This is a genomic window from Stutzerimonas kunmingensis, assembly GCF_900114065.1.
GTDB classification, from domain to species: domain Bacteria; phylum Pseudomonadota; class Gammaproteobacteria; order Pseudomonadales; family Pseudomonadaceae; genus Stutzerimonas; species Stutzerimonas kunmingensis.
In genome coordinates this window covers 1-54,299 of record NZ_FORS01000013.1, presented here as the reverse complement: position 1 = coordinate 54,299, position 54,299 = coordinate 1, and the positions used below count along the sequence as shown (strand labels likewise).

The 54,299-nt window shown below is 62.8% G+C and carries 45 protein-coding genes, 1 tRNA gene and 1 pseudogene; 30 read left to right on the top strand and 17 right to left on the bottom strand.

Going from position 1 to position 54,299, the window contains the following annotated elements; genetic code table 11:
- The first annotated feature begins 178 nt into the window (after positions 1–178).
- The 3 genes from mobA (at position 179) to BM275_RS20510 (ending at position 1,281) form a co-directional block, all read left to right on the top strand.
- A complete protein-coding gene (gene mobA, locus BM275_RS20520) occupies positions 179–784 on the top strand; it encodes a molybdenum cofactor guanylyltransferase MobA (RefSeq protein WP_090523280.1) in 606 nt (201 codons plus the stop codon).
- A 45-nt stretch (positions 785–829) separates the two neighbouring features.
- Positions 830–1,051, top strand: coding sequence for a YgdI/YgdR family lipoprotein (locus tag BM275_RS20515; protein WP_003298350.1), 222 nt, complete (start codon positions 830–832; stop codon positions 1,049–1,051).
- 153 nt (positions 1,052–1,204) lie between these two features.
- Positions 1,205–1,281: transfer RNA gene (locus BM275_RS20510), tRNA-Pro, on the top strand.
- Between the two features lie 83 nt (positions 1,282–1,364).
- Here the strand turns inward: BM275_RS20510 and BM275_RS20505 are convergent.
- Entirely contained in the window at positions 1,365–1,610 is a 246-nt protein-coding gene (locus BM275_RS20505; protein WP_042925093.1) for a glutaredoxin family protein, read from the bottom strand.
- A 411-nt stretch (positions 1,611–2,021) separates the two neighbouring features.
- Here BM275_RS20505 and BM275_RS20500 point away from each other — a divergent pair, with 411 nt between their 5' ends.
- The 6 genes from BM275_RS20500 (at position 2,022) to BM275_RS20475 (ending at position 7,208) form a co-directional block, all read left to right on the top strand.
- Positions 2,022–3,296: an OprD family porin gene (locus tag BM275_RS20500; RefSeq protein WP_090523278.1), complete on the top strand. Its 1,275-nt coding sequence runs from the start codon at positions 2,022–2,024 to the stop codon at positions 3,294–3,296.
- Positions 3,297–3,497: 201 nt separating this feature from the next.
- On the top strand, positions 3,498–3,899 hold the full coding sequence (locus tag BM275_RS20495; RefSeq protein WP_003298345.1) for an ElaB/YgaM/YqjD family protein: 402 nt from the start codon (positions 3,498–3,500) through the stop codon (positions 3,897–3,899).
- A gap of 14 nt (positions 3,900–3,913) precedes the next feature.
- Positions 3,914–4,294: a phage holin family protein gene (locus tag BM275_RS20490; RefSeq protein WP_090523275.1), complete on the top strand. Its 381-nt coding sequence runs from the start codon at positions 3,914–3,916 to the stop codon at positions 4,292–4,294.
- Positions 4,291–4,611 (top strand): hypothetical protein, encoded by a 321-nt coding sequence (locus tag BM275_RS20485; protein ID WP_023445188.1) that lies wholly within the window; start codon positions 4,291–4,293, stop codon positions 4,609–4,611. The genes BM275_RS20490 and BM275_RS20485 overlap by 4 nt, the downstream gene beginning before the upstream one ends.
- A gap of 165 nt (positions 4,612–4,776) precedes the next feature.
- Positions 4,777–6,108 carry a deoxyguanosinetriphosphate triphosphohydrolase gene (locus tag BM275_RS20480; RefSeq protein ID WP_090523273.1) on the top strand — a complete coding sequence of 444 codons (1,332 nt, stop codon included), beginning with the start codon at positions 4,777–4,779 and terminating at the stop codon, positions 6,106–6,108.
- A gap of 5 nt (positions 6,109–6,113) precedes the next feature.
- Positions 6,114–7,208 (top strand): FUSC family protein, encoded by a 1,095-nt coding sequence (locus BM275_RS20475; RefSeq protein WP_090523271.1) that lies wholly within the window; start codon positions 6,114–6,116, stop codon positions 7,206–7,208.
- Here BM275_RS20475 and BM275_RS20470 read toward each other — a convergent pair.
- On the bottom strand, positions 7,192–7,536 hold the full coding sequence (locus tag BM275_RS20470) for a YggL family protein (protein WP_090523266.1): 345 nt from the start codon (positions 7,534–7,536) through the stop codon (positions 7,192–7,194). The two genes, BM275_RS20475 and BM275_RS20470, sit on opposite strands and share 17 nt — an antisense overlap.
- Positions 7,537–7,812: 276 nt before the next feature.
- Between BM275_RS20470 and dacB the strand changes: the two genes are divergently transcribed.
- Positions 7,813–9,270 (top strand): D-alanyl-D-alanine carboxypeptidase/D-alanyl-D-alanine endopeptidase, encoded by a 1,458-nt coding sequence (dacB, locus tag BM275_RS20465; protein ID WP_042925075.1) that lies wholly within the window; start codon positions 7,813–7,815, stop codon positions 9,268–9,270.
- Between the two features lie 45 nt (positions 9,271–9,315).
- Here the strand turns inward: dacB and rlmKL are convergent, their stop codons facing one another.
- On the bottom strand, positions 9,316–11,496 hold the full coding sequence (gene rlmKL / locus BM275_RS20460; protein ID WP_090523264.1) for a bifunctional 23S rRNA (guanine(2069)-N(7))-methyltransferase RlmK/23S rRNA (guanine(2445)-N(2))-methyltransferase RlmL: 2,181 nt from the start codon (positions 11,494–11,496) through the stop codon (positions 9,316–9,318).
- Between the two features lie 357 nt (positions 11,497–11,853).
- On the opposite strand from rlmKL, the gene rmf reads away from it, so the two are divergent.
- Positions 11,854–12,069, top strand: coding sequence for a ribosome modulation factor (rmf, locus tag BM275_RS20455; RefSeq protein WP_003280740.1), 216 nt, complete (start codon positions 11,854–11,856; stop codon positions 12,067–12,069).
- A gap of 93 nt (positions 12,070–12,162) precedes the next feature.
- On the opposite strand, the gene BM275_RS20450 is transcribed toward rmf, so the two are convergent.
- Together BM275_RS20450 and BM275_RS20445 are read right to left on the bottom strand one after the other, a co-directional pair.
- Positions 12,163–13,194: a quinone-dependent dihydroorotate dehydrogenase gene (locus BM275_RS20450; protein ID WP_090523261.1), complete on the bottom strand. Its 1,032-nt coding sequence runs from the start codon at positions 13,192–13,194 to the stop codon at positions 12,163–12,165.
- A gap of 112 nt (positions 13,195–13,306) precedes the next feature.
- The gene (locus tag BM275_RS20445; RefSeq protein ID WP_090523259.1) at positions 13,307–13,528 is read right to left on the bottom strand and encodes a DUF2835 domain-containing protein; all 222 of its coding nucleotides are present in this window, start codon (positions 13,526–13,528) and stop codon (positions 13,307–13,309) included.
- Between the two features lie 158 nt (positions 13,529–13,686).
- Between BM275_RS20445 and BM275_RS20440 the strand changes: the two genes are divergently transcribed.
- Entirely contained in the window at positions 13,687–14,601 is a 915-nt protein-coding gene (locus tag BM275_RS20440) for a DUF6685 family protein (RefSeq protein WP_090523256.1), read from the top strand.
- Positions 14,602–14,752: 151 nt separating this feature from the next.
- Here BM275_RS20440 and BM275_RS20435 read toward each other — a convergent pair whose 3' ends face one another.
- The gene (locus BM275_RS20435) at positions 14,753–19,603 is read right to left on the bottom strand and encodes an NAD-glutamate dehydrogenase (protein ID WP_090523254.1); all 4,851 of its coding nucleotides are present in this window, start codon (positions 19,601–19,603) and stop codon (positions 14,753–14,755) included.
- 210 nt (positions 19,604–19,813) lie between these two features.
- Between BM275_RS20435 and BM275_RS20430 the strand changes: the two genes are divergently transcribed.
- The 10 genes and pseudogenes from BM275_RS20430 (at position 19,814) to BM275_RS20385 (ending at position 30,272) form a co-directional block, all read left to right on the top strand.
- Complete coding sequence (locus tag BM275_RS20430) at positions 19,814–20,773, top strand: AAA family ATPase (RefSeq protein WP_003298329.1); 960 nt, start codon at positions 19,814–19,816, stop codon at positions 20,771–20,773.
- Positions 20,773–21,735 (top strand): DUF58 domain-containing protein, encoded by a 963-nt coding sequence (locus tag BM275_RS20425; RefSeq protein ID WP_090523252.1) that lies wholly within the window; start codon positions 20,773–20,775, stop codon positions 21,733–21,735. Before BM275_RS20430 ends, BM275_RS20425 begins: the two co-directional genes overlap by 1 nt.
- Positions 21,732–22,226: a DUF4381 domain-containing protein gene (locus BM275_RS20420; protein ID WP_041014325.1), complete on the top strand. Its 495-nt coding sequence runs from the start codon at positions 21,732–21,734 to the stop codon at positions 22,224–22,226. Before BM275_RS20425 ends, BM275_RS20420 begins: the two co-directional genes overlap by 4 nt.
- Positions 22,219–23,238, top strand: a complete 1,020-nt coding sequence (locus tag BM275_RS20415) for a vWA domain-containing protein (RefSeq protein ID WP_046619603.1) — start codon at positions 22,219–22,221, stop codon at positions 23,236–23,238. The genes BM275_RS20420 and BM275_RS20415 overlap by 8 nt, the downstream gene beginning before the upstream one ends.
- Positions 23,235–24,959 carry a VWA domain-containing protein gene (locus BM275_RS20410; protein WP_090523250.1) on the top strand — a complete coding sequence of 575 codons (1,725 nt, stop codon included), beginning with the start codon at positions 23,235–23,237 and terminating at the stop codon, positions 24,957–24,959. Before BM275_RS20415 ends, BM275_RS20410 begins: the two co-directional genes overlap by 4 nt.
- Positions 24,956–26,584 carry a BatD family protein gene (locus BM275_RS20405; protein WP_090523248.1) on the top strand — a complete coding sequence of 543 codons (1,629 nt, stop codon included), beginning with the start codon at positions 24,956–24,958 and terminating at the stop codon, positions 26,582–26,584. Before BM275_RS20410 ends, BM275_RS20405 begins: the two co-directional genes overlap by 4 nt.
- A gap of 178 nt (positions 26,585–26,762) precedes the next feature.
- Complete coding sequence (locus tag BM275_RS20400) at positions 26,763–27,983, top strand: CmpA/NrtA family ABC transporter substrate-binding protein (protein ID WP_090523246.1); 1,221 nt, start codon at positions 26,763–26,765, stop codon at positions 27,981–27,983.
- A gap of 14 nt (positions 27,984–27,997) precedes the next feature.
- Positions 27,998–28,576: an ANTAR domain-containing response regulator gene (locus tag BM275_RS20395; protein ID WP_023445173.1), complete on the top strand. Its 579-nt coding sequence runs from the start codon at positions 27,998–28,000 to the stop codon at positions 28,574–28,576.
- A gap of 300 nt (positions 28,577–28,876) precedes the next feature.
- The gene (locus BM275_RS20390; RefSeq protein WP_046619615.1) at positions 28,877–29,599 is read left to right on the top strand and encodes a hypothetical protein; all 723 of its coding nucleotides are present in this window, start codon (positions 28,877–28,879) and stop codon (positions 29,597–29,599) included.
- A gap of 228 nt (positions 29,600–29,827) precedes the next feature.
- Positions 29,828–30,272 (top strand): annotated as a pseudogene (locus tag BM275_RS20385) (thioesterase family protein).
- Here the strand turns inward: BM275_RS20385 and BM275_RS20380 are convergent.
- Complete coding sequence (locus BM275_RS20380; RefSeq protein ID WP_090523244.1) at positions 30,256–31,206, bottom strand: 1-phosphofructokinase family hexose kinase; 951 nt, start codon at positions 31,204–31,206, stop codon at positions 30,256–30,258. The pseudogene BM275_RS20385 and the gene BM275_RS20380 sit on opposite strands and share 17 nt — an antisense overlap.
- Before the next feature lie 366 nt (positions 31,207–31,572).
- Here BM275_RS20380 and BM275_RS20375 point away from each other — a divergent pair, with 366 nt between their 5' ends.
- Together BM275_RS20375 and BM275_RS20370 are read left to right on the top strand one after the other, a co-directional pair.
- On the top strand, positions 31,573–32,784 hold the full coding sequence (locus BM275_RS20375; protein ID WP_090523242.1) for a nitrate/nitrite transporter: 1,212 nt from the start codon (positions 31,573–31,575) through the stop codon (positions 32,782–32,784).
- A gap of 67 nt (positions 32,785–32,851) precedes the next feature.
- Positions 32,852–34,525: a bifunctional protein-serine/threonine kinase/phosphatase gene (locus BM275_RS20370; protein WP_044315122.1), complete on the top strand. Its 1,674-nt coding sequence runs from the start codon at positions 32,852–32,854 to the stop codon at positions 34,523–34,525.
- A gap of 3 nt (positions 34,526–34,528) precedes the next feature.
- On the opposite strand, the gene BM275_RS20365 is transcribed toward BM275_RS20370, so the two are convergent.
- Positions 34,529–34,837 carry a hypothetical protein gene (locus tag BM275_RS20365; protein WP_044315123.1) on the bottom strand — a complete coding sequence of 103 codons (309 nt, stop codon included), beginning with the start codon at positions 34,835–34,837 and terminating at the stop codon, positions 34,529–34,531.
- 483 nt (positions 34,838–35,320) lie between these two features.
- On the opposite strand from BM275_RS20365, the gene nirB reads away from it, so the two are divergent.
- The 5 genes from nirB (at position 35,321) to BM275_RS20340 (ending at position 42,134) form a co-directional block, all read left to right on the top strand.
- The gene (nirB, locus tag BM275_RS20360) at positions 35,321–37,771 is read left to right on the top strand and encodes a nitrite reductase large subunit NirB (protein WP_090523240.1); all 2,451 of its coding nucleotides are present in this window, start codon (positions 35,321–35,323) and stop codon (positions 37,769–37,771) included.
- 24 nt (positions 37,772–37,795) lie between these two features.
- Positions 37,796–38,125, top strand: coding sequence for a nitrite reductase small subunit NirD (gene nirD, locus BM275_RS20355; RefSeq protein WP_014820710.1), 330 nt, complete (start codon positions 37,796–37,798; stop codon positions 38,123–38,125).
- Positions 38,126–38,168: 43 nt separating this feature from the next.
- On the top strand, positions 38,169–41,018 hold the full coding sequence (locus BM275_RS20350) for a nitrate reductase (protein ID WP_090523238.1): 2,850 nt from the start codon (positions 38,169–38,171) through the stop codon (positions 41,016–41,018).
- A gap of 25 nt (positions 41,019–41,043) precedes the next feature.
- The gene (cobA, locus tag BM275_RS20345) at positions 41,044–41,781 is read left to right on the top strand and encodes a uroporphyrinogen-III C-methyltransferase (RefSeq protein ID WP_090523236.1); all 738 of its coding nucleotides are present in this window, start codon (positions 41,044–41,046) and stop codon (positions 41,779–41,781) included.
- A 149-nt stretch (positions 41,782–41,930) separates the two neighbouring features.
- Positions 41,931–42,134 (top strand): hypothetical protein, encoded by a 204-nt coding sequence (locus BM275_RS20340; RefSeq protein WP_090523234.1) that lies wholly within the window; start codon positions 41,931–41,933, stop codon positions 42,132–42,134.
- Between the two features lie 64 nt (positions 42,135–42,198).
- Here the strand turns inward: BM275_RS20340 and BM275_RS20335 are convergent, their stop codons facing one another.
- The 8 genes from BM275_RS20335 to BM275_RS20300 form a co-directional block, all read right to left on the bottom strand.
- Positions 42,199–44,553 (bottom strand): efflux RND transporter permease subunit, encoded by a 2,355-nt coding sequence (locus BM275_RS20335; protein WP_014820713.1) that lies wholly within the window; start codon positions 44,551–44,553, stop codon positions 42,199–42,201.
- 16 nt (positions 44,554–44,569) lie between these two features.
- Entirely contained in the window at positions 44,570–45,568 is a 999-nt protein-coding gene (locus BM275_RS20330) for a WD40/YVTN/BNR-like repeat-containing protein (RefSeq protein ID WP_090523232.1), read from the bottom strand.
- Between the two features lie 411 nt (positions 45,569–45,979).
- On the bottom strand, positions 45,980–48,640 hold the full coding sequence (gene pepN, locus BM275_RS20325) for an aminopeptidase N (protein ID WP_090523230.1): 2,661 nt from the start codon (positions 48,638–48,640) through the stop codon (positions 45,980–45,982).
- 220 nt (positions 48,641–48,860) lie between these two features.
- The gene (locus BM275_RS20320) at positions 48,861–49,694 is read right to left on the bottom strand and encodes a DUF2797 domain-containing protein (RefSeq protein WP_014820716.1); all 834 of its coding nucleotides are present in this window, start codon (positions 49,692–49,694) and stop codon (positions 48,861–48,863) included.
- The gene (locus tag BM275_RS20315; RefSeq protein WP_003298300.1) at positions 49,694–49,972 is read right to left on the bottom strand and encodes a YeaC family protein; all 279 of its coding nucleotides are present in this window, start codon (positions 49,970–49,972) and stop codon (positions 49,694–49,696) included. The genes BM275_RS20320 and BM275_RS20315 overlap by 1 nt, the downstream gene beginning before the upstream one ends.
- A gap of 61 nt (positions 49,973–50,033) precedes the next feature.
- Entirely contained in the window at positions 50,034–50,903 is an 870-nt protein-coding gene (locus BM275_RS20310; protein ID WP_090523228.1) for a rhomboid family intramembrane serine protease, read from the bottom strand.
- Positions 50,900–51,871, bottom strand: a complete 972-nt coding sequence (locus tag BM275_RS20305; RefSeq protein ID WP_041014341.1) for a metallophosphoesterase — start codon at positions 51,869–51,871, stop codon at positions 50,900–50,902. Before BM275_RS20305 ends, BM275_RS20310 begins: the two co-directional genes overlap by 4 nt.
- Complete coding sequence (locus BM275_RS20300; protein WP_003280695.1) at positions 51,871–52,758, bottom strand: NAD(+) kinase; 888 nt, start codon at positions 52,756–52,758, stop codon at positions 51,871–51,873. The genes BM275_RS20305 and BM275_RS20300 overlap by 1 nt, the downstream gene beginning before the upstream one ends.
- Before the next feature lie 212 nt (positions 52,759–52,970).
- Here BM275_RS20300 and BM275_RS20295 point away from each other — a divergent pair, with 212 nt between their 5' ends.
- Positions 52,971–53,936 carry a DUF1853 family protein gene (locus BM275_RS20295; RefSeq protein ID WP_090523225.1) on the top strand — a complete coding sequence of 322 codons (966 nt, stop codon included), beginning with the start codon at positions 52,971–52,973 and terminating at the stop codon, positions 53,934–53,936.
- A gap of 161 nt (positions 53,937–54,097) precedes the next feature.
- On the opposite strand, the gene BM275_RS20290 is transcribed toward BM275_RS20295, so the two are convergent.
- The coding region (locus tag BM275_RS20290) for a transposase (protein ID WP_139229594.1) at positions 54,098–54,299 on the bottom strand (202 nt) is incomplete at its 5' end.

Sequence of the window (54,299 nt, the reverse complement as noted above, 5' to 3'; positions counted from 1 at the left end):
AAAGTGGATGGAGGAGATAGACAACAGGATTTTTCGTTGGTTTAGCTGAAGCACTCCTGGGTCGCCGAAGCGCGACACAGATTCCAATAAACCGACCGCCAGGCCTCCACACCTCCCGCGCGCACGTTGCCTGACCGCCAGCCCGAGCGCTATATGCAAGCTTTTCTGGAGCGATGATATGCCCGACCCGCTACTGCCTTCCTGCTTCATCCTGCTTCTGGCGGGTGGCCGTGGGCAACGCATGGGAGGACAGGACAAAGGACTGGTCGAATGGCAGGGACGCCCATTGATTGCATGGTTGCATGAGACCGTTCAGCCATTGACAGACGACCTGCTGCTATCCTGCAACCGCAATCGAGCCCGCTACTCGGCCTATGCCGATCGATTGATTAGCGATGAAGAGCAGGGATTCCCCGGGCCCCTTGCAGGAATGCGCGGCGGTCTTGCAGCTGCTCGCAACGCCTGGATGCTCGTACTGCCGTGCGACACCCCGTTGATTGATCGCCCCTTGCTGCAGTTGCTCTACCAGACCGCGCTCGAAGAGCCAGACAGGCCAGTCATGCTGAGCTGCGAAGGCCAGTGGGAGCCCCTGTTCAGCATAATTCCCACCGGCCGACAGGCCGAAGTTGACGCTTGCTGGCAATCTGGAGAACGCAGCCCTTTGCGTGCACTTCTTCATCTTGGCGCCCGTGCGCTTGAGGTACACCGGGGCGACCCCCGCCTCGCCAACCTGAATACTCCGGAGCTGCTCAAGATCACTGGCTCGAGCGGAACTTCGTCCTAGTGGGTTTCGTCCCATGGGTATCGAACCCGCAGAAGGAATAGCGTCATGCAACCACGCATCATCCCCGCCCTGCTACTCGCGCTGGGCTTTACCGTCCTTGCCGGCTGCGCGAACCCCAGCGTGATCACGCTCAACGATGGTCGTGAAATTCAAACTCTGGACCATCCCGATTTCGATGACGAGTCGGGCTTCTACGAATATGAGCAAATCGATGGCAAGCCAGGCAAAGTGAACAAGGATCAGGTTCGCACCGTACGAGAACTCTGAGCCAGGTCGACCTTCGCACAAGATAGATCCTAGGTTATCTGCCGCGAAGGTCGATTGTTCCGCTAGCAGCTCGCAAAAGGCTGGTCGCCCCCCAAAAAAAACCTCCTAACACCTTGTGCAGCAAAACTTTTTCTGTAGAATGCGCGCCATCTTCGGAGCGTAGCGCAGCTTGGTAGCGCGTCTCGTTCGGGACGAGAAGGTCGCTGGTTCGAATCCAGTCGCTCCGACCATATCCCGCTGTTCAGCTAGCTGCTTAGCTGAACAAAAAACCGGCAAACATGCCGGTTTTTTTATGCCTGTAATTTGTTCAACATCACGTCGAACCCTGAAGAAAACTCACCACCTGCTCTGCCTCGAACGGCCAGTCCAATTCGGAGCCGGTATCGACGCGACGAAGCACCGGGATTCGCAAACCGTAATCTTCGACCCAATCAGGGCGCTCAGCGATATCGATCAACTCGACCAGCAGCCCATATTCGACCAAAGGCATGAGCACTTCCTCGGCCTGCTCGCATAGATGGCAGCCCAAGGTCCCGAACAGTTGGCATTCCGGTAACATCTGACGTTCTCGCAATGTTATGTGCTCGAATTCTAGCAAGCGTTATTCGGCGCGCCATTGATAAATGACTTCGGTCGGCAGACGCACCAGCAACAAAAATGTGAATTCAGCCTCACTCATCAGGCGATTATGCGATGGCCATTCGACTCAGCCCGAGCAAAACGCTAGGATGCTGCCACCCGCGGCGACGCAGATTGCCCGGCACTTTAACCGCCAGGCCGTTGTCTTGTGCAACTTTACGGGTCGTACGCGAATATCGCGCACTTGCACGATATGCCTGCGACCGTCTAGCACGTTGACTTGCGGGACTTGGCGACTAAAGTCTAAAGGTTGAAAAACCTCTGTAATGTTTTATTGCATGGCGCCGTAAAGAGCGACTTCAGAGCATCATCCAACGAGGAGAAATAAGAAATGCTCAAGACCCCCATCGCCCGGGGCGTGGCCCTCGCCACTCTGGGAGCAACACTGGCTATCCCAACAATGGCCCAAGCCGCCTTCATCGAAGACACCAAGGCTGGTCTGGAACTGCGTAACTTCTATTTCAACCGTGATTTCCGCGAGAATCTCAATACTGAGAACAGCAAAGCGGAAGCATGGGCTCAGGGCTTTCTGCTTCGTGTCGAATCCGGCTATACCGAAGGTACCGTAGGCTTCGGTGTTGACGCCCTCGGCCTAGTGGGAGTCAAGCTCGACTCTGGCGGCGGACGTACTGGCACTGGCCTGCTGCCGTTAGACTCCGGTAAGCCAGCAGATGACTATTCTTCGCTCGGCTTGGCCGCTAAGGCCAAAGTATCCGAGACCGTCCTGAAGGTCGGTACCTTGCAGCCGAAGAACATGGCAATCTCGTCGAGCGACTCTCGTCTGTTGCCGCAAACATTCCAAGGCGCACAGATCGTTTCCAAAGAGATCCAGGGCCTGACGCTGGATGGCGGCTATCTGAACCGCGCCAACCATCGCGACTCTTCCAACAACGAAGCACTGGCTTACGGCGGCAAGGCTGCGGCTGTAGGCGAAACCGGTATCGACGCCAGCGATGTGGATGATTTCATCTTCGCAGGTGGTAGCTACAAGCTGACCGACGATCTCACCGCTTCTTACTATTACAGTAATCTGGAAGAGGTCTACAAGCAGCACTCGACCAACCTGGTGCATGTACTTCCGCTGGGCGACAAGCAATCTCTCAAGACCGATTTGCGCTATGCTCGCTCTTCTGAAGACGGCTCCTCGAACGTCGATAACCGCGCATTGGGCGCGATGCTCACCTACTCACTTAGCGGCCACAGCTTTGGCCTTGGCTATCAGAAGATGAGCGGCGACACTGGCTTTGCATATGTCGGCGAATTTACAGATCCGTATCTCGTCAACTATGTCCAGATCAATGATTTCGCTATCGCTGACATGAAATCTTGGCAGGCACGTTACGATTTCAACTTCGCGTCTGTAGGCATTCCTGGCCTTACCTTCATGACTCGCTATGTAACCGGCGACAACGTCGAGCGTGGCGCAGGTCAGTCCGAAGGCAAGATCTGGGAACGCGACATGGACATCGGCTACACCTTCCAGGAAGGTGCGCTGAAGAACCTGAACGTGAAATGGCGTAACGCAACTGCCCGGGGCAATATTGCTCGCGGCAACAACGTTGACGAAAACCGCCTGATCGTTAGCTACACCATCCCGCTGATGTAAATAGCGGCTACTGCACTCGTTGCTGTAGACAGGAAAACCCGCTTCGGCGGGTTTTCTTTTTTTCCCTTGCCGTTATTGCCAGAACCACGCGATTGAAGCTGTCTACACGGCTCAACGAAGCGGGGAACCTTTAACGAGGCGCAATGCTCGAAACTTGAGGCAACGGGGCCTTTTGCCCCGAAGAATCAAGAGGAGCTGCGCATGTCTACCGAGTCCACTTTCGGCACCAGCGATAACACCCCAATTCCTGAAGGTCCCGCTGGGAGCACCCGCCCCCTGATCGATACGTCCGCCCATCGCCGCAACCTGCAAGCTGCGCAGAACGCACTGATCGAAGAGTTTCACACTCTGATCGGCGACACTGAGCGTCTGCTCAAGCACACTCAGGAAACCGCAGGCGGCCAAACCGAAGAGCTGCGCAGCAAGATCAACGCAAACATTGCCAAGGCTCGTGAAATGCTCAAGGAGCGGGAAGGCTCGATGCGCGAGCAGGGTCAGGCTGCCATCCAGTGCACCGAGGAATATGTACACACCCATCCCTGGCAATCGATCGGCATCGCTGCCGGGGTCGGCTTTCTGCTCGGTCTGATTTCACGCCGCTGATGGGAGAGCCAGCAATGGAAGCGAAGCCCGGCACCGAAGCCCCCAAGCCATCGCTTAAGAAGCTGGGCGGCGCATTCGTCGGCCTGCTCCAGGGGCACCTGGAACTTGTAGGCATAGAGGTCCAGGAAGAGAAAGCCCGAACCTTTCGGCTATTTCTCCTGGCCGGTATCAGCCTGATTCTCGGCCTGCTGATCCTGGTTGGGCTTTCCGCGGCTATCGTCATCGCCTTCTGGGAAACTCATCGCATCGCGGCGATTCTTACGCTATGCGCGATCTACGCAGTGGTGATGATCATCTGCGTGAGCCGGGCCGCTTCGCTCGCCAAACAATGTGCCGCACCGTTCCAGGCCACGCTTGAAGAACTGGAGCGCAACCGGGAGCGATTACTGCCATGAGCCAACCGTTGAGCACATCGAATGATCTGAGCATGCGCAAGGATCTGGTGCGACTGCGCATGGAAATGCACCGTCAACAGATGCTCTACCACGCGCAGCCCCTTTCACATCCACTGCAGCAGATGAAGAGCTTCGTAAGTTCGCGTCGAACATCCAGCGAACACAGTTCAGGCAAGGGACCGATGATGATCGCTGCGACGGTCGTACTCGCGCTGTTCGGACGCAGGATGGGGAAAATGGGAAAGCTGGCTCGCGTGGCGCTGACGCTGTATCCGCTAATCAAGGGTCAGCAAAAGCTGCGGGAAAAGCTGCACTAGCCCAGCCGCCTACCCTGGCTGAACAACACTGTACCCGCGGCCAACCGCGGGTAGGTCGCCACGCCTTCTGAATTGGTTATCCTTCTAATGCGCCAGCACCGATCAGCGATTCGGCAGTTGTGGTAGCTTTGCACCAGCCCGCTAATGGCAATACGGAGATGGTCCTTGGACTGGCACACACTGCTTACCCGCGAACGACTCGGCAAATCCGCCCACAGTAGCGACGAGTTGGGCCGCAGCCCTTTTCACAAGGATCATGATCGGATCATTTTTTCGGGCGCCTTTCGCCGGCTCGGGCGCAAGACTCAGGTTCATCCAGTTTCCAGCAACGATCACATCCATACCCGCCTCACCCACTCGCTGGAGGTGAGCTGCGTAGGCCGCTCACTCGGTATGCGTGTCGGTGAAGTATTGCGCGATGACATGCCAGAATGGTGCAGCCCGGCCGACCTTGGCATGATCGTCCAGTCGGCCTGCTTGGCCCACGACATTGGCAATCCGCCCTTTGGCCACTCCGGCGAGGATGCTATCCGCTGCTGGTTCCAGCAGGCCGCAGGGCGCGGATGGCTCGACGATATGAGCGACGCGCAACGCGCGGACTTTCTCAACTTCGAAGGCAACGCACAGGGATTTCGAGTGCTTACGCAACTCGAATACCACCAGTTCGACGGTGGAACGCGACTGACCTACGCCACCCTCGGCACGTATCTCAAGTACCCCTGGACTTCACGCCATGCAGAGGCGCTGGGGTACAAGAAGCACAAGTTCGGGTGCTATCAGAATGAGCAGCCGCTGCTCGAGCAGATCGCACAGAAGCTGAACCTACCCAACGTCGCTGAGCAACGCTGGGCTCGTCATCCTCTGGTTTATCTCATGGAGGCAGCAGACGATATCTGTTACGGCCTGATCGACCTGGAAGACGGCCTCGAGATGGAGCTGCTGGAATATTCGGAAGTCGAAGCGCTGTTACTGGCTCTGGTGGGCGATGACATTCCCGAAACCTATCGTCAGCTGGGCCCAAGGGATTCAAGGCGGCGCAAACTGGCCATTCTGCGCGGCAAGGCGATCGAGCACCTGACCAATGCCGCCGCCGATGCCTTTGTCGAGCAGCAGAGCAACCTGCTTCGTGGTGAGTTGCACGGCGACCTAGTCGAGCATATGCATGGTCCGGCCAAAGAGTGCGTACTGCAGGCAAAGGCGATGGCGCGGGAGAAGATTTTTCAGGACAAGCGCAAAACCCTGCACGAGATAGGCGCCTATACCACGCTGGAAATACTGCTCAATGCATTTTGCGGCGCAGCACTGGAACAACATCGCGGCGGTACCCCCTCGTTCAAGAATCAGCGGATCCTCGACCTGCTCGGACGCAGCGCGCCCTCGCCCGAGCTACCGCTCTACCAGTCGTTCCTGCGCATGATCGACTTCATCGCAGGCATGACCGATAGCTACGCCACGGAGATGGCCGGCGAGATGACCGGCCGCTCCAGCCCGGTTTGACCCACATGAAGCGCCTGCTGCGGCAAAGCATCCACTGGCACCCCGCGCGCCCCGCCTGGGGCGCTGCCATGGTGGCCGGCTTTGGTTGCGCCTTGCCGTTGCTGCTGGGGCTTTTCAGCGGCCATCCCGGCTTCCTCTGGGCAACAGTCGGCGCCTTTCAGGCGGCCAAAGCCAACCCACTTCATCGCTTCGGCATGCTGCGCATGCTGTTACTCATCGCGTTGGGCGCCGGGAGTGCCGGACTGGGCTTCTGGTCGGCGACTCATCCATTGATCAGTCTCGGCCTGTTCGCCTTCTACGGCCTGCTGCTGGCCTGGTTACAGCGCTACGGCAGCGAAGCGGGAAAGCTCGGTATCGGTTTGGCGATCTGCCTCTGTCTCGGCCAGGGGCAGCACGGCATTGGCGATTTCAACAACCCATACGCCATAGCCTTTCTTTTCGCGCTCGGTGGGCTCTGGGTTACCTTGCTCGCCTTCGGCCTGCGGGGGATGCATGGGCTGCGCATGTGGCCATATATGCCGCGGCTGATGAGCATCCTGCGGGTGCTGCGCAGGCACGCTCGCCGAACGCCGATCCGGCAATGGCGTGTGCACGCCCTGACCTACATCCTGGCCGGAGCATTGGGTGGGGTAATTGTGAATATGGCTGAGCTGCCAAGAGGCTACTGGTTAACGCTGGCGGTATTCACCACGTTGCAGATGGATCTGGAGCGGAGCCTGGTGCGAGCGCTACAGGCCAGCCTGGGAATATTGGCGGCTGCGGCCATACTGATCTACATTGGCCACGGCCTGGCCGACCCGCCACTGATGGTGATGATCCTGCTGCCGCTTATCGTGCTGGGCAGAGCGTTTCAGGCGAATCACTATGGGCTATTCGTCCTGCAGACCACGCTGCTGTTCCTGCTGCTGGCAGAGACGCTGGCCCAGGACTGGAACCTGCCGCAGATACGGCTCATCAATGCTGCCATTGGTGTAGGTGTGGCGCTATTCATCGCAACACTGATGCACGTATTGCAGATGCTGCTGGCCAGGCGTTCGCGCAGGAAGGCCCAGCGGGCAGCATCGCAGCGATCAGACGAAGAGACTACTTCTCAGCCCTGATCGGGTTTTCCGGATACCACACGTCCATCAGCGGGCTGACACTGTACTCAGCCAGCTCGCCGCGGCCTTTCAACCAGGCGTCGACCTTTGCACGCTGCTCTTCGCTGACCGAGCCACGGCGGCCAAGGCAGACAAAACCGTAGTCTTCACCACCGATATAGCCGAGTTCATTGGCTTCCATCGCTTCGCTGATAAAAGCTTCGAGGAAGTCGTCCACAGCCTTGCTTTCGATACCTTCGCGGTAGGTGAGATTGACCTCGAAGCCGAGCTCCTGGAACTCATCGACACAGAGTTTCTTGCGCAGGCGACGCGAACGATTGGTAGCCATTTGGGGGCGATCCTTTTTCTACTTGATGACGGCGCGCACTCTAACAGCAACCCCGCGCCAAGGCGATGACCGACAGCAGCGGTTGAGCTCATCGCAGCCTGGTGCGCATCTGTCTTTGCAGTAACCTGTGTACCGCAGCTACGCTTATCGGATAGAGGCACGACGCCTCTACAGCACGGGCATAATGGCCCGCATTCGTTCCCTAAGAGCAGTGGGAAACACATGCCAAATCAAACCGCCAGCAGCCCCCTGTGTTTGCCCAGAGGCGCTCGTACGATGAGCTCCATCCTCCGCGGCATCACCTTAGCCATCTTCGCCCTGCCCTTGACCCTGCCAGCCCAGGCCGCCGGGGTGAACCAGACACTGCCACCGCGCGTCGAACAGGCACTGAAGGCCAACAAGATCAGCAGCGACGCACTGTCCGTAGTCATGCTGCCACTAACCGGTGACGCCGCGCCGACGTTCGTCAACGCCGACGTATCGGTCAACCCCGCCTCGACCATGAAGCTGGTTACCACCTACGCCGCCCTCGAACTGCTCGGCCCCAACCACCAGTGGAAGACCGAGTTCTATGCCGACGGCCCGCTGGTGGACGGCACCCTCAACGGCAATCTCTACCTCAAGGGCGGCGGCGACCCGAAACTGAACATGGAGAAGCTCTGGCTGCTGCTGCGAGATTTGCGTGCCAACGGAGTCACCAAGGTCACTGGCGACCTGGTGCTCGATCGCAGCCATTTCGTCCAGCCCGACCTGCCTGTCTTCGATGACGACGGCAATGACAAGAACAAGCCCTTTCTAGTTGGTCCCGACTCACTACTGGTCAACCTCAAGGCGCTGCGCTTCATCGTCCGCAACGATGGCGGAAAGGTGAATATCGCAGTCGAGCCTCCGATCGCCAGCATTCGAATAGACAACCGGGTCAAAGCGCTGCCCGCAGGCAAATGCCCAGGCTGGCCGGACGTGCTCTACAACCCGGTTGCGGATGGGGATGGCGTGACCGTCGTGGTCACCGGCAAACTCGCCGACGGCTGCAGCGCACAGACCTACCTTTCACTGCTCGATCACCAGCGCTATGCCGCCGGCGCGGTGCGTGCTATCTGGGCCGAGCTCGGCGGCAGCATTCTCGGCATCGACCGTGTGGCCCAGGTGCCTGACAAAGCAAGACTGCTGGCGAGGGCCTATTCGCCGGATCTCACCGAGATCATTCGCGACATCAACAAGTACAGCAACAACACCATGGCCAAGCAGCTGTTTCTGAGCCTCGGCGCCGAATTCCGTAACGAAGCGGATGCCGATGACGCCAAGGCTGCACAGCGGGTCATCCGCCAGTGGCTGGCCAAGAAGGGGCTCATCTCGCCGCATCTGGTGATCGAAAACGGCTCCGGGCTTTCCCGCGCCGAACGCGTCAGCGCACGCGAGCTGGGGAGCTTGCTGCAGGCCGCATGGCGCAGCCCTTACTCGGCCGAGTTCATTTCGTCGATGCCATTGGCCGCCGTGGACGGCACCATGCGCAAGCGCCTGCGCAATACACCTGTCGCCGGCAAGGCGCACCTCAAGACGGGAACCCTGAACACCGTGCGCGCCATCGCAGGTTACAGCCGTGACGGCGACGGCAATGTCTGGGCAGTCGTGGCGATCCTGAACCATCCCCGCCCATGGGGCGCAGCCTCGATTCTCGATCAGGTGCTGGTCAGCCTCTACGGTCAGCGCAACCAGAACACCGCACAACGCTGATGGTGACTCAGGCAGGCCGAACGGCCCGCCTATATCACCGGATGGTCACCGCGCCTGGAATTTCCAGGCGCGGTGGATCCGGGGGTTACGACGGAAATCCTCGTCCAGCGTTGCGCTGCTGATTTCCTCTACGGCATAGCGGTCGCTCAGGCTGGCATCCAGCACGAATTTGCGGAAGTTGTTGGAGAAATACAGGGCTCCGCCCGTCGCCAATCGAGCCATCGCCAGATCGAGCAGCGCCTGGTGGTCCCGCTGTACGTCGAATACACCTTCCATACGCTTGGAATTGGAGAACGTCGGCGGGTCGATGAAGATCAGGTCGTACTCACCACGGTCTTCTTCCAGCCAGGCCATCACGTCGCCCTGTTCCAGGCGCTGGCGATCCGAAAGGCCATTCAACGAGAGATTGCGACGCGCCCAGTCCAGATAGGTTTTCGACAGGTCAACGCTGGTGGTGCTGCGCGCACCGCCCTTGGCTGCATGAACCGTGGCGGTTGCGGTATAGCAGAACAGGTTGAGGAAACGCTTGCCGGCCGCTTCACGCTGAATGCGCAGGCGCAATGGGCGATGATCGAGGAACAGGCCGGTATCCAGATAATCGGTGAGATTCACCAGCAGCTTGACGCCGCCCTCGGTCACTTCAAGAAACTCGCCCTGACTGGCCTGACGCTCATACTGACGCGTTCCCGTCTGGCGCTCGCGGCGCTTTACCACCACCTTCTCGCGTGGAATGCCTAGTGCTTGCGGTATGGCAGCCAATGCATCGAGCAGGCGCACCTGGGCCTTCTCCGGATCGATGGAGCGCGGCGGCGCATACTCCTGCACGTGCACCCAGTCACCGTACAGATCGATCGCCAGGGCGTACTCAGGCATATCCGCGTCGTATAGCCGGTAGCATTCGATACCTTCACGACGCGCCCATTTGCCGAGCTGACGCAGATTCTTCTGTAGGCGATTGGCGAACATCTGCCCGCCTTCGCTGAGGCGTGCCTGCTCGAACGGCGCCTGCTGCTGTAAATGTTCCTCATGGCCGGCGCCGCGCTGACCGGTCACGAACTGATCCAGCTCGACCTTGATCAGCAGCAGCTTGCACGGCAGCGCACCGTTCCAGAACGCGTACTGCTTGTGACTGCGGATGCCCATGCGCTTGCCGAGATCCGGCGCGGCGGTGAATACCGCGGCTTCCCAGCCCAGGCAGGCCTGGCGCAGGCGTTCGCCGAGGTTCTGGTAGAGATAGAGAAGGCTCGCCTCGTCGCCGAGGCGCTCACCATAGGGCGGATTGCAGATCACCAAGCCCTTCTGATTCTGGTCCGGGCGCGGCTCGAAGTCGCCGACATCACCCTGGTAGACCTTGATCCAGCCGGCCAGCCCAGCGCGTTCGATGTTGTTGCGTCCCGGCTGGATCAGCCGCGGATCGGCTTCATAGCCGCGAATCCATAAGGGCGGCTTGGCCAAGCCAACCTCTGCCCGTGCCTGAGCTTCGGCATGCAGTCGCGACCACAGCGCGGGTACGTGCCCCAGCCAGGCACTGAAACCCCAACGCTCGCGCTTGAGATTCGGCGCGATGTCCGCCGCCATCATCGCCCCTTCGACAAGAAAGGTGCCGACGCCGCACATGGGATCTGTCAACGCGCCACCAGCAGCGGCAATTCGTGGCCAGCCGGCACGCATCAGGATCGCGGCAGCAAGGTTTTCCTTGAGCGGCGCTGCACCCTGCTGCAGTCGATAGCCACGCTGGTGCAGGCTGTGCCCGGAGAGGTCGAGCGAAAGCACCGCTTGCCCCTTGTCGAGGCGCAGATGCACGCGCAGATCAGGATCGAGCTTGTCGATGCTGGGTCTCTCGCCAGATGCGGTTCGCAGCCGATCCACGATGGCGTCCTTGACCTTGAGCGCACCGAAATGGGTGTTGTCGATGCCCGAGCCACGACCACTGAACTCCACTGCCAGGCTGCCGGCAGGCTGCAGATGGTCAGCCCAGTCGACGGCGTGAACCCCTTGGTAAAGCGTCTCGGCGTCTACAGTGGGAAAACGGCTGATCACCAGCAGCACGCGATTGGCCAAGCGCGACCATAGGCAGAGCCGGTAGGCCACCTCCAGCGTACCGAAGCCGCGAATCGCGGATGTCTGCTCGCGACTCTCCTCCAGTCCAAGCGCGGTGGCTTCCTCGAGCAGCAGGCCTTCGAGTCCCTTGGGACAGGTCAGGATCAGTTCATGGCGGTCGGTCATGGAATTTCCACAAAAGGTGCTTCGGACCGTCGCGACCCTTTCGTCGGAACAGGCCCAGCAAAAAAATTAGAAAGAAGTTACAAACATCATGGTTGCATCATGCAGAAGTGGCCAAGCAGTGCACTTCGCATCCCTTGCCCTTTCAGGCTTATGGGTAGAACCATAGATTCGTTACCTACTTATGACAAAACGATCATTCCAGCGTCTTCAGCATTGCGTTAGAACTCACCTCAGGCCGACATCGCAATGGTGCCGGCGAAGCGTGCCACGCCGGCAGCGCGCTTCATTGGCAGTCTATCTGCCCGGTCTCGCCACGAGGCCACAGGAACACCAGTCAACCACTGAGGGCAATACCCAATGAGAAGACTCAAGCGTGATCCGATGGAACGAGCATTTCTACGCGGTTATCAGCACGGCATACATGGCAAATCTCGCGACCTCTGTCCTTTTTCCCATCCCAATGTTCGCCAAGCCTGGATTAACGGCTGGCGGGAGGGTCGCGGCGACAACTGGGATGGTCTGACCGGCACGGCCGGTCTGCATAGACTCAACGAACTTCACGCGGTCGGCTAATTCACCGATCCACCCGACTTGATATAGCGCGCCCTACCCGGGCGGCGGGCTAGAAGCCCAGGGGCTCCAACAGGAGCCCCTTCCGGGCAGTCATCAATGCGCTTGTGAGCGCAGCGCCGCGATGGCATCCACCGCCTCGCGGATCAAAGCCGGCCCCTTGTAGATGAAACCCGAATACAACTGAACCAAGCTGGCACCCGCCTCTATCTTTTCTGCCGCGTGCCTGCCCTCAGTGATGCCACCTACCGCAATAATCGGCAGCCGCCCGCCTAGAGTCTGTGCCAGCACCCTGACCGTGTGCGTGCTCTTCTCCCGAACGGGCGCACCAGACAGGCCACCAGCTTCGTCAGCATGAGCCAAGCCGGCAACGCCTTCTCGGCCAAGGGTAGTGTTGGTGGCGATGATCGCGTCCATCCCGGCCTGGAATACCGCCTCGCCTACCAAAGCGGTTTCTTCGTCGGTCATGTCCGGGGCGATCTTGATCGCAAGCGGCACACGCTTGCCGTGCATGATCTCGAGGTCCTCACGACGCAGCCGCAGCGCATCGAGCAAATGCTTGAGCGAGTCGCCGAACTGCAAGCTGCGCAAGCCAGGTGTATTCGGCGAGCTGACGTTGACGGTGACATAGCTGGCGTGGTGATAGACCTTGTCCAGGCAAAGCAGGTAGTCCTCCTCGGCGCGCTCGACCGGGGTATCGAAATTCTTGCCGATGTTGATACCGAGAATGCCCCTGAACCTCGCGGCCTCTACCCGAGCCAGCAGCGCATCGACGCCGTGATTGTTGAAACCCATGCGATTGATGATCGCCTCGGCTTCGGGCAGACGGAATATCCGTGGCTTGGCATTGCCTGGCTGCGGGCGCGGCGTGACGGTTCCCACTTCGATAAAGCCGAAGCCCAGCTGCGACATTCCGCGAATGGCCTCGCCGTTCTTGTCCAACCCTGCTGCCAGGCCCACCGGATTGGGGAAATCGAGCCCCATCACCCGAACAGGAAGACTTGCCGGCGCTTTGCCGAGCATTGCATTGAGCCCGAGACGGCCACCGGCGCCAATCAGCTCGAGGGAAAGTTCATGGGAAGTTTCCGGAGATAACTTGAACAACAGCTGGCGGGCCAGGTTATACATACGCAGCCTAAAGGTCTCGGTAAATGTGGACGCGGAGTATAGCAGCCCGAGGGGGCGTCAGCCGCTGCCGCCAGTGAGGAAATACAGAGGTCGAGCGCACCGGCCGACAGGTTCACTGCAGACGGCGCAAACGCAGCAGCTGCCCCTGCTCGGCAAATTCGAGCTCGAAGGAACCATATACCCCTTCGTGGGTCAGAAACGGGCGCAGATGATGCGCCGGCAGGCTGACTCGCGTGCCGTCGCGACTTCGAATCAGGACTCGATTCGCATGGCCCTGGTAGACCGCCTTCATTCGTTCGGCGGAAAGCGCGATATCCAGTACCAGATTTGGCATGGAGGCTCCTCAGTGATCTATTCAGCGATATTGCCACATCGACACGCGATCTTTGTCCAAGGCTGTGACGCAGGACAGCGCTACGGGTGGCGCAAAGCCCGTGCGCAAATGACACAGGTCTGCCACACTTCGGCCGTAGCCCTGAGAGCTCAAGCATCATGATGAGCCTGCCCGAGCCAATGCCTTCACTGACTTCTCAAATCGCACGACTTGCGCAACGCCTCGGGCGGCGCTCCAAGGCTTCGCTTCCCATTCAGGACCGCGCCAGCAGCCTGCAGCTGCCCTTTTCCCGCCTGCCCGAGCCTGAGCCAAGTATTTTCTGGAACGATGGCCCCTGCCTGCAACGCTTGCTGGAGCTGCCCCGTGGTGCACTCTCTGGTCCGGTGCAGGAAGACAAGGCCCGTGCCCATGCAGCGCTGACTCGCCTGATCAGCAAAGAATGCACCCGGGCACGGCTCGACCTGCGGCAGATCGACGGCTTCGGTGGGCAGCGCAAAAATGAACCGAGTTACCCGACCTTCGAGGCCTTTTCCAGTACGGCGGGTTGTCGGCAGGTACGAATCATCAGCTACAAGGATTTTCTTAGAGCACTCGGTACCGCCTTGCCCGGCTTCGACACGGGGGCAGTGATCGATGTTCGCCAGGCCAGCTGGCTCGGTGAGCGGATTTACTGGGCAGGCGAACACCATCTGGAAGCCTTCGCCTGCGCCGTGGCCTACGCGCGCCTGCGCGGCCTGGAAGTCATGCTGCCGGCGGAGGTCACCGATTACCGCCTCGACCGCTCTGGTGTTCACGCACTGGACGCCGAATACCACGCCGTGACGATGCCTGCCCAGGCCTGGAGCGACCGTGAATTCATGGCCATGCTCCTCGACAGCCATGTTCCCTATGCTCGCTTGACGCTACTGCGCGATGCCAGCAATTCCGAGCTGCTGTTGCTGGAGAAGCGTGACCCCACAGCCAATGCGATTGGCGAGGGGCTTAAGCTGGCAGGCGCGCCGGACCTGATCCGCTACCTTCGCGATCTGCCGCAGATCACTCGCTTCAAGGTCGGACTGCCTGCGCAGGACTGAGCGTTTATCGCCACCGACTCCCTGCGCAGTAAAAATCCATCCGCTCAAAAAAACGCACCGCCCAAGGGCAGTGCGTTTTTTCGTGGCGCCGCATTAATGCCGCGGCCTCTCCCGCGGACGGATCGTCCACGGAGGAAGCCGCAAGACGTCGTCAGCCATGCCCTACCGACTGTGCCAGCCCTTGCAGCTCGCGACTGGCGACTGCGTAGATGGCATAGTCGTTGCCGCTGGCACCGCGCAGCTCAGCCAGCATCGCGCGCCAGCGCTCCAGCAGCACTGGCCGCTGAGACAACCAGGCGTCGACCCGCTCGCTGATCGCCTCCGGACCGTTCTCCATCTGCAGCACCGATACCGTGATGCTGCGCTGCTGTGAGTCGAGGTCGTCGCGGAAGCTCTCACGTGCCAGCGCCTGCCAGTTATTGGCCACCGGCAGGTTAGTCAACAGGTGCAGATACCAGGGAAGTTCCAGCGCACCACCGACGGCGAAGTAGGTTGCCGCCACCTGCGCAGGTACCTGGCCGGTTTCGTCAGCGGCCTCGAGAATCGGCAACAGTGTGTACAGATGGCTGGTACCGGCCACCATGCGCGCCAGCAGCTCTGGCACCCCGGCTTCGGTGTACCGCTTATAGCGCTCCTGCCAGCGGTCACGTGTCGAGCCTTGCAGCAGTTCATCGAGCTTCAGACCGAGGGCAGCGACCCGCGGACCAAAGTGCGCGACGTCACGTGCGGCATCCAGCTCGCTACGACGATTGCGCAGGAACCAGCGCGTCGCGCGGCGGCCCAGACGCATCAGCTCGTCCATCAAGGCCAGCTGCAGTTCCGCCGGCACCTTGTGATCCAGCGCCTCGATCTGCCGGAACCAGTGAGGCAGATGGAAGATGTCGCGCACGATCACGTAGGCGCCGGCGACGTTCGCCGCACTCATGCCCGTCGCCTCGTTCAGGCGCTGAACAAAGGTGATGCCCATGTTGTTGACCAGATCGTTGGCGATCTGGGTAGCAACGATTTCGCGCTTGAGGCGGTGCTGCAACATGGCGCCACGGAAGCGTTCGACCAGCTGCTGCGGGAATGCGGTTTCCATCTCCCGCGCGAGGTAGTCATCGTCCGGCACACGGGAATCCAGCAGTGCCTTCTTGAGCTCGATCTTGCTGTAGGAAATCAAAACCGACAGCTCCGGCCGGGTCAGTCCCTTGCCGATGCTGGCGCGCTCGGCCAAGGCGTCATCGCTGGGCAGGAACTCGAGCGCGCGGTCGAGCTGCCCCGCCGCCTCCAGCGCATTGATCAACCGAACATACTCGGCGGCCCGCTCCCGCGAGCGATGCTGCGCCTGGGACAGCGCCTGGGTCTGCTTGTAGTTGTTCTGCAGCACCAGCTCGGCCACCGCGTCGGTCATTTCGAACAGCAGTTGATCGCGCTGCTTGGCGGTCATGTCGCCAGCGCTGACCACCTCGTTGAGCAGAATCTTGATGTTCACTTCATGATCCGAGCAATCGACGCCGCCGGCATTGTCGATGAAGTCGGTATTGCTCGATCCGCCATGCAGCGCGTACTCGACGCGTCCCAGCTGGGTCATGCCGAGGTTGCCGCCCTCGCCCACCACCTTGGCCCGTAGATCGGCGCCATTGACCCGCACCGCATCGTTGGCCTTGTCGCCGACTTCGGCGTGGCTTTCGCCGCCGCTCTTCACATAGGTACCGATACCGCCATTCCATAGCAGGTCCACCGGTGCCTTGAGCAGCGCGTGGATCAGCTCGGCTGGGGTCAGATGATCCGCCTCGATGGCGAAGCGCTCTTTCATCTGTGGCGTGATCGCGATTCGCTTGGCCGAACGCGGGAAGATGCCACCGCCTTCCGAGATCAGCGACACGTCGTAATCGGTCCATGACGAGCGCGGCAGGTCGAACAGGCGCTTGCGCTCGATGAAACTGCGCGCAGGATCGGGATTGGGATCGATGAAAATATGCAGATGGTTGAACGCGGCCACCAGCTGCAGGGTTTCGGACATCAGCAGACCGTTGCCGAACACATCGCCAGCCATGTCGCCGATACCGATGACGCTGATCACGTCGGTCTGCACGTTGATGCCGCGCTCACGGAAGTGCCGCTGCACCGAAACCCAGGCGCCGCGCGCGGTGATGCCCATCTTCTTGTGGTCGTAGCCTGCCGAACCGCCCGAGGCAAAGGCGTCACCGAGCCAGAAGTCGTATTCGGCGGCGATGCCGTTGGCGATGTCCGAAAAGCTCGCGGTGCCCTTGTCCGCAGCGACCACCAGATAGGGATCGTCACCGTCATAGCGCAGTACATTGGCGGGCGGAACGACCTCGCCTTCATGAAGGTTATCGGTGATGTCGAGCAGGCCACTGATGAAAATGCGATAGCAGGCGATCGCTTCGGCCTGAATATCATCCCGCGTGCCACTGGTAGGCAGACGACGCGGCACGAAACCGCCTTTCGCGCCGCCGGGAACGATTACCGCATTCTTCACCTGCTGCGCCTTGACCAGGCCGAGCACTTCGGTGCGGTAGTCCTCTTCACGGTCGGACCAGCGCAACCCTCCACGGGCCACCTTGCCGCCGCGCAGGTGCACGCCCTCGACCCGTGGCGAATAGACGAAGATCTCATACATCGGTGCCGGGCGCGGCATCTCCGGGATCGAGCGCGGATCGAGCTTGAAGCTGAAATACGACTTAGGTTTGCCGTTGGCATCCGGCTGATAGAAGTTGGTTCGCAGGGTGGCCTGAATCAGCGCCAGATAGCGCCGCAGAATCCGGTCCTCGTTGAGTACCGCCACATCATCAAGCGCTGTGAGAATCGCCTGTTCCAGCCGTTGCTGCTTGTCTGCCAGATCCTCGTCACCGAGCTTGCGCGCCAGGTAGAAGCGCATCTTGAACAGCCGCACCAGCTCGCGGGCGATATCCGTGTGGTTGAGCAGCGCGCTGGCGATATAGCCAAGGTCGAAGCCCATGCGAATCTGCTTGAGATAGCGCGCATAGGCGCGCAGCAGCGCCACTTCCCGCCAGGCCAACCCGGCGGTCAGCACCAGACGGTTGAATCCATCATTCTCGGCAAAGCCGCCGTAGATATGGATGAACGCATCCTGCAGCGCCTCGTTGATCTCCAGCAGGTCGATTTCCAGACCTTCGGCATAAGTGAAGGCGAAGTCGTGTATCCAGTACTCACGGCCGCCTCGGTCACGCAATCGGAACGGAAACTCGCCGAGCACCCGCAGCCCCAGGTTCTCCATGATCGGCAGGATGTCCGACAGCGGCAGCGGTGTATTCAGGTGGTAGAGCTTGCAGTGCAGGCGGTTCTCTTCAGCCGTGATCGGCTGATAGAAGCTCATCACCAGCGGGCGTTCCTCGCTGAGGTCGAGCACATGCTGCATGTCGACGGTGGCCGATTGCGGCGAGAAGCGCTCGCGGTAGCCAGCCGGGAAACCTTTCGGAAACTCGCTGAGCAGATGGGTGCCCCTGGCCTCGCCGAAGCGCTCGACCACCAGGCTCTGGTAATCGTCCTGCCAAGTACGGCATGCCTGCAGCACTTCCTGCTCCAGACGCACCGTATCCACCTGCAGCGCGCGGCTGGGGTCCAGACGCAGGATGAACTGCACGCGCGTCAGCACCGATTCGGAGAAATAGGTGGAGAACTCGCAGTCGCTGGCTTCGAGCCGCTCCTGCAGCACCTGCTGGATTTTCAGCCGTGTCTCGGTGGAGTAACTGTCACGCGGTACGTACACCAGGCAGTAGCAGAAACGCCGATAGGGGTCGAAACGCAGGAACAGCCGCAGCCGATTGCGTTCCTGGATCTGCACGATGGCGATGGCGTTTTCGAACAGCTCGTCGATCGGCGCCTGGAACAGCTCGTCACGCGGCAGCACCTCGAGAACCTGCACCAGCTCCTTGGCCAGATGCGCGGAGCTGCCGAAATTGGCGCGCTGCACGACCGTCTCGACCTTGCTGCGGATGAACGGGATGCGTCGCACGCTCTGGGTGTAGACCGACGAGGTGAACAGGCCGAGGAAGCGGCATTCGCGAACCACCCGCCCCTCGTCATCGAACTCGCGCACCGAGACGAAGTCCGGGTAAGCCGGGCGGTGCACGCGGCTGGGCATGGCCGCCTTGGCGAACGACAGCAGCAGTGGCTCACGCAGGTAGCTGACCGACTGACCGGTGAGCGACTGCTCCTCCTCGGAAAGCCCGGTGCGCATGCTGCGCGACAGACCCAGCAGCGAGCTTTCGTCATAGACGATGCGCCCGCCGTCGGCCTGTTCCTGCACGGAGAACTCTTCGTAGCCGAGGAAGGTGAAATGGTCGTCCGCCAGCCACCGCATGAAGTCGCGGATCTCTTCCAGCTCATCACCGTCGATGCTCAGGTTGACCTGCTCCAGACGCCCTTGCAGCTCGACCGCCTTGCCCTTCATCGCCGCAAAGTCACTCACCACCTGACGCACATCAGCCAGCACACCCAGCAGTGACTGCTCGAGCTCGCGCAGGGCCGTCGGGCTGGCGCAGCGATCAATCTCCACGAAGATCAACGATTCGGCATGGCTGTCAGCGGCGCGCTCATCCTTGGGCAGCAGCTCCAACAAGCTGCCATCGGCCCCGCGACGCACCTGCAGCACGCTGGTTTGCAGGGTATGGATGCTGTAGCCGCGGCGCGTCAGCTCCATGCGCACCGAATCGACCAGAAACGGCATGTCCGGATGCAGCACCTCGACCACGCTGTGGGTCGATTGCCAGCCATGCTTCTCGAAGTCGGGGTTGAATACCTGCACCTCGGGTTTGGCGGGATCGAAGCGCTCCAGCAGGCGCCAGCTGGCCAGTGTCGAGCCGACCAGATCGCTCATGCGCCGTTCGGTGAGTTCGGGCAGCGCGACGATGCCGAAGAACTGTTCGGCGAACAGGCTCAGTTGCGGCAGGATTTTCGGGTCTACGTGTTGCGCTAACGCTGTCTGCAATTGCTGCTGAAAGTCGGCCTTGCTGGCCGCTGAAAAGAACGCCATGTATGGCTCCGCTTGGCTTGCTGGGGAAAGAGACGTCGGTAGTGACTGACGGCACAGGACGAAGGTTCAAGGTTAGTCTAGTCGAGGGTTAATGCAGTAAAGTGGCGCTTCTCCTGCAGTCGCCTGCGACTGTCTGTAGCAGCCAATAGCAGCCGGCGTCTCTGCCCGCCGCGCCAGCCGATTTGCCGCCCACCTGGAAGACTCGAAAAGATGGATCACCGTGAATCGATAATCGCGCTGCGACAGTTCCTGTCCACCCAGATCCTGGGGCAGGAACGGCTGATCGAACGCCTGCTGATCGCCTTGCTCGCCGACGGCCACATGCTCGTCGAAGGGGCGCCGGGCCTGGCCAAGACCCGGGCCATCAAGGAACTCGCCGAAGGCCTGGAAGCGGAGTTCCATCGAATCCAGTTCACCCCCGACCTGCTGCCCGCCGACATCACCGGTACCGAAATCTATCGCCCGGAGACCGGCAGCTTCGTCTTCCAGCAGGGGCCGATCTTCCACAATCTCGTGCTCGCGGACGAAATCAATCGCGCGCCGGCCAAGGTGCAATCGGCGCTGCTCGAAGCCATGGCCGAGCGCCAGGTCAGCGTCGGCCGCAGCACTTACGATCTGCCGCCGCTGTTCCTGGTGATGGCGACACAGAACCCGATCGAGCAGGAGGGCACCTACCCCCTGCCCGAAGCACAGCTCGACCGCTTCCTGCTGCACGTGAAGATCGGCTTCCCCGACGCCTCGGTGGAACGACGCATCCTGCAGCAGGCCCGTGGCGAGGCAATCAATGGCGAGGCGGCGCCGGAACATCGGGTCAGCCAGCAGGCGATCTTCGCCGCGCGCAAGGATATCCTCGGCCTGTACATGGCCGATGCGGTGGAGGAATACCTGGTGCAACTGGTCATGGCCACGCGCACGCCGGCCAAGTTCGATGCCGAACTGGCTGAATGGATCGCCTATGGCGCGAGTCCGCGGGGCTCGATCTCGCTGGACCGCTGCGCCCGCGCCCATGCCTGGCTGGCCGGACGCGATTTCGTCAGCCCCGAGGACATACAGGCGATGCTTTTCGATGTACTGCGTCACCGCCTGATTCTCTCCTTCGAGGCAGAAGCCGCCGGCATCGATCAGGATCGGGTCATCCAGCGCATTCTCGACGTGGTAGCGGTGGCCTGATGCAACCGCAGGCTTCCGCCGCCGGGCAGCCAACCGAGCAGGGCTCCGGTATCCGCGTGAGCCTGGCCGAACTCATCGATATGCGTCATCGCGTCCGTGAAGTGCCGCTGTTTTCCACACCGCATCGCCGCAGCCCGCTGGTAGGTCTGCACCATTCCAAGCTGCGCGGGCGCGGCGTGGATTTCGACCAGGTTCGTATCTATCAGCCCGGTGACGACGTGCGCACCATCGACTGGCGCGTCACCGCACGCACCCAGGAGCCGCACACCAAGCTGTTCCATGAAGAACGCGAGCGGCCGATCTATATCGTCATCGAGCAGAGCCCGCGATTGTTCTTCGGCAGCGGCCGGCTGTTCAAGTCGGTGCTGGCGGCGCAGGCGGCGAGCCTGATCGGCTGGGCGGCGCTCAGCCACAATGATCGCGTCGGCGGGCTGGTGTTCGGCGATGAGCGTCAGGAAATCAAGCCACGGCGCAGCAAGCAGAGCCTGCTGCAGCTGCTGGATCGCGTCACCCGCGCCAACAATCGCCTGCAGCCAGACAACCCGATCGACCCCGACGCTTTCAGCATGGCCCTGCGCCGGGCACGGGAAGTGCTGCGTCCGGGCAGTCTGTCGGTGATTCTCTGCGACGAGCGCACCCTCACCGATGCCGCCGAGCAGCAGCTCAGCCTGCTCGCGCGCCATGTCGACCTGCTGTTGCTGCCGCTGTTCGATCCACTGGATCACGCCCTGCCCGCGGCCGGCCTGCTGCGCTTCAGCGAAGGCAATGCGCGGCTTGAACTGGATACCCAGGATGCGGATCTGCGTCAGCGCTACCGCGAGCAGGGCGAGGCGCGCAGCGCCCGCTGGCAGCGTCTGGCCGATCGCCTGCGGGTGCCGCTGATGCCGCTGGATACCCTGCACGATCTGGTCGAGCAGCTGCGCGAGCACCTGAGCGTCCGCCATCCGAGCGCACGGCAATGAATCCGCTCGATCAACTCGCTCCGCTGATCAGCCCCGACCCGATCAGCTGGTGGCCTCCAGCGCCGGGCTGGTGGCTGCTCGGCCTGGTGCTGCTGATGGCGCTTGGCTTGCTCTGGCGACTTCGTCACCGGCTGCTCAGGCGCAAGCCCCATGTGCAGCCGGAGCCACCGCTGGAACCGCAGCGCCAGGAAGCGCTCATCGAGCTTTCGCGCTTGAGCAAACCCTACGGAGGGCAACCGGCCAGCCAGTGGCTGCAACAACTCAATGGGCTGCTCAAGCGGCTCTGTCGCATTCGTTACCCCAACGACCACCCGCACACGCTCAGTGGGCGCGCGTGGCTGGCCTTTCTCGACAACCGCTGCCCGGCCGCCGGGCTGACCCGCTGGATGATTCTTGTCGAAGGTGCCTACCGGGCCGAGTGCCGCCTCGACGACAAGGCAATCGACGGGCTCGAACAGGCCGTCGACATCTGGATCCGCAAGCATGTTTGAACTGGCCTGGCCCTGGGTCTTCCTGCTGCTACCGCTGCCCTGGCTGCTGCGCGCACTGCTGCCGCCTGCCGATAGCGGCGAAGCCGCGCTGAAGGTCAGCTTCCTCGACGAACTGCAGCAGCTGTCCGGCCGGCGCGCGCGTGTCGCCCTGCCCGCCTGGCGCCAGCAACTGCCCTACCTGACCATCTGGCTGTTGCTGCTGTTCGCCGCAGCACGCCCCCAGTGGCTGGGTGAACCACTGCCGCTGCCCACCAGCGGCCGCGATCTGCTGCTGGCAGTGGACGTCTCCGGCTCGATGGATTACCCCGACATGCAGTGGCAGGACGAGGAGCTGACGCGGCTGGAACTGGTGAAGGTACTGCTCGGCGACTTCATCGAGGAGCGTCGTGGCGATCGCGTCGGCCTGATTCTCTTCGGCAGCAAGGCCTATCTGCAGGCGCCACTGACCTTCGATCGCCACACCGTGCGAGTCTGGCTGGACGAAGCCCGGGTTGGCATCGCCGGCAGCAACACTGCGATAGGGGACGCCGTCGGCCTGGCGGTTAAACGCCTCAGGGAGCGACCGGCGAACAGTCGTGTGCTGGTATTGATCACCGACGGTGCCAACAACGGTGGCGAAATCGAGCCGCTGCTGGCGGCCTCGCTAGCCGCCGAAGAAGGCGTGCGGGTCCACACCATCGGCATCGGCGCCGTGCCGGAAGAAGGTGGCGTGCTCAGCCGCTTCGGTTTCAACCCTGGCCTGGACCTCGACGAGCCGACGCTGCGCGCCATTTCCGAGCAAACCGGCGGCGAGTATTTCCGCGCCTCGTCGAGCGCAGAGCTGAAGGCGATCGGCGACACGCTGGATCGTCTCGAGCCGGCAGCGCAGCAACCAGCCCAGGCCCGTGTGGCCGAGGCCCTGTACATCTGGCCGCTGTCGGCGGCTTTGCTGATCAGCCTGCTGATGGTCGCGGCCAGCCTGTGGAGCGCACAGTTGCAGCGCCTGGCCTGGCGACGGGAGCAGCGCCGATGAGCGAGCTGCTACCCCATCTGTTGCGGCCATACTGGCTGCTCATCCTGCCGCTACTGATCTGGCTGCTGTGGCGGCTCTGGCATCGGCAGCTGCAGGTTGGTCGCTGGCAGCGTCTGCTGCCGGAAGCCTTTCATGCCGCCCTGCTGACCCGTGGCCGACTGCGCCACAGTCGCCTGCCCTGGCTGGTGCTGGGCCTGGCCTGGCTGCTGGCGGTCATCGCATTGCTCGGGCCCAGCTGGCAGCGCTTCGAACAGCCGAGCATCAAGCGCAGCGATCCCCTGGTGGTGCTGCTGGAACTCACGCCATCGATGCTCGCCAGCGACGCACCACCCACTCGCCTGGAACAGGCCAAGCGCAAGCTGCTGGATCTGCTCGAGCGCCGGCAGGACGTACAGACCGCCGTCGTGGTATTCGCCGGCAGCGCCCACACCGTGGTGCCGCTATCCGATGACCTGGCGACCACACGCAACCTGCTCGACGCCCTGCACCCGACGCTGATGCCCGAGCAGGGCCAGCGCGCGGACCTTGCCGTGGCCAAAGGCCTCGCCCTGCTCGAACAGGCTGGCCTGGGGCGCGGGCGCTTGCTGCTGATCGGCAGCAGCCTGGACGAGCACGAACGCAGCGCCATCGTCACGCTGATGGAGGGCAGAAACGAGCAACTGCTGATACTCGGCGTCGGCACCGCACAAGGCGCGCCAATCGCCGGCAAGGACGGTAGCTTTGTCAAGGATGCCCAAGGCGCAATCCTCATCCCGCGCCTGGACAACGCCAGACTGCAACGCCTGGCCAACGAGCTGGGAGGGCGCTATCAGCGCGCGCAGCTGGGTGACGACGACCTGACGGCCCTCGGTCTGCTCGATCAAACTGGCACGTTGCGCCAGGACGATGAAATCACGCGGCTGGAAGCCTGGCTGGATCAGGGGCACTGGCTGCTGTTGCCACTGCTCTTGCTGGCCGCCCTCGCCGGTCGCCGCGGCTGGTTGTTCTGCCTACCGCTATTGCTGCTGCAGCCGCAGCCTGCCAATGCCTTCGAGCTAGAGGACCTCTGGCTACGTCGCGATCAGCAGGGCCAACGCCTGCTGGACGCGGAGCGGCCGGCCGAGGCCGCCGAGCGCTTCACCGATCGCCGCTGGCAGGCCACCGCCCGCTATCAGGCCGGCGACTATGGCGGCGCGGCAGAACTGTTCGCCGAAGGCAACACGGCCGCCGATCACTACAACCGTGGCAATGCCCTGGCTCGTAGCGAAGCCTTCGAGGCCGCCATCGAAGCCTATGACCAGGCGCTGGACCTGCAGCCTGATCTACAGGCGGCGCAGCGAAACAAGGCGCTGATCGAAGAGCTGCTGCGCCGCCAGCAGGAACAGCCCGAGCCCGAGCAGGAACAGAATCAGCAGGACGAGCAAACCGAAGAACCACTGCCGCAACCCGAGCAGCCGCAATCACAGGAAGCGGGCTCTGCCCATTCCCCTTCGCCAGAGGATGCCCAGGTCGAGCCGTCCAGCGAAGCCAGCGGCGCCTCGCAGCCATCGACAACCGAAGCCACGCCCGAGACCGAAGAAATGGATGGCAGCGCGGCCCAGGCGCAACACGAAGCGCTTCCCGAGCAAGAGCGGCAACAGGCGATGGAGCAATGGTTGCGGCAGATTCCGGACGATCCCGGCGAGCTGCTGCGAAGGAAATTTCTCTACGAACAACGCAAGCACCAGGAAACCAATCGATGATGCGCCTGATGGCTTTTCTTCTGCTCGGCCTCCTTGCTGGTCAGGCCGCAGCCGCCGGCCTGTTCGCCCGGGTTGACCGCACCCAGCTGAGCATTGACGAAACCCTGGAGCTGAGCCTGGAAAGCCAGGGCAGCACGGTATTCGGCAAGCCCGACCTGCAGCCGCTGGAGCCATTGTTCGAGGTGTTCGACACCCGTCAGGTCAACCAGCTTTCCAGCAGCAACGGCGAAGCCTATGCGATCACACGCTGGTTGATTACCCTGCGGCCGAAGCAGACCGGCTACGTGATCATCCCGCCGCTGCAACTGGGCGACTGGCGCAGCGAGCCGATCACATTGATGGTCCAGGAATCGCTGAAAAATACCGAAAGCGACCAGCTGGCCCCGATCTTCATCGATGCCAGCGTCGATCAGGAAAACGTTTACGTTCAGGCCCAGGTGATCCTTACCCTGCGCATCTATCATTCGGTTTCGCTGTACGACGACAGCACCCTCTCGCCGCTGCAGATGCCGGAAGCCCTGGTCGAACGGCTCGGTGAGCCACGCACATACGAGAAAACCATCAACGGCATTCGCCACGGCGTCATCGAAGTGCGCTATGCGCTGTTCCCGCAGAAGTCCGGCGAGCTGACCATCCCTGCCCAACTGTTCAGCGCCACCACTGTGACCAATGGCAGCAACCCGCTGTTCGGCTCGCGTTCGGGCCGCTCGACGCAGGTCAGGTCACCAAGCATCCCGCTGACGGTCAAGCGCAAACCGGCGGACTACCCCGCCGCGGCGCCCTGGCTGCCGGCACGCAGCCTGACCCTGGTCGAGGCCTGGAGCCCGGAGCCCGATCAGGCACAGACCGGCGAATCGCTCACCCGCAGCCTGTTGCTCAAGGCCGAAGGCCTGACCAGCACCCAGTTGCCCGCCATCGGTTCTGCCCATAGCCCCGACCTGCGCCGCTACCCGGATCAACCGATCCTGGCCAACGAAGTCAGTGGCGCGGGTCTGGTCGGTAGCCGCGAGCAGCGCGAGGCGCTGATTCCCACGCGCAGCGGCGCGTTGCAGTTACCCGCGGTGGAAGTGGTCTGGTGGAACACCGTGGAAGACCGGCTGGAACGCACCACGCTGGACGAACGGACCCTGAATGTCGCCGATAATCCGAATCTCGCACCGACGCCCGCCGAGCAACCGGCCGCAACGCCACTACCTGCCGAGCAGCAGCTACTGTGGCCCTGGCAGCTGAGTACCCTGCTCTTCGCCCTGTCCACCCTCGCCGGCTTCGGACTGTGGCTACACGCGCGGCGGCAACCCGCAGTGCAGCGCGCACTGCAGCCTGGTCCGACCCCACGCAGCCTGCTCGACGACCTGCGTCGTGCCTGCCAGGCCAACGACTCGCAGGCCACTCGCCAGGCGCTGGATGCCTGGGCGCGGCAACAGCCGGAGACGCTGGCCGACATGGCTGCGCGCTTCGTGCCGCTGTCCGATGCGCTGGACGGACTCAATGGTGCGCTGTACAGCGAAGCCGGCCAGCGTTGGCAGGGAGAGGCGCTGTGGCAGGCGATCCAGACGCTCCCTCCAGCGACCAGTCCGAGTGTCGAGCAGGACCTCAGCGCCCTGCCACCACTGTATCCACGCTGACCGGCAACGCCACACCGCTTCACACCAGACGCGCCTGACCAACGCGGTGCACGGGCACCGCATGGCGCACCACTTTCTCGCTGGCATATCGCTTGCTTCAGGCTTGGCCATAGACCACTCCTGATCCGTCGTGCACGGTTACCTGTGCCGCACGCTTCGCAATCGAAAGGCCCACAGCATGACCGAACCTTCCACGTCGCCCCGCCACGATGCACTGGCCTGGGTCGCCGGCAGCGATGCACCGGAAAAGAGCTCGCTCAACCTGGGCTTTCTGCCACTTACCGATGCCGCCTCGCTGATTGTCGCCGCCACCCAGGGCTTCGCCCAGCCCTTCGGCCTGACGCTCAACCTGCACCGCCAGAACTCCTGGTCGGGCCTGCGCGACAAGCTGATCGGCGGTGAACTGGACGCAGCGCACGGCCTGTACGGACTGATATATGCCGTGCACCTGGGAATCGGCGGCAGCCGCGCCGTGGATATGGCGGTGCTCATGGGGCTTGCGCAGAACGGCCAGAGCATCAACCTGTCGACCCCGCTCAAGGCTGCCGGCGTGACCGATCCCGAGGCATTGCGCAACAGCGTGCGCCAAAGCGGTGCACGCCTGACTCTCGCGCATACCTTCCCCACCGGCACCCACGCGCTGTGGCTCTATTATTGGCTGGCCGCCAATGGTATCCACCCGCTGCAGGATGTGCGGACGCTGGTGCTGCCGCCATCGCAGATGGTGGCGTACCTGCAGGCCGGGCGCATCGACGGTTTCTGCGCCGGCGAACCCTGGGGTGCGCAGGCGATCGCCGAGGGGATCGGCTTCACCCTCGCAACCAGCCAGTCGATATGGCCGGATCATCCGGAAAAGGTGCTCGGCTGCACCCGCGCATTCGTCGAGCAGTACCCCAACACCGCGCGCGCACTGGTGATGGCGGTGCTCGAAGCGAGTCGCTTCATCGACCAGAGCCAGGAAAACCGCCGCAGCACCGCACAGCTGATTGCCGGGAACGAGTATGTCAACGCGCCGCTGGCAGCCATCGAATCACGCTTTCTCGGCTCGTATCAGGATGGGCTGGGCAACGCCTGGAATGACCAACACCCGCTGCGCTTCTTTGCCGATGGCGCGGCGAACATGCCCTACCTGTCCGACGGCCTCTGGTTCATGACCCAGCTGCGGCGCTGGGGTTTATTGCGCCAGGACCCGGACTACCAGCTGGTCGCAAGCCAGGTGCAACAGATCGAGCTGTACCGACAGGCCGCCGGCGCGCTCGGCATCACCGTGCCGGAGTCGCCCATGCGCAGCGCCACGCTGATGGATGGCAGGACCTGGGACGGCAGCGATCCGGCAGCCTACGCCCGCAGCTTCCCACTGCACGCCATGGCCGATCAGGCCATGGTGGCTGCACTTTGAGCAGGAGATCAGGCATGTTGCGCATCCTGCTGATCGACGACACCCCACGCAAGATCGGGCGCCTGCGAAGCGCGCTGATCGAGGCCGGCTTCGAAGTCATCGATGAATCCGGCCTGACCATCGATCTGCCCGAGCGGGTCGAGACAATTCGCCCGGACGTGGTGCTGATCGACACCGACTCCCCGGGCCGCGATGTGCTGGAACAGGTGGTGCTGGTCAGCCGCGACCAACCACGACCCATCGTCATGTTCACCGACGACAGTGACCCGGACGCCATGCGTCAGGCCATCCGCGCCGGGGTCAGCGCCTATATCGTCGAGGGCATTCAGGCCCAGCGGCTCAAGCCGATCCTCGATGTGGCGATGGCGCGTTTCGAGACTGACCAGGCGATCCGTGCGCAATTGCAGGCCCGCGAGCAGCAACTCGCGGAGCGCAAACGCATCGAGCTGGCCAAGGGCATGCTGATGAAGATGCGCGACTGCAAGGAGGAAGAGGCCTACACCCTGATGCGCCGCCAGGCGATGAGTCGCCAGCAGAAGCTGATCCAGGTCGCCGAGCAGATCATCGCCATGAACGAGCTGCTTGGGCAGTGAGCTGCCCGCCCGCAGTGCAACCGCTCGACCAAACGCACCATGGGCGAGCGTGCTCTCGGTCCCTCGGCATGGACCGTGAGACAGCTGCAACGCCGCCATCCGCCAAGACGCGGCGTTCAGCCGAGAGCCTGCAGCAAGCGGCAGGCTGGCAAGCAGCTTGCTAGATGGATTGGCCGAGCCAACGAAGGCGTCCGGCAAAGACGAAGGCGTCCCTGCACCGCATGTTTCGACATGCCGGTCCGGACGCCTTTTTTGTTGCCCGCGCGGCAGTGCCGCGCGCTCACTTCAGGGATTTGCAGAATGACCATCACCGCGACCTTGGCGATCGCCTGTGTACTGCTGATGCTGGGCCACTATCTGAACGGCATGGCCAGCGCACAACATTCCCGACGCGTAGCGCAGTTGCGCCTGCTGGCAGTTCAGGAAGATCTGGAGATTCTCCGCCTGCTGCAACAGCATCGCGGTATGGGCGTACAGATCGAACCCACTGCGGTAGCGCTGCGCTGCACGCTGGCGACAAGCCTGACGCAACGTCTGCAACAGCGCAGTGCCCTGCCCGATGCGTATTCGATAACCGAAGGCTGGCTGGTTCTGCGCAACAACCCTGCCGATTTCGACGGGCATTGCGCACTGATCGAAACCCTTATCGATGCGCTTGAGAAGCGGGCGCCGATATCGAGCAACGAACCCGCCGAAGCCGCTCGCGCCTGCCGCGAACTGGAAGACGTGGCACGCCTGCGCGGCCTCTGCGTCGTCGCCTCGAATCAGGGCGGCTGCACGCCGGCTTTGCAAAAGCGCCTGAAAGCACTCTGTCGGCGCATGGTTACAGACACCGATATGGAGCTGAAGCGGCTGGTCGGCAAGCTTGAGCGCAGCGTGATCCATGCAGCCCAACCGAGGCTGAGCCCGCCCGAGTGCTTTGCCCTGGTCACTCCCTTCATCGACGCGCGCCTGCAGTTGATCCAGCAACGTCTGCAGCACAGTGACGCGCAAGCGCAGCACGGCTTGCGTCGGGTGGGCTGACGAATCGAGGTTGCGGGGTCTGCCTCCGCTCCATTCGTAGCCGCCACCGCATGGCTACGTGCAGGCGCCGCTCCACCTAGGGCCTCCAGTAGGAGCGACCTCGGCCGCGAATGGGCCCGCCCGGTGCCAGCCCATTCGCGGTCAAGACCGCTCCCACGAGCCCGCATCTAACCTGGGCGAATGACACAACGCTAGAATGCGCACCTTCGACCGATTACCGAGCGACCCATGGCGCGTCTTACCCTGCATTTCCCGGAAGACCAGTACTGCTTTTCCACCCAGCTCACCGTGCGAATCACCGACATCAACGCCGGCAACCATCTGGCCAACGATTCGATGATCTCGATGATTTCCGAGGCGCGGGCGCGCTTCCTGTTCGCCTACGGGGTTGCCGAGACCCGTCAGGACGGTGCTGGCATCATCGTGACCGACCTTTGCCACGACCTACAAAGCCGAAGCCCATGCCCGTGATGCGCTGCTGTTCGAGGTCGGCGTGATGGATTTCAACAAGTACGGCGGCGATATCATCTTCCGCATCACCCGCCCTGCCGACGGCACACTGATCGCCATGGCCAAATCCGGTTTCGTCTTCTACGACTACGCCCAAAGCCGCGTCGTCGCCATGCCCGAGGCGTTCGCCGGCAAGTTTCCGCGGGTCAACCGGATCGACTAGGGGCGTCAGCCACAGATTGCAGCAACCGCTGGACATCCTCGCGATGACACAGCTCGGTGCCCGGACGCATCACCGTCGCGGCACCCGCGGCAATGCCCCGGCACACCGCATCCTGTAGCGAGCGCGCCTCGGCCAGCGCCAGCACCATGGCGCCGAGCATGCTGTCACCCGCACCCACTGCGCTGACCACCGGGACATCCGCCGAGGGCAGGCGCCGCAGCTCATCGCCACAGGCGTACAGCGCGCCCTGGGCTCCCAGCGACAACACGACCACTTCGGCGCAGCCCTGAGCGATCAGGCGGCGCAGCGCTGCCTCCTGTTCGGCTTCGCTGGAGATGGGGTAGCCCACAAGGCTGGACAGCTCGTCAAGGCTCGGCTTCATCAGGTATGCACCGCCCTGCCGGGCGGCGTGGCGTAATGGCTCGCCGGACAGATCGACGACCAGCCGCGCACCGATACCGCGCGTCAATGCCAGCAGCTCGTCGTAGAAACCCAGGTCGACGCCGGGTGGAAAGCTGCCGCTCAGCACCACATAGGCCGGCGCTGGCTGCAGCGCTGCGAGGCTGTCGAGGCAACGCTGAAGTTCCTGCGCGGATAGCGTCGGACCGGGCAACACGAAACGGTACTGCAGGCCTGAGCCCAGCTCATCGACAGTGAAACTCTCGCGGGTATCGCCAGTAATGGACACCGGACGATGCACCAGACCCAGTTCGTCCAGCGAACGTTGCAGCAGATCGCCAAAGGGCCCTCCAGCCGGATAGATGGCGATCGCCCTGCCCCCGAGCGTCTTCACCACCCGCGCCACGTTGATCCCGCCGCCACCCGGGTCGTGGCGCGGCAGCGAACACCGCAGCTTTTCGGTACTGATCACTCGCGGAGTGCTGACGGAAAGGTCCATCGCCGGATTAAGAGTCAGGGTCGCAATCAGGGGCATCGCTCGCTCCTTGGCAAAAGCCGCTCAAGACTAACAGCAAGCGCGCCTTGGGTTTTACGAGATGCCTTGCCCTGATTTGGCGCGCGGTTGCGCGCTATCTGTGCGCTTTGTCGTCGTGCGGCATCTGCTTAGCCACGCCGAACGCACAGAATTGGCGGCCTCCGCAGGCTGGCACGCTGGCACGCTAGATGCTAGTTCCGCTTCAGGCAGGCCAACGGCGGTCTGCAATATCACGACAAAGGCGTCGCACCACACCTGCTCCGGCAGGCGTGCTGCGGCGCCTTTTTGTTTTCCGCCTCGACGAGGGGGCGGTCTGAGCAGCCCTAGCGGCCAACGCCGCGTCACGAACGCCCTGGAGCCGATCCAATGAGCACGAGTTTCTGGAAAGCCGGCCACGCGCCGACCCTGTTTGCCTCCTTCCTCTACTTCGACCTGAGCTTCATGGTCTGGTACGTCCTCGGCCCGCTGGGCGTGCAGATCGCCGCCGATCTCGGCCTGACCACCCAGCAACGCGCCTTCATGGTCGCCACGCCGATCCTCGCCGGTGCCGTACTACGTCTCGCGCTGGGCATCCTGGCGGATCGCACATCGCCGAAAACCGCGGGGCTGTTTGGCCAGAGCGTCGTCATCGTCGCGCTGTTCGTCGCCTGGCTACATGGCATCCACAGCTACGAGCAGGCTTTGCTGCTCGGCCTGTTCCTCGGCATGGCCGGCGCATCCTTTGCCGTCGCGCTGCCGCTGGCCTCACAGTGGTATCCGGCAGAGCACCAGGGCAAGGCGATGGGCATCGCCGGTGCCGGTAACTCCGGCACCGTGCTGGCGGCCCTGTTCGCGCCGGTCCTGGCGGCGATCTTCGGCTGGAACAACGTATTCGGCCTGGCGCTGATCCCGCTGGTCCTCACCCTGATCATCTTCGCCAGCGTGGCGAAGAATGCGCCCAATCGCCCGACACCGAAGTCGCTGGCCGATTACATGAAAGCGCTGGGCGACCGCGACAGCTGGTGGTTCATGTTCTTCTACAGCGTCACCTTTGGCGGCTTCCTCGGCCTGGCCAGTACCCTGCCCGGCTATTTCCACGACCAGTACGCCTTCGACCCGGTCAAGGCCGGCTACTACACCGCGGCCTGCGTCTTCGCCGGCAGCCTGCTGCGCCCGCTCGGCGGTGCACTGGCCGACCGCATCGGCGGCATCCGGGCGCTGCTGGTGATGTACACCGTCGCGGCATTCTGCATCGCTGCGGTGGGCTTCAATCTGGCCAGTTCGACTGCAGCGCTGGCGCTGTTCGTGGTCGCCATGCTCAGCCTGGGCGCCGGCAATGGTGCGGTGTTCCAACTGGTGCCGCAGCGCTTCAACAAGGAGATCGGCGTGATGACCGGACTGGTCGGCATGGCCGGCGGTATCGGCGGCTTTCTGCTCACCGCCGGGCTCGGTGCAGTCAAGCAATCGACCGGTGACTACCAGCTCGGCCTCTGGCTGTTCGCCAGCCTCGGCGTGCTCGCCTGGTTCGGCCTCTATGGCGTCAAGCGTCGCTGGCGCACCACCTGGGGTTCGGCTGCGGTAACCGCGGCGCGGGTGTGATGCACATGCAGATCATGCAGGGCGCGAATAGTGCTCTGCTGCAGTACGCAGCCATTCGAGAACGACCATGCCCCTGCGATTGAGCTATGGCGAGGCCAGCGCCGCCGGGCCGCGACCGGAAAATCAGGATGCGATACGCATCGTCACTCCGGCGCCCGGGCTGGCAACCGGCAAGGGGTATCTGTTCGCGCTGGCCGATGGCGTCAGCCAATGCGCCGATGGCGGGCTGGCTGCGCGAGCGACCTTGCAGGCGCTGGCTTTCGACTATTACGCGACGCCGGAGACCTGGGCCGTCGCGCAATCACTCGACCGCGTGCTGGTCGCGCACAACCGCTGGCTGCAGGCCAACGGCGGCAACCAGCCGCTGTTGACCACCCTCACCACACTGGTGCTGCGCGGTCGCCGCTTCACCCTGGCGCATGTTGGCGATTGCCGCGCCTACCGCTGGAACGGCTCCCAGCTCGAGCGACTCAGCGAAGACCATGTCTGGGAGCAGTCGGGCATGCAGCATGTGCTCAAGCGTGCGCTGGGACTGGATCAGCACCTGGTGATGGACTACCTCGACGGCGAGCTGCAAGAAGGCGAAAGCTACCTGCTGCTGAGCGACGGCGTCTGGTCCTGCGTCCCCGAACGCGACATCGCGCATATCCTGCACGATCAACCCGACCTAGGCGCCGCGGCACGGGCGCTGGTCAATCTGGCGCACCAGAGCGGCAGTCAGGACAACGCCAGTGCCTTGCTGCTGCGCGTCGAAGCCCTGCCCGAAGCGGTGCTGGCCGACGCCCTCGCCCAGCTCGATCATTGGCCGTTGCCGCCGAAGCTGCGCCCCGGCCAGCTGTTCGAGGGCTGGCAGGTGAATGCACTGCTGCACGAGTCGCGGCAGTCGCTGATCTATCGGGTGCAAGATGCTCAGGGCCAGGCCTGGCTGCTGAAGACGCTGCCACCCAGCCGGCAGGACGAGGCAGACGCAGGACCGGCGTTGCTCCAGGAAGAATGGTTCATGCGCCGGGTTGCCGGGCGCAACTTCGCCGAACTGCATCCGCTGCCAGAACGCCAACACCTCTATTACGTGCAGCGCGAGTACAGCGGGACGACCCTGGCGCAACGCTTCGAACGAGACGGCCCGCTGCCACTGGCCGATTTGCTGCAGGTCGCCTCCCGGCTGATCCGCGCGGTGGGCATGCTGCATCGGCGCAACATCCTTCATCGTGACATCAAGCCGGAAAACCTGCTGCTGGGTGAGGACGGCGAGCTGCGTATCCTGGATTTCGGCCTGGCGTTCTGCCCCGGGCTGACTCGCGACCTGCCCAATCACCTGCCCGGAACCCCGAGTTTCATTGCCCCGGAGGCATTCACAGGGGCCGAACCCAGCGCAGCGCAGGATCTTTATGCGACCGGCGTGACACTGTATTACCTGCTGACCGGGCACTACCCCTACGGCGAGATCGAAGCCTTCCAGCATCCACGCTTCGGCAACCCGACACCGGCCAGCCGCTATCGCCCGGACGTGCCGACCTGGCTGGAGGAAAGTCTCGCCCGCGTGCTAGCGGTCGATCCACGACAGCGTTTCGAAACCGCCGAGCAATGGCTGCTTGAGCTGGAACAGGGCGAACAGCGCAGCGCCAGCCTTCGGCTGCGCCCCCTGCTCGAACGTGAGCCGCTCAAGGTATGGCGCGGCATGGCGCTGTTGTCGCTGCTACTCAACCTGCTGCTGGTCGTGCTGCTGATAAAAGGCGCTTGACGCTCAGCGACGGGTAATCAGCCCCTGGCGCGCCACCCGGGTCAGCTCGCACACGCATTCTTCCAGGCGCTCAGCGGTCGGTGCCTGAATCACGGCCAGATCGAAGCTGTCGGTGGCAAAACGCGCCAGCGACTCGTCGGCCGTGGCGAACTGGATAAGCAGGGCGCGGGATTTGCGATGACGTCGCGGCCAACCTTCGAGGTAGCGCAACAGAGATGGCTGGTGAGTACCGCCGAGGAGGACTTTCGGATTGCTGGGGTGTAGGCCGCTGGTGATCGGGGCCAGGCGCAACTGGGCGTGCTTTGCGTTCATTGATTCAACTTCCGCCTCGAGGATTCCGCTGGGCAGCGGTGGGAGGCGACACCGGAACCAGCGCTTTAGCGGTATTTCGAAGCCATCGGCTCCAGGCGCCCCGCAAGTAGCTGACTAAATCGGCGCATGGGCGAAACTTTAGAAAGCTGGCCGCAGCCTGTCAACGGCGTTTTTGGAGTCGCTTCGATGGCGATTCGCACCATCAGGGCGCAAGCCGCTGCATATCAGTGCAACGATGCTCCGCGGCCAACGCCCCATCAACCGCTCAAGCCCTTGAAAATTGGTGTATTTGCAAATTGGCATAACCTCTGCAAAGCAGAACCTCGAAGAATCATTACGACCTGACCCTCAACGTGGAGCGGCAGGTCTCCCGACAGAGCGGGACACGGACAAAGGCGTCCTCACTGGGTAACCGGTGGGACGCCTTTTTTGTTGTTGAAAAATTTCGAGCAGGCCGGACGGCAGCTGGCACGGAGAACGGGCATGAAGAAACTCAAACTGGTAATGATCGGCAACGGCATGGCCGGCGTGCGGACCCTTGAGGAACTGCTCAAGCTCACCAACGAGCTCTATGACATCACGGTGTTCGGCGCCGAGCCACATCCCAACTACAACCGCATCCTGCTCTCCCCGGTGCTGGCCGGCGAACAGCAGTTCGAAGAGATCGTGCTCAACGACCTGAACTGGTACGCCGAGAACGATATCCACCTCAAGCTCAACCGCAAGGTGGTGAAGATTGACCGGGTCAAACGCCGGGTGATCGCCGATGACGGCAGCGAGGCGGAATACGACCGCTTGCTCATCGCCACCGGCTCCAACCCGTTCATCCTGCCGATTCCCGGCAAGGACCTGCAGGGCGTAATCGGCTACCGCGACATTGCCGACACCCAAGTGATGATGGAAACCGCCAAGACCCACAAACACGCGGTGGTCATCGGCGGCGGCCTGCTCGGCCTGGAAGCGGCCAACGGCCTAAAGCTGCGGGGCATGGACGTCACCGTGGTGCACATCGGTGACTGGCTGATGGAGCGCCAGCTCGACAAGACTGCCGGCACCCTGCTGCAGAGCGCGCTGGAAAGCCGTGGCCTGAAGTTTCTCCTGCCCAAGCACACCGCCGAACTGCTCGACAACGGCGAAGGCCGGGTATGCGCGGTCAAGTTCAAGGACGGCGACGTGATCCCCGCCGACCTGGTGGTGATGGCCGCCGGCATCCGCCCCAACAGCGAACTGGCCGAACAGGCCGGCATCCCGTGCAATCGCGGCATTCTGGTCAACGACACCCTGCAGACCTACGACCCGCGCATCTACGCCGTCGGCGAATGCGCCAACCATCGCGGCACCGCCTATGGCCTGGTCGCACCGCTGTTCGAACAGGCCAAGGTCTGCGCCAACCACCTGGCCATGCTTGGCTTCTCCCGCTATCTCGGCTCGGTGACTTCGACCAAGCTAAAGGTCACCGGCATCGACCTGTTCTCGGCTGGCGATTTCATCGGCGGCGACGGTACCGAGACCATCACCCTCTCCGACCCCATCGGCGGTGTCTACAAGAAGCTGGTGATCAAGGACGACGTGCTGGTCGGCGCCTGCCTGTACGGTGATACCGCCGATGGCGGCTGGTACTTCCGCCAGGTACGCGAGGGCCAGAACGTGGGCCAGATCCGCGACCATCTGATGTTTGGCGAGGGCGCCATCGGCGATGCTGGCCACCAGGGCCAGAGCAAGGCCATGTCGATGCCGGACGATATGGAAGTGTGCGGCTGCAATGGCGTGTGCAAGGGCACCATCGTCAAGGCGATCCAGGAACACGGGCTGTTCTCGGTGGACGAGGTGAAAAAGCACACCAAGGCCGCCAGCTCTTGCGGCTCCTGTGCCGGGCTGGTCGAACAGATCCTGATCAACACCGTCGGCGGCGCCGCCGACGTCAAGCCGAAGAGCGAGAAGGCCATCTGTGGCTGCAGCGACCTTAACCACGGCCAGGTGCGCAAGGCCGTTCGCGAGCACCACTTGACCAGCATTCCGGCGGCCATGGCCTTCATGGAATGGCGCACGCCGAACGGCTGCGCCACCTGCCGTCCGGCGCTGAACTACTACCTGATCTCCACCTGGCCGGGCGAGGCCAAGGACGATCCGCAATCGCGCTTCATCAACGAGCGCGCCCACGCCAACATCCAGAAGGACGGCACCTACTCCGTCGTGCCGCGCATGTGGGGCGGCGTCACCAACGCCTCCGAGCTGCGCCGCATCGCCGATGTGGCGGACAAGTATCAGGTGCCGATGGTCAAGGTCACCGGCGGCCAGCGCATCGACCTGCTGGGCATCCGCAAGGAAGACCTGCCAGGCGTCTGGAAAGACCTGGATATGCCTTCCGGCCACGCCTACGGCAAATCCATCCGCACAGTGAAGACCTGCGTCGGCAGCGAGTTCTGCCGCTTCGGTACGCAGAACAGCACGCAGATGGGCATTGACCTGGAACACGCCCTTTTCAACATGTGGTCGCCGCACAAGGTCAAGCTGGCCGTCTCCGGCTGCCCGCGCAACTGCGCCGAATCCGGCATCAAGGACGTCGGCATCATCGGCGTGGACTCCGGCTGGGAGCTGTACATCGGCGGCAACGGCGGCATCAAGACCGAAGCCGGCGAGTTCTTCGTCAAGGTGAAGACGGCCGAGGAGGTCATGGAATACAGCCTGGCGTTCCTCCAGCTCTACCGCGAGGAAGCCTTCTACCTCGAGCGCACCGTGCACTACATGCAGCGCGTCGGCATGGACCACATCAAGAAGGCCGTGCTGGACGACGCCGAGCGACGCAAGGCGCTGCATCAGCGGCTGCTGTTCTCGCTTTCCTTCGAGCAGGACCCGTGGCAGGAGCAGCTTTCCAAGCCGCAGCTGAAAAAGGAATTCGACCGCATCGCCGTCAAGCAGCTGGAAAACGCCTGAGAACCTGATCTGGAGAAACACCGCATGAACTGGCTCGATATCTGCGCACTGGATGAGATCAACCCGCTCGGCTCGCGCATCATCGCCGGCCCCAAGGGCGATATCGCGATATTCCGTACTTCCGACGATCAGGTCTTCGCCCTCGACGACCGCTGCCCGCACAAGGGCGGCCCGCTGTCGCAAGGGATCGTCTACGGCAAGCAGGTCGCCTGCCCGCTACACAACTGGCAGATCGATCTGCAAAGCGGCGAAGCACTAGCGCCCGACGTCGGCTGCGCCCACCGCCACGAGGCGCGCGTCGAGAATGGTCGCGTGCAGCTTTCGCTTAACCAGCGCAAGGAATGCGCGGCCTGAACACACCGCAGTTGACCAGCACCTTTTCCCAGGAGACGACGCCATGCGTATGACAACCGCCTCGACCTGCTGCTACTGCGGTGTCGGCTGTGGCGTGCTGATCGAGCACGACGGCGAGCGCATCCTCGATGTGGCCGGCGACCCCAGCCATCCGGCCAACTTCGGCAAGCTGTGCAGCAAGGGCTCGACGTTGCACCTGACCGGCGATCTGGACGCTCGCGCGCTCTACCCCGAGCTGCGTCTGGGCAAGGGCCTGGCGCGCAGCCGTACCGACTGGGACAGTGCCCTGGAGCACGCGGCCAGCGTATTCGCCGAGACCATCCGCGAGCACGGCCCGGACAGCGTCGCCTTCTATGTCTCCGGCCAGCTGCTGACCGAGGACTACTACGCCTTCAACAAACTGGCCCGTGCCCTAGTCGGCACCAACAACCTGGATTCCAACTCGCGGCTGTGCATGTCCTCGGCGGTGGTCGGCTACAAGCGCAGCCTGGGCGCCGACGCCCCACCCTGCAGGTACGAGGACATCGAGCAAGCCGACTGCCTGCTGATCGTCGGCAGCAACATGGCCTATGCGCATCCGGTGCTGTTCCGCCGTCTGGAGGAAGCCAAGGCGAAGCGACCGGAGATGACCATCATCGTCGTCGACCCGCGCCGTACCGACACCAGCGAGCTGGCCGACCTGCACCTGCCGATCCTGCCGGGCACCGATGTCGCGCTGTTCCACGGGCTGCTGCATATCCTCATGTGGGAAGGCTGGATCGACCGCCGCTTCATCGACGCCCATACCGAAGGCTTCGATGCGCTGAAAAGCCTGGTGCGCGACTACACCCCGGCAATGGTCGCCGACCTCTGCGGCATCTCTGTAGATGATCTGCAAACCTGCGCACGGCTGATTGGAAAACCCAGGGCGCGCAGGAGCGTCGCGAGCGAAGGGGCGGCAAGGCAAAAAACGGCGAGGGAGCGGAGTTTACATGCAGTAAATGAGCATCCCGAGCCGGTTTTTAACGCGGCCGCACCGAGTGCAGCAGCTCCTGCGCGTCATGGGGCGCCGAGCTTTCTAAGCCTGTGGTGCATGGGGCTGAATCAGTCCACTGCCGGCAGCGCCAAGAACAGCGCGCTGATCAATTTGCACCTGGCCGCCGGGCAGATCGGCAAGCCGGGCGCCGGGCCTTTCTCGCTCACCGGCCAACCGAACGCTATGGGCGGTCGTGAGACCGGCAGCCTGTCCAATCTGCTGCCCGGTCACCGCGAAGCGGCCAACGCCGAACACCGTGCCGAAGTCGCGGACTACTGGGGCGTCGAGCAGCTGCCAAAACAGCCTGGCCTGTCCGCCATCGAGCTGTTCGAGGCGGTGCGCGCCGGCAAGATCAAGGCGCTGTGGATCGCCTGCACTAACCCGGCTCAGTCGCTGCCGGACCAGCAGAAAGTCCATGAGGGCTTGGCCGCCTGCCCCTTCGTCGTGGTGCAGGAAGCCTTCTTCACCACCGAAACCTGCCGCCACGCCGACCTTCTGCTGCCGGCCGCGAGCTGGGGCGAGAAGGAAGGCACCGTGACCAACTCCGAGCGTCGTATCAGCCACGTGCGCCGCGCCGTGCCGGCCCCAGGCGAAGCCCGTGCGGACTGGGCGATCACCTGCGATTTCGCCCGACGCCTGGAACGTCACCTGCGCCCCGGCCAGCCGAGCCTGTTCACTTTCGAGAATGCCGAAGCGCTGTTCGAGGAGTACAAGCCGCTCACCGCCGCCCGCGATCTGGACTACAGCGGCCTGAGCTACGCACTGATCGATACCCTCGGTCCGCAGCAATGGCCGTTTCCGCCAGGCAGCGAACAAGGCACCGCGCGGCTTTATGATGACGGTGTGTTTCCCACTGCCAATGGCCGCGCCCGTTTCATCGCCGAGCACTACCAGGCGCCGAAGGAAAAGCGCGAGGCGCGCTATCCGCTCACGCTCAATACCGGCCGGCTGCGCGACCAGTGGCACGGCATGAGCCGCACTGGCACCGCGGCGCGGCTGTTCGGCCATGTCGAAGAAGCGTTGCTCGGAATGAACGCTGATGACATGCGCCGCCGGCGTCTGCTGGACGGCCAGCTGGTGAAGGTGAAGAGCCGTCGCGGCAGCCTGATCCTCCCGGTACAGAAGGACGACAGCCTGCGTGCCGGCCAGACCTTCCTGCCGATGCACTGGGGCGATCGCTTTCTCAAGGGGCTGGGCAGCAACGTACTGACCCTGGCCAGCGTCGATCCGCTGTCGAAACAGCCGGAACTCAAGCACGCCGGCATCGAAGTCGAACAGGTCGAATTGCCCTGGCAGTTCTTCGCGCTGGTTGAGGGCGATGTGCAGCGACGCTTCGAGGCGCTGCGGCCATTGTTCGAAACCTTCGACTACGCCAGTTTCAGCCTCGGCGGGCGCGAACGCTCGGCGTTGCTGATCCGCGCCGCCCGGAATGCGGCGCCAACGGCTGCCGAGCTGGACGCCATCGACAGCCTGCTCGGCCTCGACGAAGGCCCGGTGCTGGCCTATGACGACCCGCGTCGCGCGGTCGGCAAGCGCGTACGCATCGAGGACGGTCGCATCGTCGCCCTGCGCCTGGCCGGCGAAACCGCCGCCCGGCAGTGGCTGCGCGGACTCTGGGAAAGCGGCAGTGCCGACGCCGAGTTGCGTCGCTGGCTGCTGGCTCCACTCAGCGCGCCACCTGGCGGCGCGACCATCAGCAACGACCGTACTCTGTGCAACTGCATGAATGTCAGCCAGAGCAAGGTCCGTGCAGGCATCGAGCGCGGTCTCGATCTGACCGGCCTCAAGCAGGAGCTCGGCTGCGGCACCAGCTGTGGCTCCTGCGTACCCGAAATCAAGCGTTTGCTGGCCAGCCAGCCGGAACGCGCACTTTCCTGATACCAACCAAGACGAGGATTTCCCCATGAGCGCAAAAGTCTGGCTGGTAGGCGCCGGCCCTGGCGATCCGGAACTGCTGACCCTCAAGGCCGTGCGCGCGCTGGGTGAAGCGCAGGTGGTGATGATCGATGATCTCGTTAACTCCGCCGTGCTCGAACACTGCCCCAACGCACGCATCATCCCCGTGGGCAAGCGCGGCGGCTGCCGCTCCACGCCGCAAGCCTTCATCCACCGTCTGATGCTGCGTTACGCCCGCCAGGGCAAGTGCGTGGTGCGCCTCAAGGGTGGCGATCCGTGCATCTTCGGCCGCGGTGGCGAAGAAGCCGAATGGCTGTCGGCACGGGGCATCGAGGTCGAGCTGGTCAATGGCATCACCGCCGGTCTGGCCGGTGCCACCCAGAGCGGGATCTCGCTGACCCAGCGCGGCGTGGCCCGCGGCGTCACGCTGGTCACGGCGCACACGCTCGACGACAGCAGTCCGGAATGGCAGGCGCTGGCCAAAAGCGGCACCACGCTGGTGGTGTACATGGGTGTGAGCAAGCTGGAACAGGTGCAGGCCGGGCTGTTGGAGGGCGGACTTTCCGCCGGTACACCAGTGGCGATGATCGAGAACGCTTCACTGCCGCAGCAACGCGAATGCCGTTCGTGCCTCGGCGGCATGTGCCGCGATGCCTTGGCCTTCAAGCTGAAGAGCCCGGCGATCCTGGTGATCGGCGAAGTGGCCGCGCAGGCCGTTATACAGGTGCAGGGCATGACAGCATGACCTAGGGCGGGCTACGTTCCCAGATAGTCGAAGGCGACACTGATGCTCAGCATGTCTGGACTGGCTTCGGTCCAACATGCAGCCGGTAGTGATGATAGCAATATGATGGTAGATTCCGCGCCCCAACACATATGCTTGGAGCCGACAGAATGAAAACTTCCGCCTATCTCGCCGCCTTAGTTGCATCAATGCTGCTTTCAGGCTGTGTGGTACAGAGCACATACAGCAAGACCGTGACGGTCACCAAAGACCCTAGCGGTAAAGTTCTAAACATCGTCGAAACCGAAACCGTAGTACAGCCTGCCCAGGGCTATCCGCTCGAACTGAAATTGATTGACGGGGTTCAGCCTTAACCAAAGCGCTTGCAACAAAAAACCCCGCAGAGCGGGGTTTTTTGTTGCAAGCGCTTTGGCCTTGTCACGCTTTCTGACGCAGCTTCTCCGGTTTGATCAGGAAGCGTGCCAGGGCCGGCAGCAGCCAGATCGCGCCGACCATGTTCCAGAGGAACATGAAGGTCAGCATCAGACCCATGTCGGCCTGGAACTTGATCGCCGAGAACACCCAGGTCACCACACCAATCGCCAAGCAGACACCGGTGAAGATCACCGCCTTGCCGGTGGATTTCAGGGTCTGGTAGTAGGCTTCCTGCAGGGTCATGCCCTGGCGCAGGAACGACTCCAGACGGCTGTAGATGTAGATGCCGTAGTCCACACCGATACCCACGCCCAGTGCGATCACGGGCAGCGTCGCCACCTTCACCCCGATGCCCATGAAGGCCATCAGCGCGTTACCGAGGATCGATGTCAGCACCAGCGGCAGGATCACGCAGAGCGTGGCCGCCAGCGAACGGAAGGTCAGCAGGCACATGATGCTCACGGCCAGGTAGACGGCGATCAGCATGGTCGTTTCCGACGCCGCGATGACCTCGTTGGTGGCCGCTTCGATACCGGCGTTACCTGCCGCCAGCACGAACTCCAGTCCTTCGCGGTTGTTCTCCTCGGCAAACTCCTTCGCCGCGGCGACGACGTGTTCCAGCGTCTCGGCCTTATGGTCGTTGAGGAACACCAGTACCGGTGCCAGCGAGCAGTCGCTGTTGTACATACCTTCGGCACGGGCGATGGAGTTGTTCAGCACATGCTGGTTACGCGAAAGCGTTTCCCATTTCAGGCTGCCCTCGTTCATGCCCTTGATGCCCTGGCGCGCCACCGACACCATCGACACCGCCGACTGCACGCCCTCGGTGTTCTGCATCTTCCACATCAGCTCGTCCATGGCGGCGAGCGTGTCGTAGTGCGAACAGCCTTCCGGCGCGGTCTTGACCATCACCACCAGCACGTCGGAACTGGTCGAGTAGTTGCGGATAACGAAGTCATTGTCCAGGTTGTAGCGCGAATCCGGATGCAGCTCCGGTGCGCCCTGATCGAGGTCGCCGATCTTCAGGTTCTGGCCGTACCAGAGTCCACCCGCCAGTGCGACCACCGCGATAGTGATGGAGATCGGCGCCACCTTCGGACTGGCGAAGTTCGACAGCGCACGCCAGAACGGATGATCGCGCGAGGCTTCTTCGCGGGCCTGCTTGATCGCCCGCTGACTGATGCCCATATAGGAAATCGCAACCGGCAGCAGAATCAGGTTGGTCAGGATGATCACCGCCACGCCCAGCGAAGCACCGATGGCCAGCTCGCGGATCACGCCGATATCGATCAGCAGCAGGGTAACGAAACCCACCGCATCCGATAGCAACGCCACCATGCCGGGGATGAACAGCTGACGGAATGCCATGCGCGCCGCCGTCACCGGGTCTTCGGTATAGCCGGAGGCCATGGCGATGCCGTTGATCTTCTGTACGCCGTGGGAGATACCAATGGCAAACACCAGGAATGGCACCAGCATCGAGTACGGATCGAGCCCGAAGCCCAGGGTGTGCAACAGGCCGAGCTGCCAGGTCACGGCGATCAGCGTGGTGATCAACACCGCGATGGTGCTCTTCAGGCAACGGGTGAACCACAGCAGCAGGACGAAGGTGATACCGATGGCGACGATGAAGAACAACGCCACACCGACCAGCCCGTCGATCAGGTCACCGACCTTCTTGGCGAAGCCGATGATGTGAATCTCCACATTCGGGTTCTGCGTCTCGTACTTGTCGCGAATCTTCTCTTCCAGCTCGTGGGAGAACTTCTGGTAGTCCAGCTTGATCTGCTTGCTGCGATCTTCCGGATCCGAGTAGGACTCCATCAGCGGCACGTCGATGATGCTGGACTTGAAGTCATTGGCGACCAGACGCCCGACCTGACCGGACTTGAGAATGTTGCTGCGAAGGTCATCGAGACTTTCCGGCGACCCGTCATAGGTCTGCGGAATGACCTCACCGCCGGCGAAGCCTTGCTCTGTCACCTCGGTCCAGCGAACGCTGGGACTCCATAGCGACTTCATGTTGGAGCGATCGACACCTTGGATATAGAACACTTCGTCATGAATCTGCCGCAGCGTTTCCATGTAGTCCTTGGCGAAGATGTCACCATCTTTTGCTGCCACGGAGATCCGCACCGTGTTGCCGAGGTTGGCCAGATCATTCTGGTGCTCGAGCATCTTCTGGATATACGGATGCCCCAGCGGAATCATCTTCTCGAAGCTGGTCTGCGGCCGAACCTGGGCCGCCTGATAGAAGAGAAATGCGCTGATCAGCAGGCAGAGTACGACGACTGCCGGCCGGTTGTTGAAGATCAGGCGCTCGAGGAACGACGCCGGCTTCTGGTGGTGCTTGGTCATGCAGACTCTCCCGGCTTTATTGTTGTGTGGCCAGATCCGCGCCCGATGGCGAGGCGATGCGAACACCACCCTGCCCTACCAGGATCAGGTTGCCTTGGGAATCGGAGGTGACACCCGACAGCGAACGGCGGTCGGGGCGATTGAACAGCTTGAAGCTACGGCCCTGATCGTCGCTGGTGAGTACCGCGCCGCCGTGACCGACCACCACGATGCGCCCGTCGCGCAGCAGATTGCCGTCGGCCAGCCCGGACTCCAGCACATTGCCATTACCGTTGCTGAGCTCGATGCCTTCCCAGTTGTCGCCGAAATCGACGGAACGGAACAGGTGGCCGCGCAGACCGAAGGCAACCACAACCCCCGGCTCCGAACCACTGACCACCCCGAAGAACGAACCCTGATACGGCGACTCGACGCGCTCCCAGGTTTCGCCGAGATCGGAGGAGCGGAACATGCCGCCCAGTTCGCCGACGACGAACAGGCCCGAGCCCTGGATATGGGCGATGGCGTTCAGGTGATAGCCGTCCTCGTTGTCGAGGCGCTCACTGATGTCCTCCCAGCTCTGACCGCCATCGATGGTTTCGAGCAGCGCACCGTAGGCGCCCACCGCGATGCCGTGCTGGGTGTCTTCGAACCAGACGTCCAGCAAGGGAGCCTCGCGCTCGCGATCCTCATACTGCACCGTCCAGCTCTCACCGCCGTCGGCTGTAGCCAGGATCAACGCGTCATGGCCAACCGCCCAGCCGTGCTTGTCGTCGACGAAGTCGATGGCCGTCAGCAGCTGACGCGTCGGGACCTTGGCCTGCATCCAGCTGGCGCCACCATCGTCGGAATAGAGAATGTGGCCTCGATCGCCCGCCGCAACGAGGCGTTCGCCGGCCTGGGTGATATCGAGCAGAAGATTGGATACCGCCTTGGCCGACTCGATCGAGTAGCGGGCCTGGCCATCGGTAGCGGCGTGGGCGGGTGCCGATGCTGCGAGCAGCAGGAGTGAGAAGGCGCCGCACAGCGAAAGCATGCCGGCAACCGATGAGTGAAGACGCGACGCCCTCGCCTGGCATGGAACCACGGCGCGGCCGGATAGTGTGCGCCGCTGAACGGGCTCACTCATACATACCCCCTTTATTCTTATTAGGTAAGGCCTGTAATGCAGGCTCGGCCATCCTAGCCAGCTTCCACAGACAGGCACAATTGGCCGGACGTTATGAATTGTTAACTCTCACGCAATGATTGACGCGTGATCACTCAGGCTGATTGGGCCAGTGGCCAGTATGTGCCGACCGCCTCTTTCGATCCCGCAGTGACGATCCGACGCGAGGCGCCAGAGGATGGTCACGATACGCAGGAAGGTTGTTTGCCGTGGATAGTGCCTGGGAACGGGCCCTCGTAAAAGAAAGGCCGATCGCATTGCACGATCGGCCTTGTCGAGTCAGGCGAGGCTCTTGCTCACCACTTCGTAGACATCGCTGGACAGCTCTCCGGACGCCAGGATGCGCTCCAGCTCGGCCCTCATCAGCGCCTGCCGGGCGCTGTCGTACTTGCGCCAGCGGGTCAGCGGTGCCAGCAGGCGCGAGGCGATCTGCGGGTTCAGCGCGTTGAGGGTGATCACCTGGTCGGCGAGGAAGCGGTAGCCGGCGCCATCGGCGCGGTGGAAGTTGACCAGGTTCTGGTTGGCGAAGGCACCGATCAGCGCACGCACCTTGTTCGGGTTCTTCAGGGTGAACGCCGGGTGCTGCATCAGCGTCTGCACCCGTTCCAGCCCGCCGGGCAACGGGTTGCCGGCCTGAACACTGAACCACTGGTCCATTACCAGCGGGTTGTCCTTGAAGTGCTCGGCGAAGGCCTGCAGCGCCTTGTCGCGCTCAGCCTCGAACGGCGAGTTGACCAGCACGGCCAGTGCGGTCAAGCGCTCGGTCATGTTGTCGGCCTGCTCGAACTGTTCCAGGCAGGCTTCCACGACTTCGGCTTTTTCGCTCAGCATCAGATACGACAATGCGATGTTCTGCAGGGCGCGACGGGCGAAATGTTCGGCCGAGGCGACATAGGGCGTGCTGCGCGAGGTTTGGCGATTGGCCTGGTAGCGCTGCCACAGCGGCTCGAACAACGCGTCGGCGATGCGCTTGCGGGCGAACTCGCGTGCCGTATGGATGGCATCCACGTCCGCCACTTCGCTGATTTCGGTCAGATAGGCCTCGCCCGGCAGCGAGAGCATCTCGGCGACCATGGCTGCATCGAGCGTCTCGTTTTGCAACAGGCTGCGTAGCGCCTCGACCAGGCGCTCATCCATCACCAACGCTTCCCCACGCTGATGCTGACCGATCAGCTCCTGCAGCACCTGCACCGACAGCTGCTGACCCGCTTCCCAGCGATTAAAGCCGTCGGAATCGTGCTGCATCAGAAACATCAGCTGGTCGCGGTCGTACGGGTAATCCAGCTTTACCGGCGCGGAGAAGCCGCGCAGCAGCGATGGCTGCGGACGCTCGGCGACGTCGACGAAGGTGAAGCTCTGTTCGGCTTCGGTCACCGCCAGCACGCGGCTGGTTCCGACGGCGGAGGCTTCACCGTCCAGACGCAGCGGCATGTCCGAACCATCGGCGGCGAGCAGGCCCAGCGCCACCGGAATCACGAACGGCTCCTTGGTCGGCTGGCCCGGTGTCCGCGGACAGCTCTGGCGGAAGGTCAGGCGGTAGGTCTTCGCTGCCTCGTCGTATTGCTCGCTGACGGCCAGGCGCGGTGTACCGGACTGGCTGTACCAGCGTTTGAACTGGGACAGGTCCGCACCGTTGGCGTCTTCCATCGCCTTGACGAAATCGTCGACCGTCACGGCCTGGCCGTCATGGCGCTCGAAATAGAGGTCGCTGCCCTTGCGGAAGCCCTCGTCGCCCAGCAGCGTCTGGATCATGCGCACCACTTCGGCGCCCTTCTCGTAGACGGTCAGGGTGTAGAAGTTGGAAATCTCGATAAAGGATTCCGGGCGCACAGAATGGGCCATGGGGCCGGCGTCCTCGGCGAACTGATGGGTGCGCAGGTAGGCGACGTCCTCGATGCGCTTGACCGTCGCCGAGTTCATGTCGGCGCTGAACTGCGAATCGCGGAAGACGGTGAAGCCTTCCTTGAGCGACAGCTGGAACCAGTCGCGGCAGGTCACGCGATTGCCCGACCAGTTGTGGAAATATTCGTGGGCGACGATCGCTTCGACGCGCTGGTGCGCGGCGTCGGTGGCGGTTTCGGCGCGGGCCAGCACTGCGCTGGAGTTGAAGATGTTGAGGCCCTTGTTCTCCATGGCGCCCATGTTGAAGTCGTTCACCGCGACGATCATGAAGATGTCCAGGTCGTACTCGCGACCGTAGGCCTCTTCATCCCACTTCATCGACTTCTTTAGGCTGTCCATGGCGTGCTGGCACTTGTCGACGTTCTCTGGCTCGACGTAGATCCGCAGCGCCACGTTGCGCCCACTCATAGTGGTGAAGCTGTCCTCGATGGCCCAGAGGTCACCCGCCACCAGGGCGAACAGATAGGCCGGCTTCTTGAACGGGTCTTCCCAGGTCGCCCAGTGGCGGCCGTCTTCCTCGCTGCCGCTGGCAATCGGGTTACCGTTGGAGAGCAGCACCGGATAGGCCTTTTGCTCGGCGCTCACGGTGGTGGTGAACTTGCTCATCACGTCCGGGCGGTCGAGGTAATAAGTGATCTTGCGGAAGCCCTCGGCTTCGCACTGGGTGCAGAACATGCTGCCGGACTTGTACAGCCCTTCCAGCGCGGTGTTGGTTTCCGGATGGATCACCACCGAAGTGTCGATGACGAATCTTTCGCTGTCCGGCTGCAGGGTCAGACAGTCTTCGCTGATCTGGTAGTCGCCCAGGCTCAGCTCGCGGTCATTCAGCGCGATGGCCTGCAGCTCAAGCTCCTGGCCGTGCAGCTCCAGCGGCGGCAGCTTGCCAGCCGGGCGCTCGGGATTGCGGCGCATCACCAACTGGGCGTGCACCAGGGTGCGGTCCTCGTACAGTTCGAAGGTCAGGTGGGTTTCATCAATCAGGTATTCAGGCGCCTGGTAATCCTTCAGATGAATGACTTTCGGTTGTTCGGTACGCATGGAAACCTCGTCGACTGAGCTTCAAGCGGCTAGCTTCAAGCAGGAATTTGGCGATGGACTGCCAGCCCGGAAACCGGGCTGCGGATGAGTTCGAGCTTAGCGTCTGTCGCGACGGACTTGTAGGGTGGAAACGGAGAAGCCTTTTCCACAGGGCTGTTCCAGGCCGCTCATCCTTGAGCCCGCCGGCCGTAAGCGGTGGATAAGCGAAGCGTTATCCACCCTACGCGGTAGCGCTGGCGGCGACCTGATAAGCGGTGAACTTGCGAATGTTGATCACGCCGGTATCGAGAATCAGGTACTGGCCCTTGATGCCCCTGAGCGTACCTTCGACTACGGGCGTCTTCTCCAGATCGAGGCTGACCACCTTGGTCGGATAGGCGTCGACCGGATAGCGAATCTCCAGCACCTCGGCGTCCGCCACCGGCTGGATCGCCTGCAGCCCGTAGCGCTGTTGCAACTCGCGCAACCCATCGGCACAGGCATCGAAGATCTGCTCGCGCATTTCGATCAGGTCGATGGGTTCGGCATCGCCCTTGAGCAGCGCGCGCCAATTGGTGCGATCCGCTACCTGGCTGCGCAGCAGGTCTTCGACCATGCCGGACTGCTGGCGCGTGGCGACGCGCATGATCGGCAGCGCCTGACTGGCGCCCTGATCGAGCCAGCGCGTCGGCAGCTGCGTGGCACGGGTGATCCCGACCTTGATGCCCGACGAGTTGGCCAGGTAGACCACGTGGTCGGTCATGCAGAAGTCCATGCCCCACTGCGGGTCGCGGCAGGTGCCGAAATCGTGGTGGCACTTTTCCGGGCTCATGATGCAGACATCACACTGCGGCAGCTTCTTGAAGCAGGGATAGCAATAACCCTGGCTGAAGCTCTTGTTGGTCTTGCGACCGCAATGGGTGCAGTTGATGGCGCCGAGGTATTCCAGACGCAGGGTCTTGCCGATCAGCGGATTGACCGGCACCAGCTCGTCGTTCAGACGGAAGGAATACTGCGCCGGTGCGCCGAGCTGGATCGACATCTTGCTCAGCGCACCACGTCCCAATTCGAGCATCAGTGGCGGGTTCCCGAAGCGGGAGCGAACAGGCTGGTATCGATGGCCGGCTCAGCCTTCTTGCTCTTGGAAGCACATTCCTGACCGCCCATGAAGCCGGTGCGCTGTTCTTCCGGGAGGTTCTTCATCTCCCAGGCGATCACCGCCTGCATGCAGGTTTCCTTCTGCTCGGGGGTCAGCTTGCGGCCGTCAGCCCATTTGCCGAGTTCAAGCGCCTGTTTGAGGTTCAGGTAGATTTCGGGAGTGATGTTTTCGGCGGTTTGGATAAAGGTCGACATGGCCAGCTCCGAGGGAAACGAGCGGCCATTCTACCGGGCAGCCGTGCTTTAGGGAAAAGCCTCAGCGCTGGCGCCGACGGCGCGCCAGGGTGCCGCCAATCACGCCGGTCACGCAGCCGGCGACCAACCCGCCGACATGAGCGGCATTGGCGATGGCCAGCGCGCCGAAACTGAGCACCTCGATGACGCCGGTGAGGCAGATCACCAGCCACACCAGCATCAGCACCACCACGCCGGGCGGCAGTCGGTAGGCCTCGTTGGGCGCGAGCTTCTGATATAGCCAGCAGTGCCCGAGCAGCCCGTACAGCACGCCGGAGAGCCCACCGAAGATGCCCGGCCCGCCGAACAGGTACTGGGCGAAGTTCGACACCAGACCGAACAGCAGCGTCAGCGCCAGCAGCATCCAGGCGCGCTGAAGGGCTTCGATGCGCCGCCCCAGCTCCCAGAACCACATGCTGTTCATGGCCAGGTGGAGGATGCCGAAGTGCACGAAGATCGGCGTGATCAGTCGCCACCACTGCCCGGCGGCGAGTGTCTGCTCCAGCGAGGCGAAGTAGGCGTATTCACCATCGACCCGGAAGTCGACGAAGTTCAGCCAGCGGATCGTTGCGAAATTCTCACCAAGCAGGGTGATGGCCGCGACGACCAGCGTGATGACCAATATTGCTGCGGTCAGCGGGCTAGCGCGCAGGGCGGCGACGAAACCGCCGCGGCGACGCGGCTGTTCGATGACGACGCTGTCATCGCCATGGGGATGCCGTGAGTACAGGTCACGAACCTGCTCGACGACCTCAACCGGCACGCGCAGCACCTGTTGATCGCCCTCCTCCGACACCCGGCACGGCACCCGCAGACGGCGCAGCAGGGCAATGAAGCCGCTGAGGTCTTCCGACAGCGGCAGGCGCAGCGCTTCACTCACATCGACACTCATGTTCGGAACACCGCGCAGACATCGACCCAGACGAACTTCGCCGGGTCCAGACAGACTTCCTGATCCAGCCGATAGGCCACCAGTTTGCCGTTCTTCACCGCGCTGTAGTCCAGGCAGGCTAGATTGTCGCGCAGCGGCCCCGGCTGGCCACGCCGCCAATAGTGGCCGACGAACAGCAGCGGCTCGTCCGGACCGTAGAGGAACAGGCGATTCTTCTGTTGCGCAGACAGTGGCATGCGCGCCGCATGATCCGGCAGGCCATCGGGCTGGAACACCACGTCACCGTAGGTCTGTGGGTTCTCTTCCCAGAACTTGGTGCGGAAGAAGGTACGCACGAAACCCTCCTCACTGGTCAGCGTCATGCCCTCGGGCAGCGGCATGTCTGTGCCGCGCAGCAGCCGATCCAGCGCCTGGCAGATGAAGGTGCCCGGCAGGCCGGCTTCGCGCAGGATTGCCGGATTGAGGCAGGCGTCGTTGAGAAACGGACGCAGGCGTGCGATCACCCAGCTGTCCCAGCAGGCATGCACCACGCGGAAGCGCTCGGATTCCAAGAACAGTGGCAACTCGTAGAACCATTCGCGGAACGCTCGCCACTCGTCCGGATACCGTTCGAACTGCTCGAACGTCTCGTGCAGCAGGCGGGCGAAGCGCGGCGTGCGGTCACGCACGAACTCCCGGCCGCTGCCCGGCGGTGCCGGCATGTACCAGCCCAGCGCATTGAACTCGTGGTTACCCATGATGCAGTAGGCTTGCCCACGATCGACCATGTCGTAGACCAGATGCAGCGCCTCGCGGATATGCGGGCCGCGGTCGATGATGTCGCCGAGGAAGATCACCTGTCGCCGCGAATGGCGCCAGACCCCGCCCTGCAGGCGGTAGCCCAGCTGATCCAGCAGCCGCGCAAGTGCACGACCGCAGCCATGCACATCACCGATAAGGTCGTAGCCGCGTTCGGGATCAAGCTGCATCAATCGCCCCCGCCGAGGCGACTGCCCCAGCCCAGCTTGGTCCGGCAAACTTCGTAGTAGTTGTGGTCCAGCGGATGGATCAGGTGCAGCTTCTGCGGCTTCTTGCGCACCGTCACGGTATCGCCCGGGGCACAGGTGAAGTGGTTCTGGCCGTCGCAGGACACTTGCGGATAGATCTGCATGTTCGGCGACACCACGATCTTCAGCTCGCTGTTGCCATCGACCACGATCGGACGGCTCGACAGCGTGTGCGGGTACATGGGCACGACGACGATGGCGTCCAATCGCGGATGCATGATCGGCCCGCCCGCCGACAGCGAATAGGCAGTGGAGCCGGTGGGGGTCGCCACGATCAGACCGTCGGCCTTCTGGCTGCAGACGAACTGGCCGTCGATGTACAACTCGAATTCAATCATGCGCGTGGATTTGCCCGGATGCAGCACCACATCATTGAGCGCGTCGCCCTCGCCGATCGGCTCATCGAAGCGTCGCGCCTGGGCCTCCAGCAGAAAGCGATTTTCCAGGGTGTACTGGCCGTTGAGTACTTCGGCGACTTTCTCTTCCAGCTCATCCGGACGGATGTCGGTGAGAAAGCCGAGGCTGCCACGGTTGATGCCGAGTACCGGCACCCGGTGCTTGGCCATCGCCCGGGCGGCGCCCAGCAGGCTGCCGTCGCCGCCAACCACGATCACCAGGTCGCAGGATTCGCCCAGCCGCTGCCGCGACGAGGTCTGCATGCCGTGTCCCGGCAGCACCTCGGCGATGTTCTCTTCAAGAATCACATGCAGATGGCGTTCGACGAGGAATCGCTTCAGCCGGCGGATGGTATCCAGCACCTGGGAGCTACCCAGGCGGCCGATGATGCCGATATTGCGGAATTGCTCCATTGACGTTCCCTGGTGTGGCTGGGCGGATGGTTGCGGGCAGTCGCAGCGCTCGAAAATAACACGCAGCACGCAGGCGACGACGCCGATACGAATCGGCTATTCGCCTGAATTCCAGCACAGGCGTTAGAGCCCCTGCTCGCCGCAGTGTTCAGCGGCAGCGGATTATCAGCGAAACGCCGGACCATCAGCAAACCGACAGCTATGCTGCATTCATGAGCCTGTGCAGTCTTTCCGCCCTCCCCAACCGCCTCCAGCATCCGCAGGTGCGCGATCTCGCCTGGACGATCCTCTCGCCGCCGCTGCTGAACGAAGCACCGCAGTGTCAGCGTCACCCGCTGTCCGCGAGCTGCTGGAACAGCGAGCCGGAGCGACTGGCCAACTGGTTGTGGCAACAGGATGCCGAGCCATCGATTCTCGAAGCCTGGCTGTCGCTGCACCGCATTCGACGACTGGGCCTGTACTACGAGCGGCTGTGGCAATACGCGCTGTCCCACGCACCCGATATCCAGCTGCTCGCCGCCAATCTGCCGATCCGGCAGAACGGCAGCACCCTCGGCGAGCTGGACCTGCTGTTCTGCGATGACCAGGGCGTGCATCACCTGGAGCTGGCCGTGAAGTTCTACCTGGGGCTCGCGCAGGGCGATGGCAGCCGGCACGCGCATTGGCTTGGTCCCGGCAGTCACGATCGACTCGATCTGAAACTCGACCATATGTGCCAGCGACAGCTGCCGCTGTGTACCCAGCCAGCAACGCTGGCGGTGCTCGCTGAACTTACCGGCCGCCCGGTGCAAAGCAGCTTCTGGCTCAGCGGCTATCTATTTCGCCCCTGGCCGCAGGGCTGCACACCGCCACTTGGCGCCAACCCGCACCACCTGCAGGGCAAATGGCTGCGCCAGGCTGACTGGCCGCGATTCCAGGCCGAGAATCCCGACGCAGTCTGGCAACCCATCGCTCGCTCGGCCTGGCTCGCGCCAGCACGTGTTACGCAAGCCGAACTGTGGGCTGCCAACCGGTTCGCCGACTGGCAGGCCGCCAATCCGGCACAGGCGCGGGCGCAGCTGCTGGCGCGGCTCGAACCGGATGCATCGGGCGTCTGGCTGGAGCAGGAACGGCTGTTTCTGGTTGCCGATGATTGGCCCTGCAACGGCGCCGCAGCGCGTCCGCTGTCATCCACCTGACACCGTGAACAGCTAGGGATGCTCTGAAATAGCCGCCCATTTCTGGCTGACTTCAGACTCCGCTGATTTTCAAAGCAGAAGCTGATCAAAAAGCGATCAGCTCGTCTGTCCGCTGTTGTGTTTCAACCGCTGCGAGCACGCCGCAGCGGTTATTCCCTGCATCACAGACGCACCTCTGCTGCGTTCATCATTAAATGTCGGCGAGCCATCCACAGATTCGACAGGGCAAACAGCGTAACCATCTGAGACGTATTCTTCGCCAGCCCCCGGAAGCGCACCTTGGCGTAGCCAAACTGCCGCTTGATCACCCGGAACGGGTGCTCGACCTTCGCGCGCACCTGGGCCTTGGCTTTCTCGATCTTG

Coding starts and splice junctions, on each gene's coding strand:
- BM275_RS20495 (WP_003298345.1), top strand. CDS start 3,498: ATGTCTACCGAGTCCACTTTCGGCACCAGCGATAACACCCCAATTCCT.
- cobA (WP_090523236.1), top strand. CDS start 41,044: ATGAGCGCAAAAGTCTGGCTGGTAGGCGCCGGCCCTGGCGATCCGGAA.
- nirB (WP_090523240.1), top strand. CDS start 35,321: ATGAAGAAACTCAAACTGGTAATGATCGGCAACGGCATGGCCGGCGTG.
- rlmKL (WP_090523264.1), bottom strand. CDS start 11,496: ATGACCGACCGCCATGAACTGATCCTGACCTGTCCCAAGGGACTCGAA.
- BM275_RS20320 (WP_014820716.1), bottom strand. CDS start 49,694: ATGCTCGAATTGGGACGTGGTGCGCTGAGCAAGATGTCGATCCAGCTC.
- BM275_RS20375 (WP_090523242.1), top strand. CDS start 31,573: ATGAGCACGAGTTTCTGGAAAGCCGGCCACGCGCCGACCCTGTTTGCC.
- BM275_RS20440 (WP_090523256.1), top strand. CDS start 13,687: ATGATGAGCCTGCCCGAGCCAATGCCTTCACTGACTTCTCAAATCGCA.
- BM275_RS20505 (WP_042925093.1), bottom strand. CDS start 1,610: ATGTTACCGGAATGCCAACTGTTCGGGACCTTGGGCTGCCATCTATGC.
- BM275_RS20410 (WP_090523250.1), top strand. CDS start 23,235: ATGAGCGAGCTGCTACCCCATCTGTTGCGGCCATACTGGCTGCTCATC.
- BM275_RS20370 (WP_044315122.1), top strand. CDS start 32,852: ATGCCCCTGCGATTGAGCTATGGCGAGGCCAGCGCCGCCGGGCCGCGA.
- BM275_RS20445 (WP_090523259.1), bottom strand. CDS start 13,528: ATGCCAAATCTGGTACTGGATATCGCGCTTTCCGCCGAACGAATGAAG.
- BM275_RS20485 (WP_023445188.1), top strand. CDS start 4,291: ATGAGCCAACCGTTGAGCACATCGAATGATCTGAGCATGCGCAAGGAT.
- rmf (WP_003280740.1), top strand. CDS start 11,854: ATGAGAAGACTCAAGCGTGATCCGATGGAACGAGCATTTCTACGCGGT.
- BM275_RS20430 (WP_003298329.1), top strand. CDS start 19,814: ATGGATCACCGTGAATCGATAATCGCGCTGCGACAGTTCCTGTCCACC.
- nirD (WP_014820710.1), top strand. CDS start 37,796: ATGAACTGGCTCGATATCTGCGCACTGGATGAGATCAACCCGCTCGGC.
- dacB (WP_042925075.1), top strand. CDS start 7,813: ATGAGCTCCATCCTCCGCGGCATCACCTTAGCCATCTTCGCCCTGCCC.
- BM275_RS20390 (WP_046619615.1), top strand. CDS start 28,877: ATGACCATCACCGCGACCTTGGCGATCGCCTGTGTACTGCTGATGCTG.
- BM275_RS20340 (WP_090523234.1), top strand. CDS start 41,931: ATGAAAACTTCCGCCTATCTCGCCGCCTTAGTTGCATCAATGCTGCTT.
- pepN (WP_090523230.1), bottom strand. CDS start 48,640: ATGCGTACCGAACAACCGAAAGTCATTCATCTGAAGGATTACCAGGCG.
- mobA (WP_090523280.1), top strand. CDS start 179: ATGCCCGACCCGCTACTGCCTTCCTGCTTCATCCTGCTTCTGGCGGGT.
- BM275_RS20365 (WP_044315123.1), bottom strand. CDS start 34,837: ATGAACGCAAAGCACGCCCAGTTGCGCCTGGCCCCGATCACCAGCGGC.
- BM275_RS20300 (WP_003280695.1), bottom strand. CDS start 52,758: ATGGAGCAATTCCGCAATATCGGCATCATCGGCCGCCTGGGTAGCTCC.
- BM275_RS20415 (WP_046619603.1), top strand. CDS start 22,219: ATGTTTGAACTGGCCTGGCCCTGGGTCTTCCTGCTGCTACCGCTGCCC.
- BM275_RS20310 (WP_090523228.1), bottom strand. CDS start 50,903: ATGAGTGTCGATGTGAGTGAAGCGCTGCGCCTGCCGCTGTCGGAAGAC.
- BM275_RS20315 (WP_003298300.1), bottom strand. CDS start 49,972: ATGTCGACCTTTATCCAAACCGCCGAAAACATCACTCCCGAAATCTAC.
- BM275_RS20335 (WP_014820713.1), bottom strand. CDS start 44,553: ATGACCAAGCACCACCAGAAGCCGGCGTCGTTCCTCGAGCGCCTGATC.
- BM275_RS20500 (WP_090523278.1), top strand. CDS start 2,022: ATGCTCAAGACCCCCATCGCCCGGGGCGTGGCCCTCGCCACTCTGGGA.
- BM275_RS20295 (WP_090523225.1), top strand. CDS start 52,971: ATGAGCCTGTGCAGTCTTTCCGCCCTCCCCAACCGCCTCCAGCATCCG.
- BM275_RS20330 (WP_090523232.1), bottom strand. CDS start 45,568: ATGCTTTCGCTGTGCGGCGCCTTCTCACTCCTGCTGCTCGCAGCATCG.
- BM275_RS20350 (WP_090523238.1), top strand. CDS start 38,169: ATGCGTATGACAACCGCCTCGACCTGCTGCTACTGCGGTGTCGGCTGT.
- BM275_RS20395 (WP_023445173.1), top strand. CDS start 27,998: ATGTTGCGCATCCTGCTGATCGACGACACCCCACGCAAGATCGGGCGC.
- BM275_RS20400 (WP_090523246.1), top strand. CDS start 26,763: ATGACCGAACCTTCCACGTCGCCCCGCCACGATGCACTGGCCTGGGTC.
- BM275_RS20435 (WP_090523254.1), bottom strand. CDS start 19,603: ATGGCGTTCTTTTCAGCGGCCAGCAAGGCCGACTTTCAGCAGCAATTG.
- BM275_RS20305 (WP_041014341.1), bottom strand. CDS start 51,871: ATGCAGCTTGATCCCGAACGCGGCTACGACCTTATCGGTGATGTGCAT.
- BM275_RS20420 (WP_041014325.1), top strand. CDS start 21,732: ATGAATCCGCTCGATCAACTCGCTCCGCTGATCAGCCCCGACCCGATC.
- BM275_RS20490 (WP_090523275.1), top strand. CDS start 3,914: ATGGAAGCGAAGCCCGGCACCGAAGCCCCCAAGCCATCGCTTAAGAAG.
- BM275_RS20470 (WP_090523266.1), bottom strand. CDS start 7,536: ATGGCTACCAATCGTTCGCGTCGCCTGCGCAAGAAACTCTGTGTCGAT.
- BM275_RS20515 (WP_003298350.1), top strand. CDS start 830: ATGCAACCACGCATCATCCCCGCCCTGCTACTCGCGCTGGGCTTTACC.
- BM275_RS20450 (WP_090523261.1), bottom strand. CDS start 13,194: ATGTATAACCTGGCCCGCCAGCTGTTGTTCAAGTTATCTCCGGAAACT.
- BM275_RS20405 (WP_090523248.1), top strand. CDS start 24,956: ATGATGCGCCTGATGGCTTTTCTTCTGCTCGGCCTCCTTGCTGGTCAG.
- BM275_RS20380 (WP_090523244.1), bottom strand. CDS start 31,206: ATGCCCCTGATTGCGACCCTGACTCTTAATCCGGCGATGGACCTTTCC.
- BM275_RS20475 (WP_090523271.1), top strand. CDS start 6,114: ATGAAGCGCCTGCTGCGGCAAAGCATCCACTGGCACCCCGCGCGCCCC.
- BM275_RS20425 (WP_090523252.1), top strand. CDS start 20,773: ATGCAACCGCAGGCTTCCGCCGCCGGGCAGCCAACCGAGCAGGGCTCC.